Annotated in this window: 53 protein-coding genes and 1 riboswitch (1 of these 54 running past the window's edge); of the genes, 8 read left to right on the top strand and 45 right to left on the bottom strand. The window is 38.8% G+C overall.

Translation table 11 applies throughout. The annotated features are described in order from the left end of the window. The 7 genes from hutH to CSV63_RS10305 all read right to left on the bottom strand — a co-directional run. Positions 1-478, bottom strand: partial view of a histidine ammonia-lyase gene (gene hutH, locus CSV63_RS10335; RefSeq protein ID WP_085427292.1) — the start only. It extends 1,031 nt beyond the left edge of the window; only the first 478 of its 1,509 coding nucleotides appear in the window; the start codon lies at positions 476-478; the stop codon falls past the left edge of the window. Positions 479-721: 243 nt separating this feature from the next. Beyond that, complete coding sequence (hutI, locus tag CSV63_RS10330) at positions 722-1,993, bottom strand: imidazolonepropionase (protein WP_099695718.1); 1,272 nt, start codon at positions 1,991-1,993, stop codon at positions 722-724. Further along, positions 1,990-3,669 (bottom strand): urocanate hydratase, encoded by a 1,680-nt coding sequence (gene hutU / locus CSV63_RS10325; protein WP_099695717.1) that lies wholly within the window; start codon positions 3,667-3,669, stop codon positions 1,990-1,992. The genes hutI and hutU overlap by 4 nt, the downstream gene beginning before the upstream one ends. Positions 3,670-3,874: 205 nt before the next feature. Next, positions 3,875-5,350 (bottom strand): helix-turn-helix domain-containing protein, encoded by a 1,476-nt coding sequence (locus CSV63_RS10320; protein ID WP_099695716.1) that lies wholly within the window; start codon positions 5,348-5,350, stop codon positions 3,875-3,877. Positions 5,351-5,623: 273 nt separating this feature from the next. Then, on the bottom strand, positions 5,624-6,337 hold the full coding sequence (locus CSV63_RS10315; protein WP_099695715.1) for a toast rack family protein: 714 nt from the start codon (positions 6,335-6,337) through the stop codon (positions 5,624-5,626). Between the two features lie 275 nt (positions 6,338-6,612). Further along, on the bottom strand, positions 6,613-7,146 hold the full coding sequence (gene msrA, locus CSV63_RS10310) for a peptide-methionine (S)-S-oxide reductase MsrA (RefSeq protein WP_099695714.1): 534 nt from the start codon (positions 7,144-7,146) through the stop codon (positions 6,613-6,615). Between the two features lie 128 nt (positions 7,147-7,274). Then, a complete protein-coding gene (locus CSV63_RS10305) occupies positions 7,275-8,525 on the bottom strand; it encodes an MFS transporter (protein WP_099695713.1) in 1,251 nt (416 codons plus the stop codon). 118 nt (positions 8,526-8,643) lie between these two features. Continuing rightward, positions 8,644-8,734: riboswitch (SAM riboswitch) on the bottom strand. A gap of 332 nt (positions 8,735-9,066) precedes the next feature. Here CSV63_RS10305 and CSV63_RS10300 point away from each other — a divergent pair. Both CSV63_RS10300 and CSV63_RS10295 read left to right on the top strand, forming a co-directional pair. Next, complete coding sequence (locus CSV63_RS10300) at positions 9,067-11,103, top strand: molybdopterin oxidoreductase family protein (protein ID WP_099695712.1); 2,037 nt, start codon at positions 9,067-9,069, stop codon at positions 11,101-11,103. A 422-nt stretch (positions 11,104-11,525) separates the two neighbouring features. After that, a complete protein-coding gene (locus CSV63_RS10295) occupies positions 11,526-12,161 on the top strand; it encodes a 2OG-Fe(II) oxygenase (RefSeq protein ID WP_099695711.1) in 636 nt (211 codons plus the stop codon). Positions 12,162-12,663: 502 nt separating this feature from the next. Here the strand turns inward: CSV63_RS10295 and CSV63_RS10290 are convergent. From CSV63_RS10290 to merR1, 12 genes are all read right to left on the bottom strand, one after another. Next, positions 12,664-14,229, bottom strand: coding sequence for a sodium/solute symporter (locus CSV63_RS10290; protein WP_099695710.1), 1,566 nt, complete (start codon positions 14,227-14,229; stop codon positions 12,664-12,666). After that, entirely contained in the window at positions 14,226-14,669 is a 444-nt protein-coding gene (locus tag CSV63_RS16775) for a hypothetical protein (RefSeq protein WP_233189572.1), read from the bottom strand. Before CSV63_RS16775 ends, CSV63_RS10290 begins: the two co-directional genes overlap by 4 nt. Positions 14,670-15,854: 1,185 nt before the next feature. Next, positions 15,855-16,157 (bottom strand): MerR family transcriptional regulator, encoded by a 303-nt coding sequence (locus CSV63_RS10280; protein WP_099636582.1) that lies wholly within the window; start codon positions 16,155-16,157, stop codon positions 15,855-15,857. After that, the gene (locus tag CSV63_RS10275) at positions 16,150-16,353 is read right to left on the bottom strand and encodes a hypothetical protein (protein WP_099636583.1); all 204 of its coding nucleotides are present in this window, start codon (positions 16,351-16,353) and stop codon (positions 16,150-16,152) included. The genes CSV63_RS10280 and CSV63_RS10275 overlap by 8 nt, the downstream gene beginning before the upstream one ends. 516 nt (positions 16,354-16,869) lie before the next feature. Then, the gene (locus CSV63_RS10270; protein WP_143565329.1) at positions 16,870-17,091 is read right to left on the bottom strand and encodes a hypothetical protein; all 222 of its coding nucleotides are present in this window, start codon (positions 17,089-17,091) and stop codon (positions 16,870-16,872) included. Between the two features lie 125 nt (positions 17,092-17,216). Next, positions 17,217-17,828 (bottom strand): hypothetical protein, encoded by a 612-nt coding sequence (locus tag CSV63_RS10265; protein WP_099636585.1) that lies wholly within the window; start codon positions 17,826-17,828, stop codon positions 17,217-17,219. Positions 17,829-18,227: 399 nt separating this feature from the next. Beyond that, entirely contained in the window at positions 18,228-19,679 is a 1,452-nt protein-coding gene (locus CSV63_RS10260) for a VWA domain-containing protein (RefSeq protein WP_099636586.1), read from the bottom strand. A gap of 73 nt (positions 19,680-19,752) precedes the next feature. Further along, a complete protein-coding gene (locus CSV63_RS10255) occupies positions 19,753-20,919 on the bottom strand; it encodes an AAA family ATPase (protein WP_099636587.1) in 1,167 nt (388 codons plus the stop codon). 82 nt (positions 20,920-21,001) lie between these two features. Continuing rightward, entirely contained in the window at positions 21,002-21,196 is a 195-nt protein-coding gene (locus tag CSV63_RS10250; RefSeq protein ID WP_099636588.1) for a hypothetical protein, read from the bottom strand. Between the two features lie 25 nt (positions 21,197-21,221). Next, positions 21,222-22,115 (bottom strand): DUF6744 family protein, encoded by an 894-nt coding sequence (locus tag CSV63_RS10245; RefSeq protein WP_099636589.1) that lies wholly within the window; start codon positions 22,113-22,115, stop codon positions 21,222-21,224. An 882-nt stretch (positions 22,116-22,997) separates the two neighbouring features. Beyond that, positions 22,998-24,638 carry a mercury(II) reductase gene (merA, locus tag CSV63_RS10240; RefSeq protein ID WP_099695709.1) on the bottom strand — a complete coding sequence of 547 codons (1,641 nt, stop codon included), beginning with the start codon at positions 24,636-24,638 and terminating at the stop codon, positions 22,998-23,000. 16 nt (positions 24,639-24,654) lie between these two features. Next, entirely contained in the window at positions 24,655-25,053 is a 399-nt protein-coding gene (merR1, locus tag CSV63_RS10235; RefSeq protein ID WP_099636591.1) for a mercury resistance transcriptional regulator MerR1, read from the bottom strand. A 142-nt stretch (positions 25,054-25,195) separates the two neighbouring features. On the opposite strand from merR1, the gene CSV63_RS10230 reads away from it, so the two are divergent. Next, a complete protein-coding gene (locus CSV63_RS10230) occupies positions 25,196-25,471 on the top strand; it encodes a YmaF family protein (protein ID WP_158233163.1) in 276 nt (91 codons plus the stop codon). Between the two features lie 132 nt (positions 25,472-25,603). Here the strand turns inward: CSV63_RS10230 and CSV63_RS10225 are convergent, their stop codons facing one another. The 9 genes from CSV63_RS10225 to CSV63_RS10185 all read right to left on the bottom strand — a co-directional run bounded on the left by CSV63_RS10225 (position 25,604) and on the right by CSV63_RS10185 (position 33,094). Then, positions 25,604-26,125 (bottom strand): CueP family metal-binding protein, encoded by a 522-nt coding sequence (locus tag CSV63_RS10225; protein WP_099695708.1) that lies wholly within the window; start codon positions 26,123-26,125, stop codon positions 25,604-25,606. A gap of 285 nt (positions 26,126-26,410) precedes the next feature. Next, a complete protein-coding gene (locus CSV63_RS10220) occupies positions 26,411-26,974 on the bottom strand; it encodes a YdhK family protein (protein WP_099636594.1) in 564 nt (187 codons plus the stop codon). A gap of 112 nt (positions 26,975-27,086) precedes the next feature. Then, positions 27,087-27,413, bottom strand: coding sequence for a four-helix bundle copper-binding protein (locus tag CSV63_RS10215; RefSeq protein WP_099636641.1), 327 nt, complete (start codon positions 27,411-27,413; stop codon positions 27,087-27,089). A 128-nt stretch (positions 27,414-27,541) separates the two neighbouring features. Continuing rightward, complete coding sequence (locus tag CSV63_RS10210) at positions 27,542-28,618, bottom strand: stage II sporulation protein P (protein WP_199203642.1); 1,077 nt, start codon at positions 28,616-28,618, stop codon at positions 27,542-27,544. Between the two features lie 120 nt (positions 28,619-28,738). Continuing rightward, entirely contained in the window at positions 28,739-30,229 is a 1,491-nt protein-coding gene (locus tag CSV63_RS10205; protein ID WP_099695707.1) for a multicopper oxidase family protein, read from the bottom strand. Positions 30,230-30,523: 294 nt separating this feature from the next. Then, positions 30,524-31,015, bottom strand: a complete 492-nt coding sequence (locus CSV63_RS10200; protein WP_233189581.1) for a DUF2269 domain-containing protein — start codon at positions 31,013-31,015, stop codon at positions 30,524-30,526. Then, positions 31,012-31,194: a hypothetical protein gene (locus CSV63_RS10195; protein ID WP_099636597.1), complete on the bottom strand. Its 183-nt coding sequence runs from the start codon at positions 31,192-31,194 to the stop codon at positions 31,012-31,014. The genes CSV63_RS10200 and CSV63_RS10195 overlap by 4 nt, the downstream gene beginning before the upstream one ends. A gap of 128 nt (positions 31,195-31,322) precedes the next feature. Beyond that, on the bottom strand, positions 31,323-32,405 hold the full coding sequence (locus CSV63_RS10190; RefSeq protein ID WP_099636598.1) for a sensor histidine kinase: 1,083 nt from the start codon (positions 32,403-32,405) through the stop codon (positions 31,323-31,325). After that, complete coding sequence (locus CSV63_RS10185; protein WP_199175256.1) at positions 32,402-33,094, bottom strand: response regulator transcription factor; 693 nt, start codon at positions 33,092-33,094, stop codon at positions 32,402-32,404. The genes CSV63_RS10190 and CSV63_RS10185 overlap by 4 nt, the downstream gene beginning before the upstream one ends. A gap of 214 nt (positions 33,095-33,308) precedes the next feature. Here CSV63_RS10185 and CSV63_RS10180 point away from each other — a divergent pair, with 214 nt between their 5' ends. Next, a complete protein-coding gene (locus CSV63_RS10180) occupies positions 33,309-33,698 on the top strand; it encodes a cupredoxin domain-containing protein (RefSeq protein WP_099636599.1) in 390 nt (129 codons plus the stop codon). A gap of 152 nt (positions 33,699-33,850) precedes the next feature. Here the strand turns inward: CSV63_RS10180 and CSV63_RS10175 are convergent, their stop codons facing one another. The 4 genes from CSV63_RS10175 to CSV63_RS10160 form a co-directional block, all read right to left on the bottom strand. Continuing rightward, positions 33,851-36,265 carry a heavy metal translocating P-type ATPase gene (locus CSV63_RS10175; protein WP_099636600.1) on the bottom strand — a complete coding sequence of 805 codons (2,415 nt, stop codon included), beginning with the start codon at positions 36,263-36,265 and terminating at the stop codon, positions 33,851-33,853. 127 nt (positions 36,266-36,392) lie between these two features. After that, positions 36,393-36,593: a copper chaperone CopZ gene (gene copZ, locus CSV63_RS10170; protein ID WP_099636601.1), complete on the bottom strand. Its 201-nt coding sequence runs from the start codon at positions 36,591-36,593 to the stop codon at positions 36,393-36,395. Positions 36,594-36,674: 81 nt separating this feature from the next. Continuing rightward, a complete protein-coding gene (locus CSV63_RS10165) occupies positions 36,675-36,962 on the bottom strand; it encodes a metal-sensitive transcriptional regulator (RefSeq protein WP_099636602.1) in 288 nt (95 codons plus the stop codon). 210 nt (positions 36,963-37,172) lie between these two features. Further along, entirely contained in the window at positions 37,173-38,216 is a 1,044-nt protein-coding gene (locus CSV63_RS10160; RefSeq protein WP_099636603.1) for a C40 family peptidase, read from the bottom strand. Positions 38,217-38,868: 652 nt separating this feature from the next. On the opposite strand from CSV63_RS10160, the gene CSV63_RS10150 reads away from it, so the two are divergent. Beyond that, entirely contained in the window at positions 38,869-39,426 is a 558-nt protein-coding gene (locus tag CSV63_RS10150) for a hypothetical protein (protein ID WP_099636605.1), read from the top strand. Between the two features lie 458 nt (positions 39,427-39,884). Here CSV63_RS10150 and CSV63_RS10145 read toward each other — a convergent pair whose 3' ends face one another. From CSV63_RS10145 to CSV63_RS10125, 5 genes are all read right to left on the bottom strand, one after another. Then, positions 39,885-40,466: a redoxin domain-containing protein gene (locus CSV63_RS10145; protein WP_099636606.1), complete on the bottom strand. Its 582-nt coding sequence runs from the start codon at positions 40,464-40,466 to the stop codon at positions 39,885-39,887. A gap of 112 nt (positions 40,467-40,578) precedes the next feature. Next, the gene (gene ftsX / locus CSV63_RS10140) at positions 40,579-41,463 is read right to left on the bottom strand and encodes a permease-like cell division protein FtsX (RefSeq protein ID WP_099636607.1); all 885 of its coding nucleotides are present in this window, start codon (positions 41,461-41,463) and stop codon (positions 40,579-40,581) included. Further along, positions 41,453-42,139, bottom strand: coding sequence for a cell division ATP-binding protein FtsE (gene ftsE, locus CSV63_RS10135; protein ID WP_099636608.1), 687 nt, complete (start codon positions 42,137-42,139; stop codon positions 41,453-41,455). Before ftsE ends, ftsX begins: the two co-directional genes overlap by 11 nt. A 404-nt stretch (positions 42,140-42,543) precedes the next feature. Next, complete coding sequence (gene spoIIP, locus CSV63_RS10130) at positions 42,544-43,341, bottom strand: stage II sporulation protein P (RefSeq protein WP_099636609.1); 798 nt, start codon at positions 43,339-43,341, stop codon at positions 42,544-42,546. 49 nt (positions 43,342-43,390) lie between these two features. Continuing rightward, positions 43,391-44,314 (bottom strand): plastocyanin/azurin family copper-binding protein, encoded by a 924-nt coding sequence (locus CSV63_RS10125; protein ID WP_233189573.1) that lies wholly within the window; start codon positions 44,312-44,314, stop codon positions 43,391-43,393. Between the two features lie 217 nt (positions 44,315-44,531). Between CSV63_RS10125 and CSV63_RS10120 the strand changes: the two genes are divergently transcribed. Together CSV63_RS10120 and CSV63_RS10115 are read left to right on the top strand one after the other, a co-directional pair. Next, positions 44,532-46,586 (top strand): copper-translocating P-type ATPase, encoded by a 2,055-nt coding sequence (locus tag CSV63_RS10120; protein WP_099636611.1) that lies wholly within the window; start codon positions 44,532-44,534, stop codon positions 46,584-46,586. A gap of 251 nt (positions 46,587-46,837) precedes the next feature. Further along, positions 46,838-47,764 carry an endonuclease I family protein gene (locus CSV63_RS10115; protein WP_233189574.1) on the top strand — a complete coding sequence of 309 codons (927 nt, stop codon included), beginning with the start codon at positions 46,838-46,840 and terminating at the stop codon, positions 47,762-47,764. Positions 47,765-48,196: 432 nt separating this feature from the next. On the opposite strand, the gene lgt is transcribed toward CSV63_RS10115, so the two are convergent. From lgt to CSV63_RS10075, 8 genes are all read right to left on the bottom strand, one after another. Beyond that, the gene (gene lgt, locus CSV63_RS10110) at positions 48,197-49,006 is read right to left on the bottom strand and encodes a prolipoprotein diacylglyceryl transferase (RefSeq protein ID WP_099636613.1); all 810 of its coding nucleotides are present in this window, start codon (positions 49,004-49,006) and stop codon (positions 48,197-48,199) included. A 48-nt stretch (positions 49,007-49,054) separates the two neighbouring features. Next, positions 49,055-50,245, bottom strand: a complete 1,191-nt coding sequence (gene ccsB / locus CSV63_RS10105; RefSeq protein WP_099636614.1) for a c-type cytochrome biogenesis protein CcsB — start codon at positions 50,243-50,245, stop codon at positions 49,055-49,057. Beyond that, positions 50,245-51,894: a cytochrome c biogenesis protein ResB gene (gene resB, locus CSV63_RS10100; RefSeq protein WP_099636615.1), complete on the bottom strand. Its 1,650-nt coding sequence runs from the start codon at positions 51,892-51,894 to the stop codon at positions 50,245-50,247. Before resB ends, ccsB begins: the two co-directional genes overlap by 1 nt. A gap of 306 nt (positions 51,895-52,200) precedes the next feature. Next, positions 52,201-52,911 carry a cytochrome c biogenesis CcdA family protein gene (locus CSV63_RS10095; RefSeq protein WP_099636616.1) on the bottom strand — a complete coding sequence of 237 codons (711 nt, stop codon included), beginning with the start codon at positions 52,909-52,911 and terminating at the stop codon, positions 52,201-52,203. Between the two features lie 79 nt (positions 52,912-52,990). Beyond that, positions 52,991-53,725 (bottom strand): urease accessory protein UreH domain-containing protein, encoded by a 735-nt coding sequence (locus tag CSV63_RS10090; protein ID WP_099636617.1) that lies wholly within the window; start codon positions 53,723-53,725, stop codon positions 52,991-52,993. 22 nt (positions 53,726-53,747) lie between these two features. Then, entirely contained in the window at positions 53,748-54,668 is a 921-nt protein-coding gene (locus CSV63_RS10085; protein WP_199175257.1) for a F510_1955 family glycosylhydrolase, read from the bottom strand. Positions 54,669-54,680: 12 nt separating this feature from the next. Then, complete coding sequence (locus tag CSV63_RS10080) at positions 54,681-55,358, bottom strand: response regulator transcription factor (protein ID WP_099695706.1); 678 nt, start codon at positions 55,356-55,358, stop codon at positions 54,681-54,683. Between the two features lie 18 nt (positions 55,359-55,376). After that, on the bottom strand, positions 55,377-56,738 hold the full coding sequence (locus tag CSV63_RS10075) for a HAMP domain-containing sensor histidine kinase (RefSeq protein WP_199175258.1): 1,362 nt from the start codon (positions 56,736-56,738) through the stop codon (positions 55,377-55,379). Positions 56,739-56,962: 224 nt separating this feature from the next. On the opposite strand from CSV63_RS10075, the gene resA reads away from it, so the two are divergent. Further along, on the top strand, positions 56,963-57,499 hold the full coding sequence (gene resA, locus CSV63_RS10070) for a thiol-disulfide oxidoreductase ResA (RefSeq protein ID WP_099636620.1): 537 nt from the start codon (positions 56,963-56,965) through the stop codon (positions 57,497-57,499). Positions 57,500-57,671: the final 172 nt, after the last annotated feature.

Below are 57,671 nucleotides of genomic sequence, written 5' to 3'. Positions count from 1 at the left end.
CTCCTTCTCCGATTAAAACTAGCGCCAAGTGCGATAGCGGAGCCAAGTCACCACTTGCACCAAGGGATCCTTGCTGAGGAATGACGGGATGAATATGCGCATTTACTAAATCGAGCAATCTCTCAATTACGACAGGACGCACTCCTGAAAAACCTTTCAATAACGCGTTGGCACGAAGAAGAATCATCGCTCGTGAAACGATTTCTGGAAATGCTTCCCCTACACCACATGCATGGGAGCGGATTAAATTTAACTGCAAGGATTCTACATGATCTTTATCAATAAGCACATCACTGAATTTACCAAATCCTGTTGTAATACCATATACAATTCTTTCTTCATCTACGATTCTTTCTACTGCTTTTCGGCTTTCTTCAACCTTTTTCATGCTTTCTTCTGAGTATTTTACGTTGTCTCCATCGTAAAGTACGCTATGCACCTCTGTAAAATTAAGCGTTTGTCCATTTAATACGACCATCTTTTTTCTCTCCCTTCAATTCCGTTGCTCATGTAACATCGCAATAAAAGATCTATATTACAGAACTTGAATGCGCTTACAAATAATAGGTTCTATTCATTTGATCCTCACACCATTTTTAATACTATGTGAAATTTTCAAGTGCCTGAGTTAATCCTCAGGCACTCAGTCAAATGTGTAGTCCGATTTTATTATATTGCGTACATAATTTATACGAATCCTTTACTTACTACTCATATCGCTTTAGTTTGACGCGTTACCAACGACCTGAACGCCTTTTTTCCAAACCGACTGGACGTGGTTAACGCCGAATAAATATTGGAGTTCTTGATAATTTTTTGCGTCCCATAATACGACATCACCTTGCTTACCTACTTCTAATGAACCTACTTTGTCCTCGCTCTTAATCGCGCAGGCTGCGTTGTATGTCGCAGCTGTCAAAGCCTCTGCCGGTGTTAAACGCATAGAGATGCAAGCTAAGTTCATCACGAGTGGCATCGATGTCGTGGGGGAAGACCCTGGGTTACAGTCCGTCGAGATGGCCACAGGCACTCCTTCGTCGATCATACGTCTTCCAGCAGCGGCTTCTTCACGTAAATAGAGTGCTGTCGCCGGCAGAAGACAAGCAATTGTACCTGATTTAGCCATTGCTTGTATACCTTCTTCAGATGCTTTCAACAAGTGCTCAGCTGAAATGGCACCTACTTTAGCTGCAAGTTCTGCACCGCCATAGGACTCAATTTCATCTGCGTGAATTTTCGGAATTAATCCCACTTTCTTTCCGGCTTCCAACATTCTCTCGGATTGCTCCGGTGTGAATACACCTTTTTCACAGAATACGTCATTGAATACTGCTAGCTCTTCTTCTACTACTATCGGTAATACTGTTTCAATTAAATAATCAATGAATTCATCTTCTCGACCTTTATAATCAAGAGGAACAGCGTGCGCCCCCATGAATGTCGGAACCAAGTCAATCGGATGTGTTTCTTGAAGTTTTTTCATCACACGAAGTTGTTTTAATTCCGTTTCTAGATTCATTCCGTAACCACTTTTTCCTTCTACGGTAGTTACTCCATGAGCAAGGAACGAGTCAAGTCGGCGTGTTGATTGCTCGATTAACTCTGCCTCCGAAGCTTCTCTTGTCATTCGAGTCGTTGCATGGATACCGCCGCCAGCATTCATAATGTCCATGTAAGTGGCGCCTTGCAGTCGCATTTCAAATTCGTGCTCCCGACTCCCTCCATACACCACATGTGTATGAGGGTCCACTAAACCTGGAGTCACCAGTTTTCCAGATGCGTCTACAATTACTGCATCTTGCGCTCTTTCACCATACATACTTTCAAGCTCTTTTGTTGTTCCTACAGCTTGAATGATCCCGTCTTCAATCCATAGACTGCCATCTTCGATAATCCCAAGATCCGACATATCTTTTTTCGCTCGTGGACCTTGCTTCCCCGAGGCCAACGTGGCCAACTGGGAAGCGTATTTAATCCAAACTATATTTTTCAATTTATATCATTTCCTTTTTTAAGCATTGGGATATTAACGCCTTTTTCTAATGCTGTCTTTTCAGCAATTTCATATCCTGCATCTACATGACGTACGATTCCCATACCAGGATCCGTAGTTAACACACGCTCAATACGGGCAGCCGCTTCATCTGTTCCATCTGCAACAATGACAATTCCCGAGTGAACAGAATAACCCATTCCGACTCCACCGCCGTGATGCAGCGATACCCACGTTGCCCCACCAACCGCGTTGATCATTGCGTTTAAAATAGGCCAATCCGCCACAACGTCCGATCCGTCTTTCATCGCTTCCGTTTCACGGTTTGGCGAAGCAACTGAACCTGAATCCAAGTGATCACGGCCAATGACTATTGGAGCGCTTAACTCACCACTTGCTACCATATCATTAATGATTTTTCCGAAACGCGCACGTTCACCGTAACCGAACCAGCAAATGCGAGCAGGCAATCCTTGGAATTCAATTTTTTCTTTCGCCATGCGAATCCAGTTACATAAATGTTCGTTATAGCTAAATTCCTTCAAAATTACTTCATCCAATTTATAAATATCTTCCGGATCTCCCGATAATGCTACCCAACGGAATGGGCCTTTACCTTCGCAAAATTGAGGACGGATATATGCAGGAACAAATCCTGGGAAATCAAATGCATTTTCGACACCTTCGTCTTTTGCCACTTGACGAATATTGTTTCCATAATCAAATGTGATAGAACCTTTATTCATCAAATCAAGCATTGCTTGCACATGTTTCGCCATAGATGCTTTGGATAGTTGTACATATTTTTCCGGATCGCTTGATCGAAGCAAATCAGCATCTACCATAGACATGCCAGACGGGACATACCCATTCAACGGGTCGTGTGCTGATGTTTGGTCAGTCAGTATATCTGGAATAAAGTTGCGTTCAATCATTTCCGGTAAAATGTCAGATGCGTTACCTAATAACCCAATCGATAATGCTTTGCCATCTTTTTTCGCTTCTTCTGCGAGACGGATCGCTTCATCTAATGAATCCGTTTTCAAATCTGTGTAGCGTGTTTCGATTCGACGGTCGATACGCGTCTCATCCACTTCAATTGCGATACATACGCCACCAGCCATAGTCACTGCAAGCGGTTGCGCTCCACCCATTCCGCCAAGACCTGCTGTCACAGTAATAGTTCCTTGCAAATTGCTATTATAATGCTTTTTGCCAAGCTCTACGAATGTTTCATATGTTCCTTGTACGATTCCTTGTGAACCGATATAGATCCAACTTCCGGCAGTCATCTGACCGTACATCATGAGGCCTTTTTTATCGAGTTCATGGAAAGTTTCCCAATTGGCATATGCAGGAACAATATTTGAATTTGCTATAAGAACGCGCGGCGCATCTGCGTGTGATTTAAATATGGCGACGGGTTTACCAGACTGGACAAGTAATGTTTCATCGTTTTCAAGCTCTTTTAGCGATTTTACAATCGCGTCAAAACTTTCCCAGTTACGAGCCGCTTTTCCAATACCACCGTAGACTACAAGATTCTCCGGGTGTTCAGCCACTTCTGGATCCAAGTTATTCATCAACATTCGAAGTGCAGCTTCTTGAAGCCACCCTTTCGTATTTAACTCAGACCCTCTATATCGAATTACCTTTTCGTCAGCAATTGTTTTCATGATTAAACAACCTCCTTTTTTCTATACTTTTAGTATACACAAAAGATTCTGTTTACTATTTATTAAATAATGATAATTTTATAATCTATATACATTTTAATTTTTCGTCATCTTATTTTTTATAATGAGTTTCACTTTATCATTGTATATCAATCAACGTGTCGAATCTTGACTAAAAAAAGAACCATACCTATGTACAGTTCTTTCATACATTCGATTGAAAAGAAGAAGGAGTCCTGCCTTCAAGTTGTTTAAATTTCATCGTGAAATAACTTTGGTTGGAGTAGCCTGTTAACCCTGATATTTCTTCCAACGACAAACTCGTTTCCTTCAATAAACGTTTGGCTTCGCGAATCCTTACCTGATGCAGTGCATCTCTAAAGAATTGTCCGGACTCAGCGGAGAATCGTCGGCTGAGGGTACTTTTATTCAGCCTAAGTGTATCCGCACAATCCGTCAAATTCCACTGCGAATTCCAATAATTCGATTCCATCAACGTCTTTACTCTTTCTACGAGGGAACGTTCTTCTGTTTGAAATTGTACATCGCCATCTCCATGTGAAAGAAGCCTAGTAATAAAGGCAAGCAACTCCTGCACGATCTCGTGTATAACAGGTTTCTTGATAATCTGTTGAAATACTGCATGATAACAATCTTCCCACTCCATCGTTTGAATATTATATGACTTCATATATCGGCGTACTTGTGCCAGTACACTAGTCAAGCGGATCCGAACCATTTCAGGGTCGGGATAGGGTTCTCCATACGTGAAAAACTCTTGCTCCAGCCATTTCCGTATTTCTTTTGCATCCCGTTTTTCAAGCATTTCAATCCATTGCCTTTGCTCCAATGGTGTCAGGAATGGATCCAGATCAGACCAGTCGGTATATTGACTATTTGACAAAATGATATCATAACCATCAAAAAATACTTTTTCTTTTAATTGCTTTGTCTGTGCATACGTTTCTTTTAGCGTTTGAAACGCCGGTGGGTCATTGATGACAATCGCCAGTGACTCTCCCTTGTCACCTTTCCACCAAGCTAGAAATGCGTGATACTCTTCATGGAACAACTTCTTTTCTCCCTCACACTGTACACACAACACGCAATCCGCCAGCGCAAATAATTGTTGTTCCGTCGTGAATGGAAATCGATGCAACTCATCATATAAACGCGGCAAGCTATTTAAGTCAGGTGTTGATATGGCAATCATCGTAATCGGTTGGGTTGTCATCTTGTCCGTAAGAAAAAGATCCGAGTAGTCAATCATCATGGACTGATCTTCATTATATAGGTCATTACTATAACGATGTCTTTCACTTCTTACCTGGTAGCGAATTTGTTGAATATGTTTCACTAAGTCATCTGGTGAAAAGGGACGAAATAAGACATCTTCCGCTCGGTAACGAAGTCCACGGTAAGCGGTTTGAAAAATACGCTCCGATGAAATACCCAACCAGCGTACATGACTTTTTCTAAGCAACTCCCCGAAACTATCATCTTGTTGCACCCATGTGTCCATATCCAATAACAGCATGTCAGGAAACTCGTTCAAACCCTCTTTCACAAACTCTTCGATGGAATCCCATTTGAATAGCTCCATTCCGGTCATTTGAGATTCAACAAGCCAACGAATTCCTTCTGCTTCCAAATGATCCTTAGCCACTAAATGAATCCTCACGGCCTGTCCTCCTTTTATTATCGCCACAGTTCGGGCCCTGTTTTCTCTAACCCCTACAAACCCACGAAAATATTCTGGCATTAGGAATCGCTAGTACATAAAAACAATGTCTCCAATATCAACAAAAGATGCTCTCTCATTCTCAGCATCGATCAGTTGGATATGTCCCATCGTTTCTGGAAACGATGGCTAGTACACCAGTCGATAAAACGGGTGTACTTCCTCATCGTAGAGACCATCGACAGTTTCATATACAATTCCTGCATCGATTATCTATTCTACAAGCAAAAATTCTACTCCGCCAACACCAACATCGACTTTAAGATGAATAGCGGTATCTGTTTTCCCATATGCGTCATTTACATAGATACCTTCGCCCTTAGAAATGAAGCCTTTCGTTCCTATGCTACCGACTCCCTTGGAAACAGACAATTTAACTCCCGTCTCTTGAGGTAAATGAATTTTCGCATCGCCCACCCCAAGTTCAAATTCAGCATCAAAGCTTTCCTGCCAATCACCAGCTAAATTGATCGTCGTGTCACCCACACCTGCATCGACTGACAAATGGCTGAGTCGAATTTCAGACAAGTTTAGTTCCGCATCGGAGACACCCATTTCGACATCCAAATTAACAGGGATTTCATTAGTCAGTTGAACATTCCAGTTGTTTCTTTTCTTACCCAATGCAGAAAGCCCTTTCATTTTCTGCTCTATCTCTACGTGACCAATATCTCTTTTATTCTTATACATAACGGATGGGAACCACTTCTTTACGTTAGTATCAATATCACCGTCCACCCAGTTTGTTGCACCGCCCTCAATCAAAAGATTGCCAGCACCAAAATCGATATCGACATCCAGTGATTTCGCATCGTCCTTTTCAATAGACAACGCTCCGGAGACCCGATTCGTTTTCATCCAGTCATACACCCAAAAACCTGCCACCCCCAACAATGCTACACATATTACTATCAGTGTTTTCCGCATATTCACACCCCTTTACTCTATCATAAGCGAAACTTGATAAAATTGAGTCCATCAGATGACTGAACTATACATCAGTCTAAGGTCTGAGCGGTACAGTATATGGAGTTCTGATGATAATTATTTCGTTTGACAATAAAAAAATTACACCGAAACGCCCCAGACTAAGTCGGTGCGGATAGCTATAGATCATCATTGACTGACCTTTTAGTAAACTACCATTCCAAACAAAAAGAACGAGCGTTTTATGAATACGCTCGTCCTCCTTACCATTACAGTCATTTACTCCAGTGCTCAGCAATGAATTCATTGCGTCCTGAACGTGCACGGTTGTCTTTGTAATGTTCTTGTTCTTTTATATAATAATCTTGATGATATTCTTCTGCCCGATAGAATGTTTCTGCGGGGCGGATAGTTGTAACGATAGGTTTTGTGAAAATACCACTTGCAGCTAGGTCAGCTTTCGATTTTTTGGCAGCTTCCTGTTGCGCCTCTGTGTAATAAAAAATAGCGGTTGTGTATGATGAGCCGCGGTCGTGAAATTGACCTTCTGCGTCTGTCGGATCAATTTGTTGCCAGTATACTTCAAGCAACTTCTCATACGGGAATAAGGCAGGATCAAATGTGATTTCAACGACTTCCACATGACCGGATGTACCTTTTTTCACGTCTTCATACGTTGGATTATCCAGATGTCCGCCCATATATCCTGACACGACGTCTTGGACACCTGGCCATTCTTTAAACGGTTTCACCATGCACCAGAAACATCCTCCAGCAAATGCAGCCTTTTCAAAATTCTGTTCACCCATTGACAACATCTCCTTTTTTATGAATGCGCGTGCCCAAATCCACTTGTCTAGTAGAGGCGTACACAGCCTGTTTGTGATTTAAAAGTCCATCTTATACTATATCATTGACCGCCTCTTCGATGGTACTTTCACGAGGTTACTAGCAAAGCTTTTTCCTGCATCTTTCTATTTTCTTCTTCCGGTATACGAATGAATTTTACGATAATTGCACTCACTAGGTAGAGGGCACTGAAGATCCACACGACCCCTTCCGCTCCAACGAGCCCGATAAACGCTAAAGCGATAGCTGGTGCTACGAATGTTGATAAACCCGCTGAAAAATTCAACACGGACATTGCCGCACCTTTATCTTCACCCGCAACAGAAGGTACCAATGCGCCAATCGGAACATAGCCCGCTACCAAGCCACCCCAAATAAATCCGACAATGCTCGTCATAACGATGTTACCATTTGTAATCACCGGTATATAGAACAGAAGTGGCGTGAATATTGCACAGCCAACTCCACCAAACCAAATGATCGTGTTTTTCCAACCGAATTTGTCTCCAATGAAGCCGAACACTAAATTAAAGATAATATTTCCTAAGAAAAATGTTCCCCATAATTGCAGCCAAGCAGTTGTTTCAATGCCGTTCTGTGCCATATGCATGGGTAGGAAGACCGGGAATCCATAAACACTTAAGCTATTGATAACGCGGACAACCCCGCCCGCAGCAACTCTCGGATTTGATTTCAAAATGGTAATACCTTTCAATAATTCTTTGACTGCTTCTTTTTTGTTCGCTAGTTTTTTCTTTTCAAACTTGTCTTTATTGATAACTAAAGCTAAAACCGCACCTAGACTTACCCAGAAGATGGATGTCCACATTGTATTGATGTAACCGAGATATTGGATCGCAACACTTGAATACCACGCACCTAGTACCATCATTCCCGCACAAAATACAAACCAGAACCAACCAACGGCAGAACTCAATTTGTTTTGCGGTGTTTTATAAATGACCCACGTTAAGAAAGAATAAGCAAATAACGGATAACCAAAACCTTTAATGAAATATGTTAAAAGCATGATTGGGTAATTCATCGTAGAGAAACCGTATGTAATAAACCCTGCCGTACCGATAATATAGACGGCTAATCCGATGGCCATTGTACGTTTCGGGCCAAAAACATCCACACAGACGCCTGAAAACCAAGATGACAGTGCAATCGAGATTCCATACACTGTAAATATAGCAGCTGATTGCTGAATCGTTAATCCACTCTCAATTAAGAATGGGCTTAACCAACCGGCTTCAATTCCATCTCCCATCATAAACAACATCACACCAAAAAAACCCCAACCTAAGTTTTTCGTGATTCCAACTCTCTCCAACATATCAGTGCCCCCATTCATATTAGTTTTGTAATGTCTTTACAAAACAAAAAAACTCTCTGTGAAAAACAGAAAGAGTTGTTGGTATTCATCGCTAGTGCAATATAAATATGCATTCCTCTTTCTATCTCTCAAGCTACGCTTGCTGGATTTGGCACAATTATGTTGCCGAAGTTTCATAGGGCCAGTCCCTCAACTTCTCTCGATAGAAAAATAATATTAAATTAGTTGAATATAATAAAAACAGATCTACTGAACTCACTGTACAGAATAATTATCTTTAAGTCAACCAGTTATTGAAACTTTCTAAATATACTGCCATAGTATGATATACTAATTAGCAAAAGCATTTGTTTATATCAACTCTTTGAGTGAGCAATTTTCACTAAAATTGGAATAACGCGGATCCATACTTTGGGAAGACGCATTCCTTTACAATCAACGCAATTTCCAGAATGTAAATAACTACTTTATTTAGAAACTTCAGCGGTGTCAGGATTCCATATTATATTAAAAAATTATTCTAGTAGAAAGGACTTGTATAATGCAATCATATATTGATGTAGAAAATGGTATCGTCCCCTCGGTTTGTTCTCTGGATTGTCCAGACCAGTGTGGACTGTTGATTCATAAAGAAGATGGTAAAATCATTAAAATTGAAGGTGATCCCGAACATCCAATCACAAAAGGAAGTATTTGCAACAAAGTTCGGCATATGGCTGAACGGATTTACGATCAAAATCGGATTACTACTCCTTTGAAACGAATCGGGGAAAAAGGCGATGGGCAATTCGTTCCAATCAGTTGGCAAGAAGCCATTACAACTATTACAAATCAGTGGAAAAAATTAATTTCTGAAGAAGGCCCAGAATCAATTCTTCCCTACAGTTTCTATGCAAATATGGGGAAACTTAGTTCTAAGGGGATGGATCGCCGTTTCTTCAACCGTCTGGGTTCGAGTCAACTGGATCGAACCATTTGTTCAGTCGCTGGTGAAGCCGGCTACAATTACACGATGGGCGGGCGTTATGGAACAGATCCAGAAGAGATGAAGGATACGAAATTATTTATTTTTTGGGGCATCAACGCCGTCAGTACGAATATGCACCAAATTATGATTGCGCAAAAGGCGAAAAAGAGCGGCGCGAAAGTTATCGTCATTGACGTCCATAAAAACCAAACTGGGCGCATGGCTGACTGGTTCATTCCCATTCTTCCGGGAACTGACGGAGCGCTTGCACTCGGAATTATGCATATTCTTTATAAAGAAAAGCTAGTCAATCAAGCATTTTTGGAGCAATATACAATCGGCCATGAAGCGCTCGGCGAACATGTAAAATACTACGATCCCCAAATGGTTTCCACCATCACAGGTGTGCCGGAGGAAGATATCTATGAACTAGCACGGATGTATGGGACTGTCTCCCCTTCCATGATTCGCATTGGCAATGGGTTGCAGCATCATGATAATGGCGGAATGATAGTCCGGACTATCTCTTGCTTGCCTGCATTGACAGGGCAGTGGGAATTAAAGGGCGGAGGGGCGGTTAAATCAAATTCAGACTATTTGACACATAATATCGCTGCACTAGAACGTCCGGAACTTCAGAAGAAGCCAACGCGTAAATTCAATATGAATTTATTGGGACAAGTATTACTGGAGGAACAACAGCCGGTTCGCTCTTTGTATGTCTATAATAGCAACCCCGCTGTTGTCGCACCGGATGCCAATAAAGTACAGGATGGCTTGGCACGTAAGGACTTGTTTACAGTGGTTCATGATTTGTTCTTGACGGACACTGCGTTGTTTGCCGATATTGTTCTACCGGCGACATCCGCATTTGAAAACACCGACTTCTATACGTCTTTCTGGCATCACTATATTCATTTGCAAGAACCAGTTATTGAGACCTACGGGGAGAGTAAATCCAACCCTGACGTTTTTAGACTGTTAGCGCAAGCTATGGGCTTTGATGAGCAACCTTTCTCAGATAATGATGCCGAAATGATCAACCAAGCGTTAAGCGATTTGTCCAACCCTCATTTATCTGAAGTGTCATTTGCTGCATTGAAGGATAAACGCTTTATGAAAGCGAGCGATACACGCATTGCATTGAACCATTTAAAAACGCCAAGTGGAAAAATCGAATTGTATTCAGAACAAATGCAATCGGCAGGATTACCGGCTCTTCCTACGTATATTCCGATTATTCAAGACTCTGATTTTCCATTACTGTATGTACCTGCAATTAACCATAATTTTATGAATACCATTTTTTCAAACAATGAAAAACATCTTAAGCTTGAAAAAGAACCTACCTTGTTTATGAATCAGCATGATGCGACAGAGCGGGGAATCGAGGACAAAGCGATTGTTCGTATATGGAACGAGCGCGGAGAATGTGAATTTATTGTTTCTGTCGGCGAACAAGTACTTCCGGGGGTTGTTGTCAGTCAAGGGATTTGGGGAAATAATTCTGATCAAAAACACCTTGTGAACGCCTTAACACCCGATCGAATTGCCGACATGGGCGGTGGAGCTACATTTTTCTCAGGGCGTGTTGAAGTCGAGAGTTTATAACTAGACAAAACTGATCAGAATTCCTACCGCATGAATGGAAGCCTCCGTTTGACTAAAACAAGTGGCTCACCTTATTCTAATACTGATTTAACAATGCCCGTTTAAAAGATACACTTTTCATAGAATCTGACGTTTTGCTGTTTCGACGATTGGATAAACGCTCATCTGTATGCTGTGTTTACTGACTTGTCATCTAAACAGGCATGTAATTAATTAAAATATTTTATAAAAAAAGTTCTATATTACTACCTTTTTGACCATGTTCCAAGTTTACCTCATTCAAGACAGCATGCTAAAATAAATTGAATTTAATTCCAAAGAGGAAGTGTGAAACTCAAGAGAAGTCCGATATTAGCTATACCATCATCACGTTACACTGTATTTGATTCAAAGAAATCGAACTAGTAAAGAGGTGTTCTAAGTTGATAGCGGAAAATAAAGAACAGACTATATTTAATCATTTAGGAAAGAGAATCATAACGGACCGTGACATTGAAATTATTGCAAAAGTCGAAGAACCATTAGTCGTCGTCTTAGGCAATATGTTGAGTGACGAAGAATGTGATGAACTGATCCGACTCTCAACAGACAAGATGAAACGATCCAAAATTGGCACAGCCCATGTGAAAAGCGAGATTAGAACAAGCAGCAGTATGTTTCTTGAAGAACGGGACAACCCAATTGTTATGAACATCGAAAAACGGATTGAAACAGTTATGAACATTCCTATCGAACACGGCGAAAGGCTCCAGATTCTTCATTATCTGCCAGGACAGCAATATAAAGCGCACCATGACTTTTTCTCAGAGTCTAGCAACGTTACAAACAATCGAATCAGCACGCTCGTCATGTACTTGAACGATGTCGAACAGGGTGGCGAAACGTTCTTTCCCCATCTGAAACTGTCCGTCACGCCTCAAAAAGGAATGGCCGTTTATTTCGAGTATTTCTATAGCGATCCGTTGTTGAACGACTTGACGTTGCACGGTGGCGCACCGATAGAAATCGGAGAGAAATTTGTAGCGACGCAGTGGATGAGGAAGCAGAGGGTACGATGAGGAATTTGGTTATAGTTGATTAGTCAGTGCCTACACAAAGATTTTTCACAATACTCTGAACGGTGACTGTATTTATAAATTTCCCTATTGCAACAAGCGGTCGGCTGTCATTATGAGCTGAACGCTTGTTTGATTCAAGATATCTACTGAGTGAAACGAACGTGCAATTTTCAGCACTTCTGTTAATGAGGACATGCATTATTGTATTTTACACATGATAACTAAAAAAACGCCAACCCCTAAATGTTAGGAGTTGACACTTTTTAATTAGGACAGCTGTCTTACATCATGCCGCCCATGTAATACCTTTGAAAACATGTACAAATGCAGGTTAAAAAATTCTATTAAATCAATGTTTACAATTTTTAAGGCAAAGGGATATATAAATTTACCCTTAAACATGAACAAGTAGTTATACAACATAACGTTTAAAACGGGAAACATTTTTGCTTCCAGAGTAGGTACTTTTTCTGATCCTGCAATATACGATCTACATTACGACTTATACAGATTCTTCGCTTGAATGGACTTTCCGCATAAAGGCATTCACATCCGCTGGTACTTTACCGTCTAGTAAGGAAACAATATACACTGTTAAGAAGCCGACTGGCACGGTAATGATACCTGGCACTCTAAATTGTAAAGCCTCAGGTAAAATGGAAGAAAAGAAAATCATAAACATAGAAACTGCAAAACCAACAATCAGTCCCGCAATTGCCCCCTTTTCAGTAATCCCACGCCACCAAATGCCTAATACGAATATAGGTGCAAATGTGCTTGCCCCGACTGTAAAGGCGAGCGCGACAAGATGGCCAATGGAGGCATCTTTGACGAATAAACCGAGAACTCCATAAAAAACACCAAGAAAAACAATCGCTAATTTTGCAGCGACTACTCGATTTTTCTCTGTTAATTCCTTTTTCGTGAATTTGGCATATAAATCGTGAGCAATTGCTCCTGAACTTGCAATAAATAATCCAGATAGGTTTGAGAAAACTGCGGCAAATGCGCCGGCAATTACAAATCCAAGCAACCATTTACCACCTAAAGCAGTTGCAATAGATGGTATCACCATATTATCTCCGCCGGTAATCAGGTTCTGCATGACTTCAGGACTGGCATTTCCACTTAAATAGATGGCTCTTCCGACAACGCCAAGGTAAATGGCACAGGCGAAAAATAAACTAGCAATCCCAATCGCTAATACTGCCGACTTTCGGGCAGACTTAGCATCTGGATTTGTGTAAAAACGCAGTAAAATATGTGGAAGCCCAAGTGTACCTAGTGAAAGCCCGATTAACATAGATGCAGAGTGCCAAAAGTTTGGATTGAATGCACCAGTTTTTGACCATGTTTCTCCGTTAAATACGACATCTTTTCCATCCGTCGTATATGCGCCCGTGTTCAGTACCGTACCACTAAATTCACTGATTACGGATAGAATTCTCTCGTAATGGAAACCTCCATAAATAGCGGCGGCTACCATGACGATAAAGGCTATAAAACGAATCCAAAGCTCCAACGCTTGATTAATGGTTGTTCCCTTCATCCCACCAATTCCAACGTAGAATATCATGACAACACTTGTAAAGATGATGCCAAATTCATAGGAAGTTCCGAAAAACATGCTCAAAATCTGAGCAGCGCCGAGTAACTGGGGTGCTGCATAAAATCCTGAAATAGCAAGCACTACAATTACAGCCACAATTCTAGCTCTTTTACTATGAAAGCGGTAGGCAACAAAGTCTGCAACTGTGAAGGCACCGAACCGGCGTAAAGGTCCCGCTATGAAAAGTGCCAAAAGCGTTAAACCAATTGTAAAGCTAAAGGTATAAAAAGCCCCATCATAACCGATTGCAAAGGTAAGTCCTGCTAGTCCTAAAAACGTTGCAGCACTTAGATAGTCCCCGCCAATCGCTGAACCATTTGTAAACCATCCGAAATTACGTCCGCCTACAAAGAAGTCACTGGCACTTTCATTTCTTTTTGATAAATACGTAATATAGACAATTGTCCCCAATAATAAGATCGTAAAGAGGTATTTTGGATCTAATAACGCTTGCATCATAGCAACGTCTCCTCCTTACTTTCTACAAAACTTGCTTGTACACTTGCCGTTTCCCCCTTTTTCTTCACTTGGCTTTTTTGTTCACTTACCATGTTCTCTTTCTTCTCCATACGGCTCATTTCTAGACTTTTTCTTTCCCATCTTTCATAAAGCTTCGTGTGTAGATAAGCAATAATAAATGCCATCGCCATCGCGACAATTGTCGTTAAAAACCAGCTAGTAGACATTCCCCCAAACATCTTTGCAAAAGCCCAATCTGGTTTAAACCAGTTGATTGCTGGAACAGAAAAAATAAATATAAAGTAAACAATTGCTAGTGATAATCCAGTTGATAATTCGGTTCTAATGCTATAACTTGTTTTCTTATCCAACTTAGGTAATTTTTTTATATCAACCGTTTCACATGGCTCGTCTGTCATGACATACTTTTTCTCTTCCAATTGTATACACCCCTTCATTTTCAAGACTTATCAATGAACTTAGTTTGGTGCAAAACAGCATGAATACTAACTGGTTAGTTATTTTTATCAACAAGAAAACTCTTTGCATTAAAATAGTTTAAAATTGTTTGATCCTTGCATCTATTTCTCTAGGTGATTTTCTCAATAATACCCGCATTCCAAAAGCTTACAAACAAACTACTTTATGATTTATCGACGCGTAAAGTAATCCATTCCCCCAAAACCTTAGTTACTTCTAAATCAACCCTCCCTTTGAATTCAATTCCAAAGATCATAGCATCTCCTTTTTCTCCATTGATAAAATGGATTTCTTGCCATTTTATCTAAAGTGCTATTAGCTCCGTTGCCAGTATATGATAACTTTCCCTGAAAAATTAACCGTCGCATTAATTTTTTCAGTTCCTTACTTCCACCCTTTTCTGTACTAGTCATTCCGATTTCCTGTTCCTCCCATACTGTTCATCCACATATAATAGTCAGTATTTTCTCATTATATAGATTACTTTAATCCCAGTCAAGTCATTTTTAATTAATCATAATCCATTTCCTCTGAACTACTGCCACTTTCACTATGTTAAAAAGAAGAGATTCTCAAGAACACCAGCGTTACAGCCAGTTATGCATTAGGCGATATTCGATTTACTTTAACAGGGACATCACGGCTTTTCCGTCTTTCATTATTTTTCTTGACGCCCTATTCCGGTTCTTGCAGTATCTCTGTGCGTAACTGTTTAAGCGGAAATTCCAGATGATCCTAAACATTTTCTCATAAAAAGGCCTCTCAAAAGTTTTGTCGACTAATGAGAAGCCTTCGGTCATGATTAAATATACTTATTTGCTATCAAACGGACAGTGAAATGATATTGTATGACACAAAACCCCATTAAAAAATGGTTTTTTGCTATCTTACATCATGCCGCCCATAGAGTCCGGGCTATTACACATGTATACCGGATAGTATAGATCGCTATATATCAACGTTTTGAAGTGTTTTATTCAAATTAATTATATCAACTTATACTGGTTTTTATAAGTTTCGGCATCAATCAGGGCATCAAATATGACCTTGTGACATCAGAAACAGATGGCTGGAAGTTTTAAATTTCGCTGTCTGTTTTCTTGATTTCAATTTTTTTAGAAAACCCGATCTTTTCAATCCAGTCTTCATCGCTTCCGTTTGTAAGATACGATACTCCCACCATTTTTACGGACTTCATTATAATACTTCTCCATATACTTACCAACTTCTTTTTTATGGAACAGCCACTTGCTCCCTAGGCGTATCTTCGGAAATTCTTCATCGTATAAAAGGTGGGTTACAATCGTATTCCAAGACATGTTTAAATATGTAGATAGTTGCTTTGAATTCATGAAAAATACTTCTGATTCAAGTTCTTGTAAATGCTCATCTATTATCTGAAGGTAAAGCTCTTTTAGCTTTTCTTGATCAACTTCTATGTTAATCATTTTTTTCGCCCACCCATTCATTCAGCCACTCTATTTCCTCCTGTGACAAGCTCTGCTCTTCTTCTGTTTCTCCTTCTATTACATGGTGCCAATTCGATTCTTCCCATTCTAAGTGGGTTTCCCACTCACGCATAGTTTTTAATGCTTTTTCAGTTTCTAATTGCTGTCTAGTTTTGAAGGGAATTATGTTCGCCATGTTCGCCACCTCTTCCGATCTGATATGTTCCTTCTATAGTAAAGGTTTCAATCGAAAGAATCAAAAAAGCTCACACTGTTATATTGTGGGCAATATTGTTATTACATCGTACCTTAAAGGCTTTGATTTCAGTCTTGTTTCTTATTTGCAAATTTTTGGTGCAAACTTTTATATGTCCAAAGCACCCATCTGTAACCGTCCTCACAATATGATAGCCTGTAATTTTCACCACAAAATAATCCAACTAAATTTCGGCTACTTCCCGCGAGAAAAAATCATTTTAACATCCAAAGCAGTTTTGTGATTTGTCTTAATGCGAACAATACCATTATATCTAATAGTGGTTCATCCCCACTTATAACATTAAACCAGCTAAGGAAACCACTTCCAGTTTCAGTCTAAATTACACTATCACAGGGAAATTACTCATTATATTAAAAAACTAAAAAACCTCTAGTAAAGAATCTTTAGAGGTTTTATTGATTATTATATTTATCGCAAGAATAACATAACCATTTAGAATTCAATATGAGCGAAATCCTCGAAATTTACATCGTTAGGAATAAGATTATCGGCCATAAGATCACGAAGAGCTGTAATGGTAATTGCTACATTGGCATCTATGAACTGTTCACCATCGGCGTTATGTTTGACATAGGGCACATTGCGAACAACATATTCGGTCTGCTCGATATGCCAAATGATGTTCTTTGATAACCTAGTTGGTTCACTTTTCATATCGAGAACCTCCTTGTCTATGGTAATCATTTGCTTTCACTCCTCATACGTCTAATTTTGAGTCTTATATCAAATATTATACCCTATTCCATATCCATTCAATCTTTTTAATTTTTATCCTTCTTTTATTTCCGACTTTCGTCTAATAATTTCCGTTTGAATTCAAGCATCCGGTCTTCCATATCCTGGTCTTGAACAATTTTTGATGTCAACTTCTTTGGAGGGGCATTCCTAAACATTAAAGTAACGATTTTGATGAACCTCGTTCCACTTGATTCCCATACGAAACTCACTGGTATCTTGAAATGTTCAGGGTCACTTGCCATCATCATAGTATATGTCAGGGTAGGATGCCCTTTAAATTGTGCTTTCACAACCGTGTCCGTGTCAATAACCCGATTGATTAAATCTATGACGTAAGGTAGTTCATCAGAACCTTGCCTTTCAAACATTTGTACTAATGAATGTTCCGCTGCCTGAACTATACCTTGGAGCCTTAATTCATCGGCGGATTTGTCGTGAACAATCTGGTCCTTCTCGCTAACAACCATGGCTATCTGATTTGGAGTTAGGTATGACAAGTCCTTACCTTTTTTTTCTTCTCTACGAAGTTGTCTTAATGTGTATTGTGATGCAATATGTATGATTTCATCAACCTGTGGCTGTTCAAAACTAATAATATCAGAAACTTTCAATCTTTTTTCATCATGAAATATGACATAGAATGTTTTAATCAAAATAAACACACGTCCTTTACAACTAGTCCATTCTATTATTATGGCATAGAAAACTATTTGTCGATTAGATAAATAATTCGCCCTTTGTTAGAAAAGCGTCCGCCAAAAATAAAGTAAAACTTATTTTTACCGACTTAGAGATTTAATCTGGATAGGAAGATTCCTTCTTTCATTTCAACAAGTTCAATGAACCTTCTACATTCCACTAAGCCGTAAGTGGTAGTTTATTAAATGTTTTCATAGTAATATAGTTCGTTATAAATATATTACCACTTAAAATCATATCTAGATTTTACACTTGTATTCCAGACTTCTTTGTTCCCCTTAGAGGAATTTATACATAAATAAAAAAAGCACTGCCCGAAGACAATGCCAATTCATGTTCTCTAAATTATTATTTTATATTTCAAAAGCAGTAAAACTTCCTGCGTCGTCAAAATTCTTAATATAGACTACCTTGTTCGAAAACTGCTCGACTGTTTTTGTGCTACTTCCTATTACAAGAGATAGCACATTGGATTCCCTTTCTCTTTTCTTTTTATTGAATGCTTCTAGGAATGAATCCTTTACTCGGTCTTCACCATCAGTTACGAAAATAATATCCGCTTGTTTAAAACGACTTTCGTTTATTACTGCCATCGCCCTATTAAGCGGAAGTGCAAAGTCCGTACCTCTCCCTAAGAAAGTTTGGGCTAAATTGATCATATCTGAACTTTTTATTTTTCCTCTCTCGTATTTAAAGATTTGTGTACGAGTAGAAAACAATATCAAACAAAAATCCCTTCTCTGTTTTCTTGCAATCGACATAAGGGCTAACGTAAACCCTTTGGATTGGCTATCTAGCTTGTGCATACTGCCTGACTGGTCCAGGCAAAGTACAATTGGACCTTTCCCCAATACCTCTTGCCCTTTCTGTTCATACATCATCGTCTGACCTTCTACAAAGCGACGTAAAAAGTCATTCCTCGTTATCGGATGTGTGTATAACCCTAACTCCATCGGTAACAGTCGCTCAATATCGTTACCTAATGTAACCCCACTTCTTTCCATTGAATCACTATGCTTAGATTTTTGCTTTTTACGGGCTATCTGTTTAAATCGACCAGCCCAATCCGCAATTTCTTTCATCTGTTTATTAGATGCGATTTTTTCAGCTAATGAAATCTGATCCCGCAAAGGAACTTTTTTCAGTTCTGCATCACCACTACCAGCACCCGTACCCCCAAGTAATGATTTCAAGCTATCTTTCGTCTGTTTCGTTTCCTGCATAGCTTGTGCCATCGCTTGCGAAAAGCTATGACTGTTGTTCTGCAACGTTTGTTGAAGTTGATCCCCTAGGTCTGACATTGCTTCTTTTAAGTCTTCTTGTAACTTCTCACTACCATTTCCAGCTCCATTTTGTTGTTCCTGCTTTTGAAGTTGCCTTTGCATCGCCTGAATTTCTTGCATTTGTTTTCGTAAATCTTCATCCTGTTCTTTTTGTTTAATTAACCATTTGTTCGTTTTCTCCCCAAATTTCACAGTTCCGATGGCTGAAGATAAGTCATCCAATCGAGTAAAGTTTCGATAGTTTTCAAACGACTCATCATTCATGATTTTCTCCATAAATGATTTGTTAACTTGCAAATCATCTGGGATTTTCCCTTCGCTTAATTCAGGTTTCATTTTGTATAAAGAAGCCCATATGTCACCGAGTAACGGTTCAATAGTAGGCAATTCTCCATCAAGGCTTAACTTTTGAAGTCCTTGCGACATCTTATAAATCTCTTTGAAACGTCTTTTATCGAAGGTGTCTGTATTTAACACAGAATGATTTTCATTTCTAATTCTAGTTAATTTCAAATAAAACACTCCCTTTTATTTTTTCGAAAAAGAAATGCCAAGAAGTATCCTTAGCATTCCAATTATCTTCATCAATGTTTTTTTAGAATGGCATTTGTACAGTTGATTTTTCACTTGCAGTGCCAAAATCCATTGGCTCCAAAATACTGTCAAGAATTTCTTGTTGCATCGCTTTCACTTTATCAAGTAAAGAGTCAATATCCGTATCTCTACTTTGATTATGCTTTTTCAACTTATTTAAATCAGCAACTAACGATTTCAATTTTTGGGTAGCTTCCATACCAGCATCAGTAGAAGCTTCGGTCTGCATGGAAGAAAATATTTCACTAGCCTCTTCCTGAATCGTATCAAGTTTTCGAGTAACCACGTCTTGTGCGTGGCTACGAACAATCAAAGAAACGTTATCCTTTTGATCAACCGTTTCCCACAGGGCATTTTCAAGGATGACAATATCATCAACCTTCACAATTTGTCTTTGGTTTATCAGAGCCTTTGCTTGAAGTACCGACAGCGACTGTTTAAATCGCCTGTCAGAAGGACGGATTCCTTCATCACGCAATTCATTACGGATTTTTGAAAAAGTTTCATATATTTCGTCTGGAATTGTAACCATGTCAGTAAAAAACTGAAGTTGAACCAACTCCTCCATAGTCATGGAGGGCATAACCTGATTTTGATCGGTGCCCTTCATCATAGAAACAAAATTCGTTTCATCTGCAATGTAATCTAGTTCGAATCGAAGTAAGAACCTGTCGAAAAGGGCTTCAAGACCTTCTTCCTCGTCTGGATATTCATTTGAAGCCCCAATAACAGATATCAAGGGAACCTTTACTGGCGTTCCGTTATTATAGAAAAGTCTTTCATTTATTAGTGTTAGCAAGCTGTTCAAGATAGCAGAGTTCGCTTTGAATATTTCATCCAGGAAAACAAGATTTGCTTCTGGCATTTTAGTTGCTGTATTCCGCTTATATACGCCTTGCTCAAGGTCTTTTAAAGACAATGGACCAAACACTTCTTCAGGTGTACTGAATCTTGTCAGCAACCACTGGAAGTATTCCGTTCCCTGTATGATTGTTGCTAACTCAACCGACAATGCAGATTTTGCAGTTCCGGCAGGTCCAATCATGAGCATGTGCTGCCTTGAAAGTAGAGCAACGAGAATCCCTTCAACTTCTTTCTCACGCTCAAAAAACTTTGCATTGAGTGCATTTTTAATTTCCTCTAACTTTGCAAAATTAGTATTTGTCATTTTTTATTAACCCCTTTTTTAGTTTAAATAGAAAAGGAAGCCGATTTTTATTGCAACCGTACTTCCCTTTATAAGAATTATTTCAGTTTTTCGCTGAAAGAATAAATAATTCTTGTTCTTTTATCGATAGCTCACGCATCTTCATCTGCAACTCCTGTTCTTTCAGTTCATTTGAACGTTCGAGTTCTTGAGCAATCTTCTTAACGTGTTGCACACAATCAACAACATCTCTTTCATAGAATTTTCTTCCCATTATCGTTTGATAAAATTCTGGCATTTTAATCCCTCCATTCCGTTACTTTTTAAAGATCCGCAACCATTTTCGAAACAGCGGCACGGATCGTTATAATTTTATTTTCTAGCGTATCTGCTTCATTGGCGACAATGCCTTTATAATTACGATAGTTCGCAATTACAGACTTCGCATTTTCAATAATCTCTTTCACTTGTCCTTTTTTCAGCCCAGCACTCGACTTACAATCATGTAAAATTGCTTCTAAATGATCGTTTAGTTTTGTGTTCACCATTTGCCTATTGTCGAATGTATTAACAACGGGGATCTTGAATCCTTCACTGTTCTCAAGAGAGGACGTAAAGTTTACGAGCTGGTTTAGACCCTCCGTATGTGAATCTGGGACAAAATATACGCCTCCATTTGGACGTACAGGTGTGGGTGCAAGTGATTGAAGTATTTTACTCACCATTACTCTTACTTGCTGAGCTGAATAATGGTCTTTGTAAATATTGAAATTACGCTCTGCTTCAAAGCACAGCTCTTTTGCAATTTCATTCTCCGTTATAAACGTTAGAGAACTCTTCTGTTTATCTAGCGTGATTACTCCCGCTTTACTGTTGTAGTCAAGACGTTTACCCGCCTGATCCACTTTTTCCACTACAATGTTCCTTTGCACATGGCTTTTGTCCGAGAACACTTCACGTATAAGGTAGTTCTCGAATACCCCAGCATGTCCTGTAGATTTTCTAGTCTCTATCTCTTTAGTACTTCTTCGGAAAGCATCAGCTGGACGAATCGCATTTGGCATCCATTCAACAGGCAAACCTGATTGAACAAGTGCTTGCTCCAAATCATTCATTTTGACTAATTGCTTGCCAACCGAGAACCACATGAGGTGACCGAGAATACCGTCTTGCTGCTTGTTTTGAACAGCTGTCATATTATCAAGATTAATAGACATACCTAACAACCCTTTCTATTTTTGTATTTTAGATAAATAAAAAAAACGCATTTACACCTAGCGATTGCTAAGTAAATGCGTTTTAAAATAACCCGATTTGTTCGTCAATAAATTCTTTTCTATCTCCCTTCTATAGTTTTTGAAAGCAAAAAACCGACCACTCCTGAATAGGAATAATCGGTTTTAATATAGTTCACGCAAAATGCGTAAGTATCCTTTTTGATATGCAAAAGCAATTTTCGGACGTGTAATACGTCTGCCTAACCTCTCTCTCAAATTAGGAGTCCAAAGGCTGAACATTTGTGCCGAGTCACTTTCTAAAAAAGATAGAAAGTATAACGACTTTCACTAGTAGAACAGTGACTTAATAACATAATGAATATACTTTTACTTTAACAAAACCCGGGGCTGATAGCAAATTCATCCGAAATGACCGCCTAACATTACCGTGAATTTCTAGTTAAGTTAAGCGTCTTAAATAATTATGATTACTACAGTAACGCCCCCTTTAGCTCAAGAGGAAGTTTTGATGAATCGTACTGGTTTTGAAACGTACATTTGAATTTTATTCTCCATAACTATCAAGGAGTAATAGCGCCTTATGAGAATCAAGCGATAGAAGCACGCTTTTTTAATTAGATCAATTATCAGAGAAAACAAATCCTTTTATTAAGAACAAGTTATTTGAATTAAAAGGGCAACTTAAACAATATGCATCACAGTGAAACCTCCGTCATCTTATAAACGGCCAATGAAATAGTAGGTCAATACTTTATAGGATATTACCAACAATATCACGTATTTGCCACGCTAAAATAGTTTCAATTTAAAAAGCCGATTTCCTCACTATAAGGAATTTCGGCTTTTTTTGTATTCATAATACTATCCTGCACAACAAGATAATTTAGATACATCTTTATCAAACGTAAGGGCTGCTAATTTCAAACCTTCTGCCATTGTTAAATAGGGGGCAAGAGTTTCTCGTAGATCCTCCACTGTCAATCCAAATTTTACAGCTAATGTTGCCGCATAGATTACCTCTCCTGCGTTTTCCGAAACGATATGAACGCCTAACACTTTTAATGTTTTTGCATCTGCTACTAATTTAAAAACGCCTGTTGTTTCCTGATTAACAAGGGCTCTTGGTACGGCATCTAACGGCAAGACTGATGTTTTAACCTCAAGTCCTTTTTCTTTTGCTTGCTGTTCAGTTAAACCAACCGTTGCAATCGATGGATTAGTAAACGTAACACCTGGAACAACTTCTAAATTCACCTTTTGATTTAGGCCTCTGATTGCATTACGCGCAGCAAGTCCACCTTGATAAGCAGCTACATAAACAAATTGAGGACCAAGCGTTACATCTCCGGCTGCGTAAATTTGGGAATTGGATGTTTTAGAATATTCATCAATGACGATTTCACCACGAGACCCAACGTCAACACCTGCTGCATGTAAGTTCAAAGATTCTGTATTTGGCTTTCTTCCCGTTGCTACAAGCAATTCTTCTGCTTCAATAATTCGCTTTTCACCATTTATTTCTACATGAACTTTTTTAATGCTTCCATCTTGCTCTATGCGTTCGTAGGTTGCTCCTGTAATTAGATTAATTCCCTGTTCTGTTAATGCCTGGGTCATCGCATCTGAAATTTCAGGTTCGTATTCTTTTAGTAGACGCTCGCTTCTTTGTATCAAAGTTACTTCTGCGCCTAAATTATGAAATAGCTGTCCTAATTCCAAGCCGATATATCCAGAACCAAGCACCGTGAGACGCTTTGGCACTTTCTTTAATTCAAGTAACGAAGTGCTTGTTAAATAATCCACGTCATTCAATCCCGAAATATTTGGAACAGATGGAGACGCACCTGTGGCTATTAAAAATCGTTTTGCTGTTATTTGGTTGCTATTAACTTCAATCGTGCTTTCGTTTACAAATTTCGCTTCACCTTTTATTAATTCAAAACCGTAATCATCAATTAAATTCACATATTTTTCGTTGCGAAGTGTACTTACTAATTCATCTTTTTGGTTTACTAATGAGGCTAAATCAACATTTTGTGCTGTAGTGTGTAATCCTGTAAATGGATTATTTTTTGCTAAATGATTGATTTCTCCGGCTCTTAACAAGGTCTTAGACGGAACGCATCCGATATTAACGCAAGTTCCTCCCACCGTTCCACGTTCAATCATCGCAACTTTTGCGCCATAACCCACGGCTTCAATGGCAGATGAAAAGGCCGCTGCACCAGAACCAATGATGATGTAGTCATAATCATCTTCGCAACCTGTATTAGCTTTTACTTGTGATTGTAAATCTTCAACTTCCCCTGGATGATATTTTGCTTCAGCAATCGCATTTTTAGCTATTTCAACTTCTACGTCATTTTGAAGCTCAAATACAGCATCCCCACGACGAAAATCAACTTCAATACACTTTGCACCTATATTTTCCAAGGCAACTGAAACATGATTTTCACAACTTGCACAAGTCATTCCTTGAATGTTAATCCGATATCTTTTCAATACTTTTCCTCCGTCCTTAAATTTCTAGTAAAGTTTCAATAATGGGGCATTCATAAATATCCTTGTTTTCGGGACATCTTCCTTTTAGGTCGATAAGCATGTGTTCGATTTTTTTTAGATCTTGAATTTTCCGTTGAATGTCCTCTATCTTATAAACAGTGAAATCATACATATCACGGCACTTTGCTTCATCACGATCCACCACGCCTAAAAGCTTATCAATTTCATTTAAAGTAAAACCTAATTCCTTCATACGTTTAATGAAATTCAATCGATCAACGGTTTGTTCTGTGTATATTCGATATCCTGACTCTGTACGAGAAGGTTTCGGAATTAATCCTAATCGCTCATAATACCGAATGGTTTCTTTGTTAACGTTACATTTCTCCGCCAGTTCACCTATATGAAAAACCATTTGTTTCACCTCATACATAGTATAAACCCTGTACCTAAGTACAGGGTCAATATATAGCTTCCTAAAAAAAAAAGCACCACCTAACAGGGATGCTATTTCGTGTTTTAAATTAATTTTATCCCTATCTGTGATGTTCATACACATGGTCATCTTGGTACAACCACTTTCTCAAATGGACATGTGCAGATATATCCAGGGGGAGACAAGTACGCCGACCGAGACGGAAAAAGGGCATTATCGCCATATGATTGGTAACACAACTTTTGAAGATGGACATATATATCAATACGAAGCATATACAAGTTTACCCATTCCATTACCGGGTGGGTTCCATACCTATTATATGGAAGTGAGAACGACAGAAGATGATGGTCATACACATGTGATAAAAGGATTCACTCAACCCTCAAAAGATTAATAAGAAACGGTGTTAAGGTGAGAAACAATCTTGTTCTGCGGGAATAGCACGAGATCAAATTTGATATAAAAAAAGAACCATGAAAAGTATTGTGAGTACTTCACGATTCTAAGTGGATGATGTTTAAAGGAATTATGTTAGTTGCATCGTTGTAATACAAGTATTGTCGCCTTCAAATGTGGAGATATTAGATTCAACTGTTTTGTCGTCATGTGTAATTTTCACTTGGAAATTTTTATTACGCGGTAACCACAGATCGATAAATCCATTTTCTAAAGAGGCGATCGTTTCGTCTACAACGACATTGCCATCTTCGTCTTGAATATGCACGTCGAAGTCTTTTTCAACTAGTTCTCCTTGGCACCCTGTTAAACTATGTATTGCACAAGGATGTGTAGTTTCAACAAATGGTGCAATAGAAACGAAGAATTCATCACTTGGCAAGTCAAATGTAGTTTCTTTGCCATTATCATTAACAATCAGTTCATGAGATGTAATAGATGCTGTTAAATCGTCTTCAAAACTTCCAACGCTATACTCATGTACCTTTTCTTTTGTATCTTTGACTTCACTTCCATCCGATGAATCATTGCTGCAAGCGACTAACATAAAACTTAGCAATAAACCAAATACTACGAGTAATCTTTTTTTCATAATTAATTTCTCTCCTATTCTTTATATGAAAAATTATAGGTCATCGAATTGACCTCACTTTTATTCAAACTAAAAAGAACTTACATCAAGTATATTTTATCATATCTCACTTATAAAAATCGCAAGTTAACCGAACCGTCACACTTTAAATTGGGAAGTTGCCTATTTGAAAATCAACTTTTAATCGTGTTAAATGATAGAATTGAAGCATGCTATCAAAAAAATGCCCCATAAAACCAATAAATTTTGGCTTATGGGACATTTTTATTCTACTTTGTAAAAACATTATTTAGCTGAAAGCTCACTTTCCGTTACCCATTTATGGTTTGTTACTTCTTCCCCACCGGTAGTCGGAGTATAGTCAATCATATATACAGTAGTTTTTTCTGCTGAATCAATTTCAGCTAATGCTCCTTCCATCCCTTTCATGTGGTCTGCCTCCACGGTGACCTCGGTTCCCTGTTCCAAAGTTTTGTCGTCATCATCTTTAACTTCTTCTTGAATGACCCATTTATGATTTTCCACTCTTTCTCCGCCAGTTACCGGGGTATATGAGATAGCGTAAGCCGTAGTATCATAAGCACCCACAATTGTCGCTACAGCCCCATCCATTCCTTCCATATGGTCTGTTTTAATAATTGCTTCGCTTCCCACTTCATAGGTTGGATTTTCTGCCACCTTCAAGCTTTCAGGGACTTCACCTGAGCCGGAATGGTTCATCTCCATTTCCATGTCTCCCTGTTGGGGTTCGTTATTAGTGTTTTGACTTTCCTCGTTGCTGGTATTATTTCCACAAGCACTTAAACCAATAATCATAGCGATACTTAAAAAAAGCAGTTGCTTTTTCATTCGAATAGCACTCCTTATTCTGAATAATTATCAAATAAAAGAAGCTATCCCAAGAAAGCCTTTTCAACTTCTTGAAATAGCTCCTTTGCTGGTTATATTTTCTGCATATTACTTAAGCTACCATTTGTCGGCATGCCTCAGCACACTTTCGGCAAGATTCGGCACAGCGTTGGCAATGATCGTGATCATGTTTTGCACACTCTTCTGCACAACGTTCGCAAACTTCTGCACATAGTTCTAAAATCTGTTTAGTAAATGGGCTATTTCGCGTCATTGCTTGTACGGAAAACGCACATATATCTGCACATTCACGGTCCAAGCGGATACAATCAGCCATCATCTTCAGATCTTCCTCTTTCAAGCACGCATCAAAACAGACATTACATGCCTCTAGACATTCTAAACAAGCTTTCAGACATTCTTCGTATTTCGTATTCATGGACTCACCTCCTGCTATTTTTGCAATCAGTGATATTTTTCCCTTAAAAGTCGTTTTAAAACTAAAAAGAAGAAACTCCTTAAAAAATCCTTTTTCTTTTTTTATGTGTTGGACTCCAAACAAACAGATTACTTTTCTCTGTGCCAATAATAATCGCTTAGCACGTCCGCCAACGCTTCGGTAGTCCGATGTAGCTCTTCTACCGTATTATCGACGCCTCCAATTTCTACAATAACGGAGTTTGGGGAAATATCTTGGTTATAGACCCCATTGCCTTGGCTACTATCTTTTTTTAGTATTCCTTTTGACAAACCGGGATACTGAGTAGCGAGAAGTTTATGTAGGCCTTCAGTAAACGAAAGATTCTTCATAAATTCTTCATGTCCAGTACCAACTACAAATAACAGACGTGCATAATTTTCCCCATTCATTTCTAACGTGGTAGAATCTTTGCGCAATGAATCACGATGTAAATCCAGAAAAATGTCGAAATCTTTATTTTCGGCACGCGCAGACCGAACCAATTCTTCTGATAAATTATATGAACTATTATAGTTTAACTCTCTCAAACTTAATTCTTGAACAATATCGGTTGAATCCACTTTCGTTCCCACCCCTCTTCTCTCCAGTGCCCTACCCAGCATTTCACCGACCAACGTAATATTTGCTTTTGAGTGATAAGCATCTTCCGGTTTATCGGTGCCTTTTAAATAAGGTAAAAAAGATTCCCTGTTATGGGTGTGATAAATATAAATAACGTCTCTGCCAAATGTCGAATGAATTGAATCTTTTGTAATTCCTTTAGGTGATTTCATACTTTCAAAGATAGCGTCAATGTTCTTGAAAGCAAGTTCTCTGTCTTTTAAAAGATCTTTCATGGCAGGCTGGAATTCATCTCTATCTGGCTGCTCCAACTGAATATTGATTTTTTCTTTTTCGTTGGATGTTCCTTTTAAAGTAACATCTGTTTCACCTAATGGTTTGAGAAAATCGGAGGAATCCTTCAACGTTTCCATGTAGAAATTAGAAAAAGAATCCACTTTACCCAATAAAGGATTTTCTTTGATTTCATCATGCCACAAGTAGTATGACAGCAATAAAACAACTAATAACCATATAGAAAATAAAATAATTGCCAAATATAAAAGGACGATTAATATAGATTTTTTCTTTTTCTTAGTGTACTTCTTAACTTTTGGAAACATAATGTAGCCTACCTTTTAGAAAGAATGTAAACATTTTTTCATATGATGAATTTTAAAACAGCCGGTGTGAACGAATACACACTGGCTGTTACAGACTTTCACACGCGATTGAATTGAAGTTTACTCCACTTTCACCTGTCCCATCATGCCGTTATCCTCATGTTCAAGAATATGACAATGGAACATATAGATACCCTTATGCTTAAATTGTATAGCAATTTTTACTGTCTCATCTGGTTTTATTGAGATAGTATCCTTCCATCCCTGCTCATTTTCCGGTGGCTCTTCTCCGTCTCTGGAGATTATTTTAAATTGCGTGCCGTGAATGTGGAATGGATGAATCATTCCACCCATCATGTCGGGTTTATTATAAATTTCCCACACTTCAGTAACCCCTTGCTGTTGTGTGAAGTCAATTCTATCCGGATCAAACTTTTTTCCATTTATTGTTACCATATCCATCATCCCAAAGAGTTCCACTTTCTTTGTGACTGGTAAATTCTTCTCTTCTTCTGTCAATGCAAAATCATTCAACTCTTCTGAAATTCCACTAATCACTTCGTCTTGATCAGAAACCTTAAATGGTAAAAGGACAGACCCATCCTCATTTACCAACGCCAAGTCATTTGAAGTATTGAGCTGCGAAAAATCGACAATGATTTCCGCTCTTTCTGAAGGTGTAAGTGTTACTTCATTTAAAGTGACCGGTTCATTCAAGAAACCGCCATCCGTTGCGATTTGAACAAAAGAATCCCCTGTATTCAATTTAAATGTGTAATTCCTCGCATTCGATCCATTTAATAAACGAAGACGTACTTTCTCCTTATTTACAGTCAACTTGGGATTCAACGTCCCGTTGATCAGTAAGGTATCGCCAATTGTCCCATCTTCATTCTTTGCGGCACTAAAATTCAATTGTTTTTTATCATCAAATATTCGATCTTGGAAAATCAAAGGAAAATCATTCTTCCCATAATCAGTTGGCAATCCAATGCTTTTCGAATTTTCATCCTCGATATAAATCAATCCCGCAAGTCCATTGTATACCTGTTCAGCGGTTTTCCCCTCTGGATGGGGATGGAACCATAACGTTGACGCTTCTTGTGTCACTTCAAATTCAATCACCTTTTCTTCTCCCGGCTTAACCACATCATGCGGTCCACCATCTGCATCAGCAGATACTTCCAATCCATGCCAGTGAAAAGTCGTCTTTTCATCCAGTTCGTTTATCGTTCTAATTTTAACTTTGTCACCTTTTTCAAAACGGAGCATCGGCCCTAAAAACGACCCGTTGTATCCATACGTTGTCGATTCAGTACCGTCGAATATTTCGGTTTTTCCTTTTTGTGCTCGAACCGTATATACGACTCCATCCTCATTATCAGTTTCAAGCATAGAAGGGATTTTTAATTCATTTTCCCCTGTTGAGTCGTTTAAACTTACCACCTCATCATGGCTCATATGTCCCTCCATCATGTCACCCATAGTGGAATGATCCATTTCCTCCATGTCTTGATCCATTTCCTCGGCAGGTTGCGGATTGTTATTGCTACAACCGCCAATAACCAATAAACTAATTGCCGCCGCGGCAATCTTTATCTTTATTCCCATCAAGTATTTCCCCTTTCATCTGCTATATTACTTTTTTAGTGTAACAAGAAAATATGAAAAAAATATGCATATTGCAGTGAAGTAGTTAGAAAGAAGATATTTGATAAAATCGAAATAATTTATCTCTTAATTGAATTGCGCAATTTAAAGATACGAAGACTGATCTCGGCTGTGGATTTTAGAAATTGGGTCAAAAAAGCCGCATTTCTACATCAAACGCGGCCGTTCACTTAAAATATTGCCCATTCACAAAAAGATATATAAATATTTTACCTAATGCTAATTAATTTTAAATCAACTATGTTGCTTACGCTTCCCAAACGGAGTCGTGCCTCTTGGCTTGTAAACCGATAGTATGATGATTACGAGCAACACAAGTAGACCTACCCCGGCGTGGAAGAGTTCGCCCCACAAGCCGCTAAGATCGGCACTTCCCGTCTCTTTCGCCACATCTGCCAGGAAGCTCACTGTCTGCATATTGAGCAGCAAAATGGTTGTGGCTATAACGGTGAGCAGTAGTTTGAAAAGGACCCAATAATGCTTTACTAAGCCCCACTTAGTACCCAATGACATAACAAGCCCAGTCAGTAGCGAGAGAAGGGCTAAGGGGACGATCGCGAACCAGCCAATCAACTCCATCGCAATCCAAGCAGCATGCACCGTCTTGGCATCTTCTTTTATAAGGGCAGCGACGACAAGAACTAGGAATCCAATGACCGCGCCGAGCCAGCCAATCGAAGAAGTGATATGGGCAGTGAGCGCGAACTTACGTAGGCCAGGTTTCATGACCACTGCTGTTTCACTCCCTGTTCCACATTGCTAGAAGTCGGCATGTGACGACCAGGACCATGTTCACCACCGCTAATAACCATTATTGCAACAGCAAGTAGTACTAAAATAATCACGACAACCCCAGACACCTTTACCCACCGCGGTGTACCCGTAGTAGATTTGCGATCCGACATATTCGTATCCTCCTCTGCCGTATGACTTGATATTGATTTTTTTATTTATATTTTCCTCCCTTGTATTCATCGTTTTTTAATGCCCAATCAGTATAGCAATTTTTTATGAACGGACGATGAACAGAGAATTATGCATTCCCATGTTTATTTGATTTATTCATAGCTAATGGGAGTGTAAATGTAAAGGTTGTCCCTCTTCCTACTTCACTTTCCACTTGAATGTCGGTTTGATGAAGGACTAATATGTGCTTAACAATGGACAAGCCTAGTCCTGTACCCGCCTTTTTAGTACGGGCCTTATCTACTTTATAAAACCGTTTCCAAATAGATTGAATGTTTTCTTGACTAATTCCCGGCCCATAATCTCGAATTGAAACTACCGCTTGGTGTTCCTTTTTCAAAAACACTTCGATAGAACTCTCGTGTTTGGAATAGTGTACAGCGTTTTGAATCAAATTAACGATCACTTGATCAATTCGATCCGGGTCAGCATATACGTAGATATCTTCTACTTCATCAGATATTAATCCCACATTTAGTTTTTTATTTTCAAATTCAGTTTCCATACGAGCCATCACTAAGCGAACCAGCTCTGATAAATTAAAGCGTACAGGGTGAATTTCCAACTGCCCCGATTCGATTTGGGACATATCGAGAAGATCATTGACTAGCTTAATCATTCGTTCAGTTTGTTCTTTCATAATGGTAAAATAATGACGCTTTCGAGCATTGGGGATTTTATCATCCAGAAACGCACTGGCGAATCCATGAATTGAAGTAAGAGGGGAGCGTAAATCATGGGAAACATTAGCGACAAAATCCTTTCTCATCTGGTCTGTGCTAGCCAACTCATGCGCCATATAATTGAACGTTTCTCCCAGTTCGCCAAGCTCGTCACTCGTCCTGATATTGACTCTCTGATTAAATTCTCCCCTAGCAATAAGAAGCGCAACCCGATTCATTTCTCGAAGTGGAGCGGTAATTCTTTTCGTCAGGTAATAAGTAAATATGCCTGTAATCGTTATTGAAATAATCGAAGACGAGATAAACAAGTATTTCATTTGGTTAAAACCTTCGGGATTTAAGTGCATATTGGTTAGGTTATTCTGAAATAACAAATAGGAAGCGACAGCAAAAACAAGATGTGACACAATTAATATGGCGATATATGTGAGGAATAGCTTCACAAAAATACTTTTTATCTTAATCACTCGTTGGCCACCTCAAATTTATAGCCCACTCCTCTAATCGTTTTCACCCTCCAATAAGCGTTGGCATTCCCTAATTTGTCTCGAATCCTTTTAATATGTACATCGACTGTTCTTGGATCCCCCTCATAATCCAACCCCCATATTTTTTCCAGAAGCTGCTGACGTGTGAATACTTGATCTGGATGTGAGGTTAGAAAATACAGTAGCTCCATTTCCTTGGGTGGTAACACAATCTCCCGTTTATCGTAGGTCACCTTATATTGTTTAAGATCAATCTTCAACAAGGGAAGTTCAATGATCTCATTTGTACCTAACATTGGATAAGCCCGCCGCAGCACCGCATTTATCCGTGCTATCAATTCGTTTGGATCAAAAGGTTTTACCATGTAATCATCTGCTCCTAGGTTGAAACCTTTAAGTTTATCATAGCTTTCGCCTTTCCCAGTCAACATGATAATGGGTGTTTTATCAAATCTCCTTATTTCCTTGCAAACTTCCCAACCATCCATTTCAGGCATCATAATATCTAAAATGACAAGATCAGGAGAACAATCATAAAACATTTCTAATCCTGTCATTCCATCATTAGCTATGCTAACTATATACCCGCTTTTTTCAGCGTATAAAATAATCAATTCACAAATGTAAGGATCATCTTCAATGACGAGAACTTTGATTTGCTTGTTCATTCATTCATCGGCCTCCTCTTATTCATTTACGTCTTATAGTAACATCTTTTTATGAACGGAAAGTAAACACAATAACAGCCCCCCTCTTTAGCTCACCAATAACTGTCATGACTTTGTCTTACTTTCTCCATAGATAATGGATATTTGATGGCTATCATTATGTATAGGAGGGATACAAGGAAATCAATCCCAAAACAAATAGGAGGTATTCATTTTGAAAAAATGGTTATTGGCAACAGTTTTATTTAGTGCTTTGTTTGTTCTGGCGGCTTGTGGAGGAAAAGATACAGGTGACGCAACGGGGCAGGTAGAGAACACCGCCCCTTCAGAAACTTCAAACGTCAGCAATGAAATCAATATCACAGGGATTAATTTTGAATTTGATCAGGCAGAATATACTGTCAAGGCTGGCGAAGAGGTTACAATAACATATAAAAACGAAGAAGGCATGCACGGGATTGCTATCGATGAACTTGATGTGGACATAAAAGATGATGGTGAAGCAACTTTTACACCTACAGAGCCGGGTGAATACACAATCTACTGCAATATTCCATGTGGAGCGGGACATGCCGATATGAAGTCAACGCTAATTATCACATAATTGATAACTGCCTAGCAATTTTGGATGCGGTTCCGTAATTGTTTTTCACGATTTTAGAATGAAAAGAGTAGGATCAGGAATAATTTCCCGGTCCTACTCTTTTTAATGCTTATATTTCCACTTGCTTCAATCGTACAAATCATCTTTATTCATTACTTCAAATTAACTTTTTGAAGACGTAACGCATTCAACACAACCGATACCGAACTAAACGCCATCGCAGCACCAGCAACCCAAGGGGCTAACAGGCCAATTGCTGCAATCGGTATCCCTACCGTGTTGTAGAAGAAAGCGAAAAACAAGTTTTGTTTAATATTACGCATTGTTTTTCTACTCATAATAATTGCATCAGCCACACTGTTTAAATCGCCACGCATGAGCGTAATATCTGCCGCTTCAATCGCAATGTCTGTACCAGTTCCGACAGCCATTCCGATATCTGCCATCGCAAGTGCAGGTGCATCATTGATACCATCGCCGACCATAGCAACCTTCTTACCTTGATCTTGCAATTTTTTAATTTCATCACTTTTTTGTTCTGGTAACACTTCTGCAATCACATGGGATAGACATACTTGGCTAGCAATGGCCTCTGCGGTTCTTTGGTTATCACCTGTTAGCATAATGACGTCCAGACCCAATTCCTGCATTCGTTTAATTGCTTCTTTAGACGTTTCTTTCACCGTATCCGCAACTGCAACGACACCGGCAAGTTTTTGATCTACAGCAATGAGCATCGCTGTTTTCCCATCACGTTCAAGTTTTTCCATGGAAACTTCGGAATTTAAAATGGCTATCTTTTGTTCTTTCATCAATTTTCTTGTGCCAACCAATACTTCTCTACCATTAACAATCGCTCGAATACCATAGCCTGGTAATGCCTCAAAATCTGTAGCATCGAGAAGGGATAACCCTTTTTCTTTCGTGCCAAGGACAATCGCCTGTGCTAATGGATGCTCAGATTGATCTTCTGCGGTTGCGACTAACTGCAAAACTTCATCTTCTGTAAAACCCTCTGTCACTGTAATATCTGTTAAAGCAGGTTCTCCTTTTGTAACTGTTCCAGTTTTATCCAGAACAACCGTATCGATAGAACGTGTATTCTCCAAATGTTCTCCGCCTTTAAAGAGCAAACCCATTTCAGCAGCTCTACCCGAACCAGCCATAATCGACGTCGGTGTTGCCAGACCTAGCGCACACGGACAAGCAATTACCAAAATCGTAATTGTTGGAATAAGTGCCGAACGTAAATCTCCAGGCGATACTGCAAAATACCAGATAAAGAATGTTGCAATCGCGATAACAACAACTATCGGCACAAAAACACCGGAAATTCGATCCGCCAAACGTTGAATATCTGCCTTGGATCCTTGTGCATCTTCAACCACTTTCACAATTTTCGCCAAAGCTGTATCTTTGCCAACATTTGTCGCTTTGATTTGCAAAGAACCATTCCTGTTAATCGTTGCACCAATGACCGTATCCCCAGCTACTTTATCAATCGGAATACTTTCACCCGTAATCATCGATTCATCAATTGCAGAACGCCCCTCGATAATTTCTCCGTCTACTGGAATACTTTCTCCAGGCCTAACAAGGATTGTATCCCCCGTGACGACTTGTTCAATCGGTAGCTCTTGTTCAACGCCGTCCCTTAACACTCTAGCTGTTTTTGCTTGTAACCCTAGTAATTTTTGAATCGCTTGGCTTGTTTTTCCTTTTGCACGAACCTCAAATAATTTACCAAGTACAATTAAAGTAATAATGACAGCAGCCGCTTCAAAATAGAGGTCGGCATGTCCAACACTTCCTGCATTCATCCATTCAAATGATAAATAGAGACTGTAGAAATACGCTGCACTTGTACCGAGTGCAATCAATACGTCCATATTGGCACTCTTATTTCTAAGCGAATTAAATGCACCTTTATAAAACTGTGCTCCAACGATGAATTGAACGGGCGTCGCAAGTGCAAGTTGTACCCACGGATTCATAAGAATTGCGGGTAGGTAGATAAACGATAGAAATTCAAAATGTGCAACCATCGTCCATAACAAAGGAAATGTTAAAATAGCCGAGAAAATGAACTTATTCTGTTGCTTTTTGATTTCCTTTTCTTGATGATCTACCTTGTCTCCCTCGTCTTGCTTGGGCATTAATTCATAGCCCATTTTCTTAACAGCTGCAATCATATCAGTCGTTCCAACTTGTTTATCGTCATATTCAACAGCAATTGTTTCGAGTGCAAAGTTTACGTTGGCACTTGAAACACCATCCATTTTATTAATTCTTTTTTCAATTTTTGTAGCACATGCTGCACACGTCATCCCCGAAATATCAAATGTTTCTCTTTCTTGAACGACACTATAGCCAAGTTTTTCAACTCTTTCCATAAATTCATTCACATTAGTTTTCTCAGGGTCATAGATAATCGTAGACCTTTCCATTGCATAGTTGACGTTTGCTTTTTCGACACCTTCAATTTGCGACAAACCTTTTTCGATACTGTTTGCACAAGCTGAACAAGTCATGCCGTTTATTTGCAAGGTTTTTTCTGTTGTAGCCATTTTACTCTCCTTCCATACTTGGTGGGGGTATATAGTTTTGAAAAAGAAAGATTATACCGATATGGTACAATCCTATCCATCGACTTATACCCCCCACGTGGTGTAAGCGAACATTCTTTTTTAAATGTTAAACTAGATCGTAGCCTTGATCTTCAATCGTTTCTTTAATTTGAGCCAATGTTGCTTCATTATCAAATTCCACAGAAACTTCATTACTATTTAGGTCAACTTTAACTGAGGAAACACCTGCAAGTTCCCCAACATTCGTTTCGATTGAATTCACACAGTGATTACATGACATACCTTCTACTTTTAAGATTTCTTTCATATTGAACGCCTCCTGTTTTGTTGTTATCATCAATTTAACATACCCCATACCAGTATGTCAAGTTGGAAGTATTGTTATTTTTTATTTTGTCATTGTTTTCATGACACTCATCAACTCTTTAATCGCTGCTTCACCATCTTGCCCTTTAATTGCGTTCGCTACACAATGATGTGTATGATCTTCCAGCAGAGCTAATGAAACTTTATTCATCGCTGATTGAATCGCGCTAATCTGATGTAAAATATCTACACAATAACGGTCATTCTCAACCATTTGATGAACGCCTCTCACTTGTCCCTCGACACGTTTTAATCGATTAAGAAGCTGTTGCTTATTTGGCTGAACTGTTGTTTTCGAAGTTTCCTCCATGATCTTCCCTCCTCATATAAGCATCGATACCCCGTACCCCTATAATAACATATTCCTTTTTTAAGTTCAATTTTTAAGCAGATTTGATTTCATTAGGAAACGTTCCACTTTTCAAACTTTTCGGGCTAATCTCCTGTCTTCCACTAACAAAAACATAAAGCGGGCGTACATCTTTTATATTAGATGTACGCCCACGCTATATTAAAAACCTTATTTGTAAGATACTGCGGTAAATACAGCCGCAGCGAATTCTGCACGAGTCGCTTCTTTTCCTACACTAAATCCTGGTTTCTGAAAGACTTGTGTCTGATCAAGTGTCTTCAATGCACGAATTGCTTCTGAAGCCCAGTGACTTGTCGGGACAACATTATGATTAGATGCGATTTGTGATTTTCCCTCGATTTGACCCTGAAGATCGAATGCCCGATCGACGATAGCTGCAAGATGTGCAAGTGTCAGTTTGTCGTTAATGCCGAATTCACCTGTTCCATAACCTTGAAGGATTCCTGCTTCATTCATAGCCGCAATGTCAGCCGAAAATGGGTGATTTGGCGCGACATCCTTAAATGTCACACCAGTTGATGCTTCTAATTTAAGCTCCCGATTTATCATTGCAGCTGCTTGTCCCCGAGTAATTGAACTTTCAGGTTTGAATGTGGAGTCTCCATAGCCAGTTATAACCCCGCTTTCGTTTAGTGCAATGATTGCCTCGAAAGCAGGATGCTTTGTCGATAAATCTTTAAACACATCACTCATCTGCTCAGCAGGTGTTTCCTTAACTGATTCAACAGCTGCTTGGGTGTTTAATACACGTTTTGCCCCCGCGAATTTAGGCGCCCAATAAGGATCTGTCTTTAGATTCGCCTTCAAGACCCCACGGCTTTTCGCCGATATGAACTCGTCATTCCCTAAATAAATTCCAGTATGGGAAATACCTTTCTTGTATGTATTTGCAAAGAACACTAAATCTCCAGGTTGTAACTTGTCCTTACTAACCGCAGTTCCCACTTTGAACTGATCCGCGGATGTTCTCGGTAAGCTAATGTTGAAATTATTAAAAACATATCTTATATAACCCGAACAGTCAAATCCAGAAGGGGTTGTCCCACCGAACTTATAAGGTGTACCGTAAAACTTTTTCGCATAGGTTGCAATATCATTTGAAGTTGCCGCACTAACTTTATTTGACGATATAAATGGTATTATACTAATAAGTAACACAGCCATTAGTATTTGAATAAATCGTTTTCTCATTCTCCACCCCAACTATTTTATTGATGTCTTTTTTCGGCATCTTTATTTATCACTTCCTGTATAATTTTAGCATAATAACTATCATTTTCATTTTACAATCTCAATACATTCGCATGACAAAACTAAGGATTAATTAAGGAGAATTGGTGCAATGTTTTAGCAATTCATATTGTATCTTCGATATGCTACGCACAAAAATTCTCCTGATGTTCAATACTCTTGGAATTTCACTCCAATTTTTAACTTAACTAAACAAAAAGGTGTAACTTTAAAAACTTATAAACGTCTAAATAAATATAGGAAGGGAAACAAATGGTAATTTAACAGCCGCAAATTACCTCCCAAAAGATACAAGTAATTACGTGTCAGCTGCATATGTTCCCGATGGTGCTTGGTTAGCCCGTACAATTTCTACTAACTTAGGACTGCATAAAGTGAGCTGGTATATACAATTTAACTCCGCTGAGAAAAGTAGATATGAAGTGGCTCAATGGACTAGAATTGGCCAACATAAATTAGGACACGTATTTGGATTAGCGGACTTAAAAAATTCAATAAATCGTGCACGTTTAATGTGGTGGCAAGGTGGACAATATCAGGGACTGACTCTTAATGAAAAATATGGGTTAGCAAACATATGGGGGTATTAAAAATGGGTAGTAAAAGTAAATATATTTTAGGAGTTGTTGCTCTATCCCTGTTAGCTTTTGGATTTTACAACTTTTATAATGCATCAAGTCAAGAAATTTCAGTCAATAAAGTGAAGAACGAGTCGAGTGACAATAGTCAGACCGAAGAGAAGCCAATACTGACTATGGAAGCGACTTTTCCTTCTTATACATTTGAAGATTTAAGCCAAGAGGCCGAGTTAATTGTAGAAGGAAAACCTACAGAAATACTGGATAGTTATATGGTTAACGGGGATATTCCTTTTACCAAGTTCTCTTTTAAAGTGGATAAAGTACACAAAGGTGATATTGATTCGGCTAAAGAGATTGCATTTGTACAGGATGGAAATTCCGAATTTGTCTTTAGCGAATTTCCATTACTAGAGATTAATCAAAATTATATATTATTTTTGAAAAAAAGCGAATCAGGTAATTACGTCATAGTTGGGGGCCCGAACGGTAAATTTGATTATAAACCAGCCTTGAATATTTATGAGGCTGAAACAGGTGAAAAATTGGATGAAAATTTGAATCGAAAGTAAGATGATTGTATCTTTATGATAGTCTATCTGAACCGAAGAATGACGCTCTTAAAAAAAGACAAAGAAAAAAAGAACATAAAAAGGCGATATTTCGTTCGAATTCGAATGAAATATCGCCTTTTTAATATTGCATAAGTTTGTTTTATACGGTTGAAATGAGGAATACACAAACCATGAAATTTGTTGAACCGATTCGTGAGTTGCACAAAATCAGCAACATGAAAAAAATCCTTTTTGCTATTTTTCCATTATAAAGGACCAGCATATGGATAAGTTTACACAAAAAACGCCTAGATTTATAATCTGGACGATTTTTTATATCCACGAAATCAGAAGGTTTCAATACCCCTTAATCGCGTCTTACATATTATTTTCATTGACGGCGCTCGCCCACAATGTTCCTACTTCGTCTACTAAACAAGCAGGAGAAGAATATTACAACAGAGAGCCGGCTGCATTTAATCGAGATTATCAACAAGTTCTTTTATCGTTTTTTCATCCATCGGGCCAATAATCTTATGCTTAATTTTTCCATCCGTACCAATCATATACGTCGTCGGTATTGGCAAAATATTATAGGCATTCATTACCTCCCCATCATTATCAAGCGGAATCGGAAATGTTAGCCCATATGCATCAACAAACTTCTCAATACCTTCGAGCCCGCTCCGTTCTGCTGTCGTCAAATTGACCGCAATGATTTCTACGTTCGCAGAGTCCTTATTTTTTTCATAATAATTTTGTATATGCGGCATTTCCGCCTTGCACGGACCACACCACGATGCCCAGAAATTAAGAATAACTTTTTTTCCCTTATAATCCGTTAGCTTGATTATGTCATCTGAAAGCGTAGAAAGTTCAAAATCAGGCGGTGTATTTCCTTCTTCAAGCCCAGACTCGTACTCAATCGTTGTAGTATCCGCTCCAACAACAATCGTATCAATTGGCTCTGCTGTTTCCATATTCGACTTAACCGTCATCACAATCAACGTACCGATAATTAAAGCTGTTATGAGAAGACCAACAGTTCGTTTTTTCACAACGACCCTCCAATTCAACTGTTCTGTCATTTTCTATTATCGAGCTATTTTTTCCCTCCATAAATCTTTCAATCTACTAGCCAAGACCTTTTCAACTCGCTCACTTCTCTTTTTATGCTTTTAAAAACTTTCGTACAGACATAAAACTTCCCCACACACCAATAAATACACCCATGAATAGCATCAGTCCGTTCAATTGATAAATAAAAGGCGTCGTGCCAAGTAATTGGAAAAGTTCTCCTTGCAGTTTTGGTTCAAGAAGTACGTACAGATTGAAATAAGAAACGGTAACAATAACCATCGGTAAAATGGCGCCGAGAACACCAAGCCACATTCCTTCAAATAGGAAAGGAATTCGAACAAAACTATTTTTCGCCCCGACAAGTTTCATAATTTCAATTTCTCTTCTTCTTGCCGTAATCGTAATTCGAATCGTATTAGAGATTAAAAACGTCGCCGTCAGCAATAGCGCAATAACGAGTACAAACCCAATATTTCGACCTGTGTTCAGCACGTTAAACAACTTTTCGACTTTTCCTTTTCCGTAATTCACTTCATGCGTATAATCATACGCTTCTATTTTTTCCGCAACAGACGCAGTCTGCTGTGGTTCAGCCGCTTTCACATAAAACGCATGCCGAAGTGGATTATCTTGTTTAAATAATCCAAACTCATCTCCGTAGCCTTCAATCATATTGTCAAGCTCTTCAGTGTTAGAAGAAAACTGGACATCTAGGACGCCATCCGTTTTTCGTATCTTTTCCTCAAGGTCAGCGACTGCTACTTCATCCGCAGCGAGATCGACAATGACTTTAATTTCCACGTCTTGTTCGATACTTTCCGCCAACTGGTTCAAGTTCATCATAATGACGAGAAAGACACCAACGAGCAAAAGGGTTACGGTTACAGCACTGGCCGAAGCAAATGTCATCCACCTGTTACGCCCAAGACTTTTGAAGCTTTCCTTGAAATGTCTTCTAAGTGTTCTAGCTTTCATAGCCGTAATCACCTCCGACTTCATCACGGGTGATTAGTCCGCCTTCAATTGCAATGACCCGATGCCTCATCGTATTGACAATTTCTTTATTATGAGTAGCCATCACAATCGTCGTACCACGGGCATTAATTCGTTCAAGCATCTCCATAATCTCCCATGATGTAGCTGGGTCAAGGTTGCCTGTGGGCTCATCTGCAATAACGACTTTTGGGGTGTTAACAATTGAACGTGCAATCGATACACGTTGCTGCTCTCCGCCTGACAATTCATTCGGAAACATCCGTGACTTATGCGTAAGTCCGACAAGTCCTAGGACAACATTCACTTTTTTTCGAATTTGCTCTGGCGATTCCTCGATTACTTCAAGTGCGAATGCTATGTTTTCATATACATTTAGTTTTGGCAAAAGCTTAAAGTCTTGAAACACGACGCCGACTTTTCGACGCAAATAAGGAACCTGACTATTTCGTAGCGTCGCTAAATTAATATCATCTATGATGATGTCACCACTTGTTGGCACTTCTTCACGGTACATCATTTTTATAAATGTCGATTTTCCAGCACCACTGGGACCGACAACAAAAACAAATTCTCCACGTTTAATTTCTACATTTATGCCGTTTGATGCAACGACACCGTTCGGGTATTTCTTGTAAACCTTTTTCATTATAATCATCCTAATACCGCCTTAATATTAATCTACCTCTTTTAAACAATCATTATGTTTAAGTTTCTCCCCCACTGGTGCACTTGCGACTAATAACTATTTTTCAAGACTATCTCTCCTCCTTACAGAATTTTATTTTACTCTTTATTTATGCACTTTTAAGGGAGGAGCTAAGATAAGTTTGTAAAAGAAGAAATTGAGGGAGCCCTTAATAGCTCCAAAAGGAAGTTATCAAGGGCTCTTTGAGTAAAATTAATATTAATAACCAGGGTGTCCGGCGCCGATGCCGATTTAGAAAGCCGGAATTACTCATATTTTTAAATTTTTGACACTTCGAATATGCATGTTTATTCCTATTTAAACTAATTAAAGAACAGTGTTGAAAAAGCGATACTTCAATGTCTGATTTCGTCCTATTTAAGTAAAACTTGAGAGACAGCTTTTGCAAGTACAGCCGTTGTCCTATTTAGTTCTGCTTCATCATTTCCAATTCCACCTATTTCAACGAGCATAAGACGCTTATGAAGATCCTGATTATATTTTCCATCTACACCATGCCCTGATTTAAATACGATTTTCTTAGTTATATTTGGAACAATCTGTTCCATTTCGAGCATCAGTCTTTCAGCTAATTCCTGATTCAATTTGAAATTAGCGTGATCACCACCGATAACAAAAACGACTTGCGCAAATTTTTCTCCTTCATAAGTGGCTGTTGTCCTATCCGCTTTAAGTGAGTCTCGGTGTATGTCCAATATGATGTCGTAATCCGTATCGTTCAAGGCTTTCTGTACATATGGCCGAACAACATCATACGATTTATGATACGGAATCCTTGCTTTATTCATTTCCGCTGTAACATCAACGTCAATAATATCCGTCCCTACCCCATTAACCTCCAACTGTTTTTTTACTTTTTCACTGAGACCCATAATATTCACTTCCTGATGGGAAACAGCAATTTTCCCATCATGCTCTAAAGTGATAGGTTCAAATGCTTCATGTGAATGAGTATTGTATAAAAGGGCACGCATGTCTGTTTGTACTTCGGATTCTGTTTCGAAGATATTTGCTGCGTAAACTAATTTTCCCTCATCGGTTTGAACAACTACTCCCTCTTCAGGTGTTGTCTTCGGAATCATTTGCAAAATGATAGGGAATAAGAAGAGGATAAAAATGAGTGAGCACCAGATTTTCAACGATTTTTTCATGGACAACCCTCCGTCAACCAATATATGCAGCTTGGATATCTTAAAGTATTTAAGCTACAATAAATCGTCCAATCATCCCTAATTCCTCATGCCCTGGAATCGTACAATAAAATTCATAAATGCCAGAATCAGTTAGGGTAAATGTTAGTGTCTCCGTTTTTTCAGGTGCTGCATGTAGATGCAACATATCTTTATTTCCCCCATGATTGTGATTGGATTCCTTTATAATGCTAAAGTTGGAAGTCCGGATTTCAATGTCATGCTCAACATTATCCAGATTTGTAAGAGCTAGTGTGACTGGTTTATTTTTTTCTACAGTAATTTTATTTTTTGAGTACTTCATTTCAGCAGTTTCTATCGCAATAACTTGGCTGTTCTGATTAAATTCCTCTGTATTATTAATTGTCGGTGAGTGACCACTCTGTTGTAATTTCGAATTCACTAATTTCCCGTTCTCTTCCGCCAATGAATTTCCCGCTATCATATACACCGCGATTAAAAATGAAAGCAAGAGTGGTTTTAATAACCATCTTTTATTTTTCATTTTAGTTTTTTGGGGAGTTTTTAAAATGATGATCACAAAAATTGTACTAATGGATAGAAATAAAAATATTTGTATTAAATTGATTGACTCGCTTACATTAATCATTTCACCTAACATTGCCCCCATCATGCCGCCCATCAAGCCGGCCATTACTCCTTCTAACACAGAGAGGATTCCGAAACAAAACCCACATAAAGCACCCGCAAGTATGCCTATAACCACTGATAGTATTGTTGAAAAATATAAATCCCCTTGATAGGTTACACCTAATAGAACGCCAGCAGTCAAACCTACATTCATCCCAAAGAACATTGAAATTACCATTCCTTGCATTTTGCGAAATTTACTTTTCCAAATTATTGCTAATGTAACGACGACAAATGTTAACAAGCCAAGCGAACCTAATATAAATAATTCATAGTTCCCCATCATACCCCACCTTTTTTAAGCTATATAATATTTATGTTTACCTAGTGCAACGAAAGGTTATATACCTTATAAGGGTATGTAATATGAACATTCTAAATGACTGAGATGCGGGAATATTTATGTGTTCCATAATATGGGAGGTAAGTGAATTTTGCATAATTTCTGCATATTAAACTGGTATACTAAAATTGTATAAACTTAGAAGGGAGTAGATTGTATGTCAAATCATTCACATCATCACCACGAACCAGATAATCATCATGGAACTGACGGAGACCATAATCACAGGGATACACATTCTCATGAAGGACATCACGATCATCATGATCACCACGCACATATGGTAGAGGATTTTAAAAAGCGATTTTATATTTCCTTAATTGTGACCGTCCCTATTTTGATTCTGTCACCGATGATTCAAATGTTTCTTAATGTTGACTGGCGTTTCACTGGGGACTTGTACATTTTATTCGCATTGTCAACATTCTTATTCTTTTATGGGGGATGGCCGTTTCTGACGGGGGCCAAAGACGAACTTAAAGATAAAACCCCCGGAATGATGACTTTAATTTCCCTAGCTATTACCGTGGCATATGTTTATAGTACGGCTGCTGTGCTCGGTTTTGCAGAAAATGAGTTTTTCTGGGAACTCGCAACGCTTGTTGTTATTATGCTGCTCGGCCATTGGATTGAAATGCGTTCGGTCATGGGGGCTTCAAAAGCGTTGGAGGAACTTGCCAAACTAATGCCATCTGAAGCCCATCTTATCGGGGAAGATGGGACGGTAACGGAAGTCGATGTAACTGAATTAAAACACGGAGATCGGGTTCTAGTAAAACCCGGAGAAAAAGTACCCGTAGATGGTGAGATTCTCGAAGGTAAATCGACAATCGATGAATCAATGCTGACAGGCGAGTCAGTGCCTGTCGAAAAAGAAGCCGGTCTCGAAGCAATCGGAGGTTCTATTAACGGTGAAGGTTCCATTGTCATCTCCGTTAAGAAGATAGGTAGTGAATCCTATCTTTCGCAAGTAATTACTTTGGTAAAAGAGGCGCAAGAATCCAAGTCTAGAGCTCAGGACCTTGCGAACCGAGCTGCAAAATGGTTGTTTTACGGCGCACTTGCCGCTGGAATACTCACGTTTATCATATGGATTTCACTTGGATACCCTGTTTCATTTGCAATGGAAAGAATGGTAACTGTACTCATCATCGCTTGTCCACACGCACTAGGTCTAGCTGTTCCCCTAGTCGTGGCAGTTTCTACATCACTTGCTGCAAAAAATGGGTTGCTAATAAGAAATCGAACAGCATTTGAGGGTGCACGTAATATTGAGGCAGTTGTTTTTGATAAGACCGGGACTTTAACAAAGGGAGAATTTGGTGTCACAAATATTTACACTTACAATGGCTTCACAGAAATAGATGTCATTTTAAATGCAGCGGCTGTTGAATCCCAATCCCAGCACCCACTTGCAAAAGGAGTTATAAAAAAGGGTGAAGATATGGAAATCCCTCTTCATCCTGTGCAAGAATTCCAATCTTTGACTGGCAAGGGATTACAGGGAACTGTCAATGGAAAGCAAATTATGGTCGTCAGTCCTGGATATGTAAATGGACTAAACCTTAATTATGATCATGTCCAATTCGATGAGTGGTCTGCGGAAGGAAAAACGGTCGTTTTCACATTAATTGAAGGAAAACTTGCTGGAATGATTGCTCTTGCAGATATAGTCCGCGAAACTGCAATGGACGCAATTGCACAACTGAAAAAAATGAATATCAAATCTATCATGCTTACCGGAGATAATAAGAAAGTAGCACATTATATAGGCAAGAAGCTTAATATGGAAGAAATTATTGCAGAAGTTCTTCCGCATGAGAAATTAGAAAAAATCGAGCAGATTCAATCCGTTGAAGGCCTAAGAACCGCTATGACAGGTGACGGGGTTAACGATGCCCCTGCTCTTGCAAAAGCGGACCTCGGAATTGCCGTAGGAGCAGGGACGGATGTCGCCATCGAAACAGCAGATGTCATTCTAGTAAGGAGCAATCCACTTGATGTTGTTAATATCATCAAGCTTTCAAGGGCAACTTACCGTAAAACGATCCAGAACCTATGGTGGGCTGCTGGTTATAATATCGCCGCAATTCCTTTGGCTGCCGGTGCTTTATATTCTATAGGAATTGTTCTAAGCCCGGCCGTTGGTGCGGTATTAATGTCTTTAAGTACGGTAATTGTCGCAATTAACGCCAAACTTCTAAAGCTATAATGATTCAATATTGTTTTGATACAGCACCAATGTTGGATTGAAATAACGTCATCAAATCCTACCGACAATAATTTATTAAACAGGTTTCCCACATTTTAGTAAATACTGATACCCTCTTATTCAAGACGTTATTAGTATTTACTTATTAAGTGGAACGAGGCACTTGCGCGACTCATACATAAAAAGTACCCGTGAATTAAAGTTACCAGTATCGTTGGAACGATATTATTACGTAAGAAAGGATGATCATAGTGGAGAAAAACACACTAATCCAAAGACAATTGCATGAACTAGAATGTATGGAGAATTGTGATTCAGAGGAACTGTTGGTGGAATTAACAAGAAATCAACAAAAAATTAAAACAAATTCTGAATTATACTATAATGAAAAATTAGATAACATCTGGATTGAACATTATTATTGTGATATTCCTTCTAATCCTGCAACCTCTAGCCAACTACTTAGGGAATTACAAAATTTAGTAAAGAAAACTCATAAAAATATGTACCCATATTATATAAGTAAAGATCAGTACCTGTATCCATGGGTAGATCTTCAACCAAATGGACAACTTAAAAGCATTTACTCCGGAATTCAGAAAAATCCTCAAAAAGTTATCGAAGAAGAATTCACAACCATTCAAAGAAGGTTCGAACATTATCGAAAACTCATGATTAGTCAAATGGACTCTAGTAAGAATATTAAAAGACGAGTTCAAAAAATTTCAAATCAACATAAATTTAATGCTGAACACGTTGTTCCCCAATCTTGGTTCAAAGCAAGAGAACCAATGAAAGGGGATTTGCATAATTTATTTACTTGTGAGCCCAAATGTAATAGTGTTCGATCAAACTTCCCGTATTACGAATTCGAATCAAAAACAGACTCAAGAAGGACTCGCAATCACTGTGGATTGTATGAAATGGGGCGTTTTGAACCAGAGCATGGAAAAGGTACCGCCGCTCGTGCAACTCTTTACTTTTTATTACGTTACCCTAGAAAAATAGTAAAAAGATATAAAAAGAGAATCAATATTCCATTATTATTTCGATGGCATGAGCAATTTCCCGTTACTAATTATGAAAAGCATAGAAATCAAGCTATTTTTGAAATTCAAGGAAACCGAAATCCTTTCATCGATATTCCTGATTTGGCGAAAAAAATAGGTTTTCTATAACAAATGAAGCTATAAAGCCTCCGATATAATCAACACACGAGCATATAAATCCGATTTTTCATGTGGTATATCTAAAAAGGCTATTGGTTGTGCCATCGTTGCAATTGCTTAGGCTGCCATTGCTTCATATTCTATCGGTGATGTTCTAAGTCCAGCTATTGGAGCGATATGTCTTTAAGTACGGTAATTGTCGCAATCAATACTAAACTCCTAAAATTTTGGGCGTGCGTGTGAAAACTTTAATTCAAATAATAGAATACGCATTGGGGTAGTTTCTCTTTATCCCGATGCGTATCTTTTTTATTCCAAGTCTACTATTTAAAACTGATATTTTAAGTCACACTACTTAACAAAATGTTGATCAGATTTCTATGTCGCCTTAATCCCTTCCTATAATATATTTTGGACCGTTTCCTTTCTCCGCATCTCCTCTTATTTATCTTGATATGTGAGTTCTATTTTTTTAATATATCGCCTTACGATAAAAATGATAATCACAAAAACAATTGTGACGAAGGACACAAGCTGTGCCGCCCGAAGTTCACCGACGACATATAAGCTATCCGTCCGCATCCCTTCGATGAAGAACCGCCCAATGGAATACCAAACGAGGTAAAACAAGAACATTTCGCCGCGCTTTAAGTTCACTCTGCGCAACAAAATAATGATGATAAGCCCCACAAGGTTCCATAGCGATTCATAAAGGAATGTCGGATGATACGTTACGCCTTCAATCGTCATTTGATTCATGATCCAATCCGGAATAATTGTCGTCTCAAGAAACTTTTCCGAAACGGGGCCACCGTGCGCTTCTTGGTTCATGAAATTGCCCCAACGGCCGATTATTTGGCCAATCAGAAGCCCAGCAGCAGCAATGTCGACTATTTTCCAGAAAGAAATGCCCCGGCGTTTAGTATAAACATACGTCGTAATAAATGCACCGATCAGCGCACCATGGATAGCGATGCCACCTTCCCAAATTTGAATGATTTGCCCTGGGTTTTCTTTGTAATAATCCCAGGAGAAGATGACATAGTAGATCCGTGCACTGATGATTGCAATCGGAATCGCCCAAATAAGTAGATCCGTCAGAAAATCTTGATGCAGCCCACGTTTCACCATTTCCTTCTGGACAACAATAAATGCAAGGACTATACCGAGTGCGATTAGAATCCCATACCAACGGATCCCTATGGGTCCAAGTGAAAATGCGACCGGATTAATTGTAAGTAGATTAATCATGTATCAACCTCTCTCCTCCCGATTTGATTTATCTAAGGCGTGCCTTTGTCATGCGTATGAATGCAGTCCCGCAATAATCAAGTTAACAGCAATTAAGTTGAACATAATGATGATAAACCCTATAACCGCAAGCCACGCTGATTTCTTACCTTCCCACCCACGCGAGAGCCGTAGATGAAGATAAGCTGCATAGAATAGCCATGTAATAAGTGCCCATACTTCTTTCGGGTCCCATCCCCAAAATCTGGACCACGCTTCATGTGCCCAAATCATTGCGAAAATAAGCGCCCCAAGTGTGAAAACTGGGAATCCGATTAAGACGGAACGATAACCAATTTCGTCCATAACTTGAGAATTTGCCTTTTTCGCAAACGGCTGGAACAATGTTGCAACTGGACGACGTAAAATCAGTCTAAGCAACAAATAAAGTACAATGCCCGTTGCGACCGACCATACGAATGTCGTGAGCGTCTTCGCATTAACAATTGCAGGCATTTCCGCAAGTGGCGTCATTTTTTCTGGCGTAAGCGATTCGTACTCATTCATCCCGAATAACGGAGGATAGTTATATACAATTTGTGCTTGTTGTTCATTTTGATTAATATAGGTGAATTTCGCTTCATATCCTATAACAGCAAATGTTGAAGAAGATAAGATGAAACCAACAACAAGAATTAGTGTGAATATAACCGATTCCAACCAGAATCGTTGTTTTGACTTTTTCGTCAAGTCGATATTTTTCAACAAAAACACGAGACCTGCAACTGCACTGATTGCGAGAATCGCTTCACCGATTGCAGCAGTAATAACATGAACCGTCAACCAGTAACTTTGTAATGCTGGAATGAGTGGTGAAAGTTCCCTCGGAAACATACTTGCATAGCCAATGATGATGACTGCAAGTGGCAACGCGAACAAGCCAAGCGATGGCGTTCTGTAAATGAAAAACAATAAGATGAACGCCCCAACAATCATCATTCCAAATGCAGTCGTAAACTCAAACATATTACTAACAGGTGCCTGTCCGTGTCCCGTAGCTATCCAACGTAAAATAAAGTATCCCAAATGCGATATGAATCCAATGATTGTAATTACAATCGCAATATTTCCCCATCGGTTGTTTTGATGGGTTGCTTCCGAATTTGTACCTTTTACCGCCCCACCAAAAAACATCGTAGCAACAAGATAAGCAATAAATGAGACGAGAAGCAAATTAGCACTTAAAGACGCAAGTTCCATTATAGGTTGTCCCCTTTCACTTCATCTGAACTGGACTCAGCATCTTGCCTATCTTCGTACAGTGGCAAGTTTGCAAAATCTTTCACCTTATCCAGATCCTTTTTTAACCCAAACCAGTTTTTATTTGTATGGCCGGCAAGGACTAGTTCATCGCCTTCACCTTTTTGAATCCATATTCTCCTATGATTCCAATAAGATCCTTGAGCGACTCCAATCATAAAAATAATTCCTCCAAGAAGTAAAATATATAATGTCTTGTCTTTACGGATTACGAGTCCGGTAACATCACGTGTTTCAGCACTGAGAAACGTTGCTTTGTAATCATTTAATTCCGTTTCAACGGTTTCACGTATCGCAACAAAACTCATTTCACCGTCTGGCTTGGCTGGTGTCACCATTTTGAAGAAAAATGCAGGGTTGTTCGGTATCGGTGTCTTTGATTTCGGTTTACCGTCTTCAAAACCATCGTAATCCGCATAATAATCCTTCAATTCCACATACGTACCTTCTCCTAGATGATAAATCGGTTCGGGGTTGATAAGGTCAACAGTGAATTCCCCAAGTGATGTCTCCGATGCTTTTTCTGTTAGTTGGAAAGTCATCGATTTAAGTTCATCAAGACGATAATCCATTTGAAAAACGTTAAAACCATCAAAGTTAAGTGGTTTATTGACGATGATTGAATAATCTTTGACTAATTCTAATTGTTCGGACTCACCTGGAAGCCCGCCTTCTGCTTCTTTATATAACGTGACATCTGACTGATAATTACTCACGATTGTTCCGACTCGATCTATCGCCTGACTAAACACAGCATCTTCTTCTTTAGAGTAAGTATCAAGAATGAATTGATTGTTCTTTAAATAGTATCCCGGCGCACCAGGGATAGCACGCGTCTCTCCTTCACGAAGCCATAGTGCTTCATCAACATAAAATCCTGGAAGACCCCGCAGTAGAACACCAAGAAGGAAAATGATTAACCCAGTATGGTTGACGTATGGACCCCACCTTGAAAATCGACCTCTTTCTGCTAAAATCGCCCCATCTTCCGTTTTCACATTGTAACGAAGCGCTTTTAGTTTCTCTTCTGCTTTTGCCATCGACATATCCGTATCTTCAACTGTTCCTAAACCGTAAATCCGTTGTCTTCTCATGAATGAGACATGGCGCTTCGTGCGTTGCTTTTTCAATGATTTGTATAAAGGGACAACTCTATCAATACTGGCGATGATGATGGAAATCGCAAGCATTCCAACTAGCGTAATGAACCACCAGCTATTGTACATGTCATAAAATCCAAGTTTATAATAGAGGGTTCCTGCAAAACCATAATGCTTTTCGTAATATGCTAAGATATCTACCTCAGTAGTTGCCGGAACAAATAGCTTTTGCGGAAATAGTGTTCCAATTGCCGAAGTTGCTAGAACAGCAACAATAATACTAACACCTATCTTAACGCTAGAGAAAAAGTTCCAAATTTTATCGATAATAGATCTTTTATAGGTTTGTGATCTTCTTGCAGAGCCTTCATATCTCATGTCGATAAGCTTACTTTTTTTCGCTTCTTCTGTTTGTGGTCTTCCACACCGTTCACAAAGTACTGCGCCAAATGGATTTTCGTGCCCGCATTGGCATGTAATTTTGCTCATTTTGAATGGACTCCTTCATCATTTATAATATTTATGGATTAAAGTATTTATAGCATTACATCAAAACTCCATAAATTCTCCTGGATTTAATTTTACATAATAAATATGCAGTATTAGTGCAAAGCATAAGACGAGTATGTGAACGACTTTAATCAAGACCATCTTATTTATAATTCCTTCAGCAATATATAAAAGTCCATAGAAAAAAGCCCGTACAATGCGACGGACTTAAAATGTGAGCTATTACATAATTGACTGTACCTTTTATAATGCAATAAAAACCAATTATCCTTAGAGCTAATTTCATCAGAATCCCATAAACCCGCCAAAAAATGGGCTAATCCATATAATGATGTAGGTTAAACCATCGAAGAAAAGGAGAATACCGAGTGCAATCATTAAGTAGCCCCCGACTTTCGTTATTGTTCGGCTATATTTTTGGATCCATTTAACGCGAGTGATAAAAATTGAAAGCAGGAAAAATGGAATTGCAAACCCTAAAACATAGACAAGCATATACCACATACCAGACCCCGGATTTTGTGCGGCCATCATGAAAACAGCTCCCGTGATAGGTCCAGTACATGGAGTCCATCCCGCTGCAAATGCAAGTCCTATAAGGAATGTGCCAAAATAACCGGCCGGTCGATTCTTAAATTGTAATTTCTTCTCCTTCATAAGAAACTTAGGCGTAAAGAAACCTAAAATCATCAAACCAAAGATGACAATAAAAATCGCACCTATCTGACGGAGTAAATCTTGATACTGATAAAAAAACGTACCGACAAGCGATGAGCTATAACCGAGAAAAATGAAGATAACCGAAAAACCGACTAGGAAAACAATCGTATGGAGGATTCCACTTTTCCGAGACTTCCCTTTATCCGTGTTCATCTCATCAAGTGACATTCCCGTTATATAAGATATAAAAGCTGGATATAACGGAAGTGTGCACGGGGATATAAAATTTAAAAGACCAGCGCCAAATGCAAGAAACAAGTTCAAATCTGCCAACATCTATATTAATCTCCTCTCTGCCGAATACCCAAAAGTTGTAGACAATTTCCCGCTTGCCCAGTGCAAGAAACTTTATTGATCAAATTCCCCAATAAGTGATGGTATCTGCTATTCCTATGATGATAAGGATAGCACCAGCCAAACGTTGCACAATTCTTCCTGCCTTCATGCTTTTCTTCATAATGAGTCGCTTCGCATCAAAGAGCCATATTAAAAGAAATAGGACAATGAGCGGAAGCGATGTTGCCACACCGAAAACAACGGGCAAGACAAGACCATAGGAAGTAGTCACAACCAAGGGCATAAGCCAAACGAAAAAAAGTACAAACATAGTTGGACAGAAGGCAAGCGAAAAACTTGCGCCCAACATAAAAGAACCTAACTTCCCATTCCGTAGACGCATAGGAATGCGCATCGTTATTTTTTGAAGGAATCCTAGCTTAAGGATACCAAGCAAAACAAGACCGGTAATGATAATAAGCGGACCTATCACTTTACGGAACAATGGAAAGTATTCTGTTAATGAATTTTCGAATGATTCTCCAAAGAACCATACGAATAGTCCAAGAAAACTGAACACGACTACTTTCCCAATAATAAAGGCCACAATTTCTCCCATGTCATTCTTCATTTGAATGGTACGGTTTCCATATAAAGTAATTGCGCTCATATTGCCTGTAAGCTGGCAAGGAGCGACAGCCCCAATCAAGCCCAAAAGAAGCGCAACCACAAGAGGATATTGTTCAAAGGAATTTATAAGAATGGTAACGGGTTCAGTTATTATTTGACTGATTTTCGACATCAATCCATACATTCAGTAAGCACCGTCCATTTTCTTATTTCATCAATTCACTATCTTCAGCAAGTGTATTCCAATTGGCCCCTTCATCCATTGTCAAGAAAATATCATTATTATACGTTGCGATGACAATCTCTTTTTCATCCTCCGGATTAACTGCAATAAAAACGATAGGACTCATTTTTTCATCGGGAAGTTGAATCGACATTTCTTGATCGTTCCCAAATGAGAATGATTGGAGTTGTACCGTTTCATTTTCATAGCTCGAATAGTACCCACCATTTTCAGTCAAAGTTACAGCTAGAACCATTTTCGCATCGTTAAAAAGTGCAAAATTTTCGCCGTAGTCACTCGAAAGGAATATACCATCTTTACTTCCGATGGCAATCATCTCTTTCTGTGATGGATGAGCAGCCAAATTCGAGATGAATTCCGAGTTGAATTCATTCATAGAAGCCTCACTCCAAGTGGCTCCTTCATCCAAAGTATAATGAAGTCCCCCTGTCATCTCTTCCGTTGGCATTTCATTCAGTACATAGATAGCGTTTGAATCATAACCTGCCGCAAGATAGTGAAAATCAATTTCTCCATAGAATGCTAATTGTTCAAAGCTAGCACCCCGATCCGTACTTTTGACAAGACCAAGTGGATTTTTATAGTCAGATCCTGGCTCTGGATGACCACTTGAGAAAAAACCTTCACGTATGGCTTGGAAACCCATATAATCGTGCTTTTCGCTGTTTGCTTCTTTCCAACCTTCTTCATCATATTCATAAAGGCCATCATGAGTAGAAATTACAATTTTTGGCCCCCCATTTATATATCCCAAGCCATGTAAGTGTTCAAATTTACTATTTTCCACTTTTTCAAAAGCATACGGTTCACTTTCTTTGCTACAAGCCGAGATAACGATGAGCAGTGATAACAATCCAGCGACAATTCTCATTTTTTTCATCATGATATTTCTCCTTTAATTCCACTTATATCCAATTCCCCATACTGTCTTTAAAAATTCATCAATGGGAAATCCGGTAGTTTTTAATTTATCTCTCAGGTTACGTATATGCGAGTCCACTGTCCGGATATCCGTGTACGTGTTATAATCCCATGCAGCATGTAATAATTGTTCCCGTGTATAAGTCTTTGTTGGCCGTGAGATCAAAGCTTCAACAATAAAAAACTCTTTTAGCGTCAGCGGCACTTTCAAGTTCCTAAATTGTAATGAATAAGTTTCTTTATCTAGCCTAAAGTCACCATAAATAATCATTTCTGTCTCTTTTTCTTCCTTGGGAAAACGGCGCAACAGTGCATTTACCCTTGCCGACAATTCTCGTTCATCAAAAGGTTTTGTAATATAATCGTCAGCGCCGCTCTCTAGTCCTTTTACCAAATCAAGCTTATCGGTCCTAGCCGTCAACATGATGACAGGGACATCAGAAAACTCGCGGATTTTTTCGCACACCTCCCAACCATCCATTTCCGGCATCATAATATCCAAAAGTACAAGACTAACTTTCTCCTTCTTAAGTATTCCTAGCGCCTTCTGTCCACTTGTCTCTTTGATACATTTGAAGCCATGGGGAATTAGAAATAATTCAATGAGATCTAACATCCTTTGCTCATCATCAATTAGTAAGATTGTTCTCATGTAGGCGTATAACCCTCCTCATATTATGATGGTGAACGTACTACCTCTTCCTAGGCTACTTTCCACTTCAATGCTTCCATTGTGGGCATCGACAAGTTCTTTTACGATTGCCAGACCAATACCTGATCCACCTGATGAACGAGAGCGTGATTTTTCCACTCGATAAAGTTTTTCGAAAATGAACGGGGTCTCTTCGGACGGGATTCCGATTCCGAAATCCGCAACGGAAATGGCTACTTTCTTCCCTTTCTTGAAAACCTTTATTGTGACTACCGATTGCTCTATTGAATATTTCAAAGCATTATCAAGTAAGTTCAAAATTATTTGCTCTAATCTCAAAGGATCTGCATGGATTTCGAAATCCTCTTCACAAATTACCTCTAGGCTCAGTTTCTTCAAATTAAAAGAAGGTCCAACAAGCTGGAGGATATCCTCAAAGAACGGACATACCTTAAAATATTCCTTCGATACTGTGAAAGTATTTTCATCCATTTTCGCTAAATCCAATAAATTTTTAACAAGTTCTTTCATACGGTCCGACTCTTCTGCGATAATTTCAAGATAATGTTTACGATCCTTCTCATTTACCCCTTGTCTCATAGCCACTTTCGAATAGCCGATTAAGTACGTCAATGGCGTACTTAATTCATGGGCAATTGAGGCTAAGAACTCATTACGTTCCGTTTTTAATCGCTCCAAGTCGTTCGCAAGCTTTTGAATAGAACCTGACAATTCGCCAAGCTCATCATTCCCAATAAACGGAAGGCTTACATCAAAATCTCCTTCGCTCAATTTCTCCGTCGCTTCCTTCATTCGGATTAATGGACGTGTAAGGAATTTGGAAAGAGCAGCGTAAATAATAAGTAAAACGACTATACTCGTCACACCTGCCAAACCAAAATACATGTTCAACTTACCGACTAACTGTTCAATTGGACGTGTACTTTGAAACATGATTATATAACCTGAATGGCTTGAATCTACTTTATATGGATGTGCACTAATGATATATGGCAACCCTTCCCAGTCCGAAGCTAGAATCTGATCGTTCTTCAAATCAATATCTTTTGCTGTAGGAAGGTATTTTTCCAGTACCTCTTCGTTTTCTTTTGAGCTTTGAATGATATCGCCTTGGCTATCTGTAATTATGACTTCCCGATCCCCGTCTTTTTCCATCAATACAATATGTTCCATTGTTGTATCTGAATAATGTTCGATAAGTACATCCCGATGATTTGAGCCCACTGCCAATAATCGAGAGAACTCCTCGTCGATCCGTGAATGAATGATATTCTGATGGAGGTATCCAATAAGAGATATTTCCATGATTAGTACAGCAATGAAAAAATAAGCAGTTAGCTTGGTAGAGATTCTGTTCAATTGAACATTCGCCCCTCTCCTGAAATTTAGTATAAAGAACAATTATGAAATAAATATGCAGAAACGACTGAATTTGACGAAAAGAAATGATTCTATCTACAATCATGGCAGCTTTGTGACTGCATAGTTTTTTGATAGATCTTTAGTATAATAATAATCGTGAATAAAAACAGTCTAGGTATAGTGTTCATATCCTGCAAGTACTCGAAGGGAGCAACCGGAAGTTGAATAACAAAAAGAAGAGCCGTTTCATGATGCGGTTAATTGTTTTAATCGTATTGACAAGTGCTATTGTGTTTACAATATACAATAGCGTAACAAAAGAAAAACATGATGTATTAAAAATTGGAGATGATGCGCCTGATTTCGCGTTAGTCGACTTAAACGGTGAAAGCCATCAACTCTCTGATTATAAAGGTCAAGGCGTCTTCCTAAACTTTTGGGGGACTTGGTGTGCACCGTGTAAAAAGGAAATGCCTGCGATGGGTCGACAATATGAGGTTTATAAAGATCAAGGGGTTCAAATATTGGCTGTCAATATCGCAGAGTCTGACTTGAAAGTTCGAACATTCGCCGAACAATATGGAATGATTTTCCCTACTTTAATTGATACAACAAAAAGTGTGATGCAAGCATATAATGTTAAACCGCTTCCCACTACTCTCCTTATCAATCCAGAAGGCAAGATTGTAAAGATTATAACAGGCGAAATGTCCGAAGAAGACATTAAAGGATATATGGAGCAAATAAAGCCTATTTAAAACAGACATAAATCTATTCAGATATTGTCACGGGGTATTAATCGAGTAGGAGGGAGTGATTAACTCCCGACCTCTCACACCACCGTACGTACCGTTCGGTATACGGCGGTTCAATTAAGATTGATGACGCAAAGTTTCATAACGAGATACTAGACTTTTGAGCCCTCGGGAA

Origin of the sequence: Sporosarcina sp. P34 (genome assembly GCF_002743375.1) — a bacterium.
Lineage (GTDB): Bacteria > Bacillota > Bacilli > Bacillales_A > Planococcaceae > Sporosarcina.
The sequence above is the reverse complement of the archived record's forward strand: the minus strand, read 5'-3'. Positions and strand labels throughout refer to the sequence as shown.

Coding starts and splice junctions, on each gene's coding strand:
- hutU (WP_099695717.1), bottom strand. CDS start 3,669: ATGAAAACAATTGCTGACGAAAAGGTAATTCGATATAGAGGGTCTGAG.
- CSV63_RS10315 (WP_099695715.1), bottom strand. CDS start 6,337: ATGCGGAAAACACTGATAGTAATATGTGTAGCATTGTTGGGGGTGGCA.
- msrA (WP_099695714.1), bottom strand. CDS start 7,146: ATGGGTGAACAGAATTTTGAAAAGGCTGCATTTGCTGGAGGATGTTTC.
- CSV63_RS10305 (WP_099695713.1), bottom strand. CDS start 8,525: ATGTTGGAGAGAGTTGGAATCACGAAAAACTTAGGTTGGGGTTTTTTT.
- CSV63_RS10300 (WP_099695712.1), top strand. CDS start 9,067: ATGCAATCATATATTGATGTAGAAAATGGTATCGTCCCCTCGGTTTGT.
- CSV63_RS10290 (WP_099695710.1), bottom strand. CDS start 14,229: ATGATGCAAGCGTTATTAGATCCAAAATACCTCTTTACGATCTTATTA.
- CSV63_RS10280 (WP_099636582.1), bottom strand. CDS start 16,157: ATGATTAACATAGAAGTTGATCAAGAAAAGCTAAAAGAGCTTTACCTT.
- CSV63_RS10275 (WP_099636583.1), bottom strand. CDS start 16,353: ATGGCGAACATAATTCCCTTCAAAACTAGACAGCAATTAGAAACTGAA.
- CSV63_RS10270 (WP_143565329.1), bottom strand. CDS start 17,091: ATGAAAAGTGAACCAACTAGGTTATCAAAGAACATCATTTGGCATATC.
- CSV63_RS10255 (WP_099636587.1), bottom strand. CDS start 20,919: ATGACAAATACTAATTTTGCAAAGTTAGAGGAAATTAAAAATGCACTC.
- CSV63_RS10250 (WP_099636588.1), bottom strand. CDS start 21,196: ATGCCAGAATTTTATCAAACGATAATGGGAAGAAAATTCTATGAAAGA.
- CSV63_RS10245 (WP_099636589.1), bottom strand. CDS start 22,115: ATGTCTATTAATCTTGATAATATGACAGCTGTTCAAAACAAGCAGCAA.
- merR1 (WP_099636591.1), bottom strand. CDS start 25,053: ATGGTTTTTCATATAGGTGAACTGGCGGAGAAATGTAACGTTAACAAA.
- CSV63_RS10230 (WP_158233163.1), top strand. CDS start 25,196: ATGGTCATCTTGGTACAACCACTTTCTCAAATGGACATGTGCAGATAT.
- CSV63_RS10225 (WP_099695708.1), bottom strand. CDS start 26,125: ATGAAAAAAAGATTACTCGTAGTATTTGGTTTATTGCTAAGTTTTATG.
- CSV63_RS10220 (WP_099636594.1), bottom strand. CDS start 26,974: ATGAAAAAGCAACTGCTTTTTTTAAGTATCGCTATGATTATTGGTTTA.
- CSV63_RS10215 (WP_099636641.1), bottom strand. CDS start 27,413: ATGAATACGAAATACGAAGAATGTCTGAAAGCTTGTTTAGAATGTCTA.
- CSV63_RS10210 (WP_199203642.1), bottom strand. CDS start 28,618: ATGTTTCCAAAAGTTAAGAAGTACACTAAGAAAAAGAAAAAATCTATA.
- CSV63_RS10205 (WP_099695707.1), bottom strand. CDS start 30,229: ATGGGAATAAAGATAAAGATTGCCGCGGCGGCAATTAGTTTATTGGTT.
- CSV63_RS10200 (WP_233189581.1), bottom strand. CDS start 31,015: ATGAAACCTGGCCTACGTAAGTTCGCGCTCACTGCCCATATCACTTCT.
- CSV63_RS10195 (WP_099636597.1), bottom strand. CDS start 31,194: ATGTCGGATCGCAAATCTACTACGGGTACACCGCGGTGGGTAAAGGTG.
- CSV63_RS10185 (WP_199175256.1), bottom strand. CDS start 33,094: ATGAACAAGCAAATCAAAGTTCTCGTCATTGAAGATGATCCTTACATT.
- CSV63_RS10175 (WP_099636600.1), bottom strand. CDS start 36,265: ATGGCTACAACAGAAAAAACCTTGCAAATAAACGGCATGACTTGTTCA.
- copZ (WP_099636601.1), bottom strand. CDS start 36,593: ATGAAAGAAATCTTAAAAGTAGAAGGTATGTCATGTAATCACTGTGTG.
- CSV63_RS10165 (WP_099636602.1), bottom strand. CDS start 36,962: ATGGAGGAAACTTCGAAAACAACAGTTCAGCCAAATAAGCAACAGCTT.
- CSV63_RS10160 (WP_099636603.1), bottom strand. CDS start 38,216: ATGAGAAAACGATTTATTCAAATACTAATGGCTGTGTTACTTATTAGT.
- CSV63_RS10150 (WP_099636605.1), top strand. CDS start 38,869: ATGGGTAGTAAAAGTAAATATATTTTAGGAGTTGTTGCTCTATCCCTG.
- ftsX (WP_099636607.1), bottom strand. CDS start 41,463: ATGAAAGCTAGAACACTTAGAAGACATTTCAAGGAAAGCTTCAAAAGT.
- ftsE (WP_099636608.1), bottom strand. CDS start 42,139: ATGATTATAATGAAAAAGGTTTACAAGAAATACCCGAACGGTGTCGTT.
- spoIIP (WP_099636609.1), bottom strand. CDS start 43,341: ATGAAAAAATCGTTGAAAATCTGGTGCTCACTCATTTTTATCCTCTTC.
- CSV63_RS10125 (WP_233189573.1), bottom strand. CDS start 44,314: ATGGGGAACTATGAATTATTTATATTAGGTTCGCTTGGCTTGTTAACA.
- CSV63_RS10120 (WP_099636611.1), top strand. CDS start 44,532: ATGTCAAATCATTCACATCATCACCACGAACCAGATAATCATCATGGA.
- lgt (WP_099636613.1), bottom strand. CDS start 49,006: ATGATTAATCTACTTACAATTAATCCGGTCGCATTTTCACTTGGACCC.
- ccsB (WP_099636614.1), bottom strand. CDS start 50,245: ATGGAACTTGCGTCTTTAAGTGCTAATTTGCTTCTCGTCTCATTTATT.
- resB (WP_099636615.1), bottom strand. CDS start 51,894: ATGAGCAAAATTACATGCCAATGCGGGCACGAAAATCCATTTGGCGCA.
- CSV63_RS10095 (WP_099636616.1), bottom strand. CDS start 52,911: ATGTTGGCAGATTTGAACTTGTTTCTTGCATTTGGCGCTGGTCTTTTA.
- CSV63_RS10090 (WP_099636617.1), bottom strand. CDS start 53,725: ATGTATGGATTGATGTCGAAAATCAGTCAAATAATAACTGAACCCGTT.
- CSV63_RS10085 (WP_199175257.1), bottom strand. CDS start 54,668: ATGATGAAAAAAATGAGAATTGTCGCTGGATTGTTATCACTGCTCATC.
- CSV63_RS10080 (WP_099695706.1), bottom strand. CDS start 55,358: ATGAGAACAATCTTACTAATTGATGATGAGCAAAGGATGTTAGATCTC.